General features: G+C 45.8%; 55 protein-coding genes and 1 tRNA gene (2 of these 56 only partly in view). 35 read left to right on the forward strand and 21 right to left on the reverse strand.

Annotated features, from left to right (window positions below):
* The 3 genes from T494_RS0102100 to T494_RS0102110 form a co-directional block, all read right to left on the reverse strand.
* Nucleotides 1-65 carry the 5' end (the start) of an FtsX-like permease family protein gene (locus T494_RS0102100; RefSeq protein ID WP_028504871.1) on the reverse strand. It extends 2,419 nt beyond the left edge of the window, so 65 of the gene's 2,484 nt are visible here — the first part of the coding sequence; its start codon is at nt 63-65; its stop codon lies beyond the left edge, outside the window.
* Between the two features lie 47 nt (nt 66-112).
* Entirely contained in the window at nt 113-856 is a 744-nt protein-coding gene (locus T494_RS0102105) for a CPBP family glutamic-type intramembrane protease (protein ID WP_051539903.1), read from the reverse strand.
* Nucleotides 857-1,360: 504 nt separating this feature from the next.
* Nucleotides 1,361-2,158, reverse strand: a complete 798-nt coding sequence (locus T494_RS0102110) for an MBL fold metallo-hydrolase (protein ID WP_028504873.1) — start codon at nt 2,156-2,158, stop codon at nt 1,361-1,363.
* Nucleotides 2,159-2,343: 185 nt separating this feature from the next.
* Here T494_RS0102110 and T494_RS0102115 point away from each other — a divergent pair, with 185 nt between their 5' ends.
* Genes T494_RS0102115 through T494_RS0102125 form a run of 3 tightly spaced genes read left to right on the forward strand, consistent with a single transcriptional unit; the run spans nt 2,344 to nt 4,999 of the window.
* A complete protein-coding gene (locus tag T494_RS0102115; protein ID WP_028504874.1) occupies nt 2,344-2,868 on the forward strand; it encodes an isochorismatase family cysteine hydrolase in 525 nt (174 codons plus the stop codon).
* Nucleotides 2,869-2,885: 17 nt separating this feature from the next.
* Nucleotides 2,886-4,097, forward strand: coding sequence for a nicotinate phosphoribosyltransferase (gene pncB / locus T494_RS0102120; RefSeq protein WP_028504875.1), 1,212 nt, complete (start codon nt 2,886-2,888; stop codon nt 4,095-4,097).
* Complete coding sequence (locus tag T494_RS0102125; protein ID WP_028504876.1) at nt 4,094-4,999, forward strand: hypothetical protein; 906 nt, start codon at nt 4,094-4,096, stop codon at nt 4,997-4,999. The genes pncB and T494_RS0102125 overlap by 4 nt, the downstream gene beginning before the upstream one ends.
* 48 nt (nt 5,000-5,047) lie before the next feature.
* On the opposite strand, the gene T494_RS0102130 is transcribed toward T494_RS0102125, so the two are convergent.
* Complete coding sequence (locus tag T494_RS0102130) at nt 5,048-6,865, reverse strand: GGDEF domain-containing protein (protein ID WP_028504877.1); 1,818 nt, start codon at nt 6,863-6,865, stop codon at nt 5,048-5,050.
* Nucleotides 6,866-7,332: 467 nt separating this feature from the next.
* Here T494_RS0102130 and mgtE point away from each other — a divergent pair, with 467 nt between their 5' ends.
* Complete coding sequence (gene mgtE / locus T494_RS0102135) at nt 7,333-8,790, forward strand: magnesium transporter (protein ID WP_347490841.1); 1,458 nt, start codon at nt 7,333-7,335, stop codon at nt 8,788-8,790.
* A 66-nt stretch (nt 8,791-8,856) separates the two neighbouring features.
* On the opposite strand, the gene T494_RS0102140 is transcribed toward mgtE, so the two are convergent.
* Nucleotides 8,857-9,597: an N-acetyltransferase gene (locus T494_RS0102140; RefSeq protein ID WP_028504879.1), complete on the reverse strand. Its 741-nt coding sequence runs from the start codon at nt 9,595-9,597 to the stop codon at nt 8,857-8,859.
* Between the two features lie 18 nt (nt 9,598-9,615).
* Nucleotides 9,616-10,764, reverse strand: a complete 1,149-nt coding sequence (locus T494_RS13265; protein WP_051539906.1) for a hypothetical protein — start codon at nt 10,762-10,764, stop codon at nt 9,616-9,618.
* Between the two features lie 255 nt (nt 10,765-11,019).
* On the opposite strand from T494_RS13265, the gene T494_RS0102155 reads away from it, so the two are divergent.
* The 6 genes from T494_RS0102155 (at nt 11,020) to T494_RS14090 (ending at nt 16,572) form a co-directional block, all read left to right on the forward strand.
* Nucleotides 11,020-12,942 carry an EAL domain-containing protein gene (locus T494_RS0102155; protein ID WP_155984004.1) on the forward strand — a complete coding sequence of 641 codons (1,923 nt, stop codon included), beginning with the start codon at nt 11,020-11,022 and terminating at the stop codon, nt 12,940-12,942.
* Nucleotides 12,943-13,177: 235 nt separating this feature from the next.
* Nucleotides 13,178-14,302: an HAD family hydrolase gene (locus T494_RS12010; RefSeq protein WP_051539909.1), complete on the forward strand. Its 1,125-nt coding sequence runs from the start codon at nt 13,178-13,180 to the stop codon at nt 14,300-14,302.
* Between the two features lie 350 nt (nt 14,303-14,652).
* Nucleotides 14,653-14,799 carry a hypothetical protein gene (locus tag T494_RS13735; protein WP_155984005.1) on the forward strand — a complete coding sequence of 49 codons (147 nt, stop codon included), beginning with the start codon at nt 14,653-14,655 and terminating at the stop codon, nt 14,797-14,799.
* A 172-nt stretch (nt 14,800-14,971) separates the two neighbouring features.
* Entirely contained in the window at nt 14,972-15,640 is a 669-nt protein-coding gene (locus T494_RS0102175; RefSeq protein ID WP_037343641.1) for a nitroreductase family protein, read from the forward strand.
* Between the two features lie 14 nt (nt 15,641-15,654).
* Nucleotides 15,655-16,227 carry a carbonic anhydrase gene (locus tag T494_RS0102180; protein WP_028504883.1) on the forward strand — a complete coding sequence of 191 codons (573 nt, stop codon included), beginning with the start codon at nt 15,655-15,657 and terminating at the stop codon, nt 16,225-16,227.
* A 156-nt stretch (nt 16,228-16,383) separates the two neighbouring features.
* Entirely contained in the window at nt 16,384-16,572 is a 189-nt protein-coding gene (locus tag T494_RS14090) for a hypothetical protein (protein WP_155984006.1), read from the forward strand.
* Between the two features lie 15 nt (nt 16,573-16,587).
* Here the strand turns inward: T494_RS14090 and T494_RS0102195 are convergent, their stop codons facing one another.
* Entirely contained in the window at nt 16,588-17,811 is a 1,224-nt protein-coding gene (locus tag T494_RS0102195; RefSeq protein WP_028504885.1) for a clostripain-related cysteine peptidase, read from the reverse strand.
* Nucleotides 17,812-18,179: 368 nt separating this feature from the next.
* Between T494_RS0102195 and T494_RS0102200 the strand changes: the two genes are divergently transcribed.
* From T494_RS0102200 to T494_RS0102250, 8 genes are all read left to right on the forward strand, one after another.
* Nucleotides 18,180-19,856, forward strand: a complete 1,677-nt coding sequence (locus T494_RS0102200; RefSeq protein WP_028504886.1) for a hypothetical protein — start codon at nt 18,180-18,182, stop codon at nt 19,854-19,856.
* A gap of 161 nt (nt 19,857-20,017) precedes the next feature.
* Nucleotides 20,018-21,664 carry a histidine kinase gene (locus T494_RS13270; protein ID WP_051539912.1) on the forward strand — a complete coding sequence of 549 codons (1,647 nt, stop codon included), beginning with the start codon at nt 20,018-20,020 and terminating at the stop codon, nt 21,662-21,664.
* Nucleotides 21,645-22,430 carry a response regulator gene (locus T494_RS0102210; RefSeq protein ID WP_028504887.1) on the forward strand — a complete coding sequence of 262 codons (786 nt, stop codon included), beginning with the start codon at nt 21,645-21,647 and terminating at the stop codon, nt 22,428-22,430. The genes T494_RS13270 and T494_RS0102210 overlap by 20 nt, the downstream gene beginning before the upstream one ends.
* A gap of 69 nt (nt 22,431-22,499) precedes the next feature.
* The gene (locus T494_RS13740) at nt 22,500-22,679 is read left to right on the forward strand and encodes a hypothetical protein (protein WP_155984007.1); all 180 of its coding nucleotides are present in this window, start codon (nt 22,500-22,502) and stop codon (nt 22,677-22,679) included.
* Between the two features lie 63 nt (nt 22,680-22,742).
* Nucleotides 22,743-23,993 (forward strand): hypothetical protein, encoded by a 1,251-nt coding sequence (locus T494_RS0102220; protein WP_028504888.1) that lies wholly within the window; start codon nt 22,743-22,745, stop codon nt 23,991-23,993.
* Between the two features lie 316 nt (nt 23,994-24,309).
* Nucleotides 24,310-29,616, forward strand: a complete 5,307-nt coding sequence (locus T494_RS0102225; RefSeq protein ID WP_028504889.1) for an InlB B-repeat-containing protein — start codon at nt 24,310-24,312, stop codon at nt 29,614-29,616.
* 195 nt (nt 29,617-29,811) lie between these two features.
* Entirely contained in the window at nt 29,812-30,630 is an 819-nt protein-coding gene (locus tag T494_RS0102235) for a leucine-rich repeat protein (protein WP_028504890.1), read from the forward strand.
* A gap of 763 nt (nt 30,631-31,393) precedes the next feature.
* On the forward strand, nt 31,394-31,960 hold the full coding sequence (locus T494_RS0102250; RefSeq protein WP_028504891.1) for a TetR/AcrR family transcriptional regulator: 567 nt from the start codon (nt 31,394-31,396) through the stop codon (nt 31,958-31,960).
* A gap of 56 nt (nt 31,961-32,016) precedes the next feature.
* Here T494_RS0102250 and T494_RS0102255 read toward each other — a convergent pair whose 3' ends face one another.
* On the reverse strand, nt 32,017-32,316 hold the full coding sequence (locus T494_RS0102255) for an STAS domain-containing protein (RefSeq protein WP_028504892.1): 300 nt from the start codon (nt 32,314-32,316) through the stop codon (nt 32,017-32,019).
* Nucleotides 32,285-34,096, reverse strand: a complete 1,812-nt coding sequence (locus T494_RS13275) for a PP2C family protein-serine/threonine phosphatase (protein ID WP_051539914.1) — start codon at nt 34,094-34,096, stop codon at nt 32,285-32,287. Before T494_RS13275 ends, T494_RS0102255 begins: the two co-directional genes overlap by 32 nt.
* Before the next feature lie 229 nt (nt 34,097-34,325).
* On the opposite strand from T494_RS13275, the gene T494_RS0102265 reads away from it, so the two are divergent.
* The 13 genes from T494_RS0102265 to T494_RS0102330 all read left to right on the forward strand — a co-directional run bounded on the left by T494_RS0102265 (nt 34,326) and on the right by T494_RS0102330 (nt 44,945).
* A complete protein-coding gene (locus tag T494_RS0102265; protein ID WP_028504893.1) occupies nt 34,326-35,969 on the forward strand; it encodes a hypothetical protein in 1,644 nt (547 codons plus the stop codon).
* A 1,107-nt stretch (nt 35,970-37,076) separates the two neighbouring features.
* Entirely contained in the window at nt 37,077-37,664 is a 588-nt protein-coding gene (locus T494_RS0102270; RefSeq protein WP_081777195.1) for a hypothetical protein, read from the forward strand.
* 224 nt (nt 37,665-37,888) lie between these two features.
* Entirely contained in the window at nt 37,889-38,503 is a 615-nt protein-coding gene (locus tag T494_RS0102275) for a hypothetical protein (protein WP_028504895.1), read from the forward strand.
* A gap of 531 nt (nt 38,504-39,034) precedes the next feature.
* Nucleotides 39,035-40,069 carry an amidoligase family protein gene (locus T494_RS0102285; RefSeq protein WP_037343645.1) on the forward strand — a complete coding sequence of 345 codons (1,035 nt, stop codon included), beginning with the start codon at nt 39,035-39,037 and terminating at the stop codon, nt 40,067-40,069.
* A 14-nt stretch (nt 40,070-40,083) separates the two neighbouring features.
* Nucleotides 40,084-40,644: a gamma-glutamylcyclotransferase family protein gene (locus T494_RS12025; protein ID WP_051539917.1), complete on the forward strand. Its 561-nt coding sequence runs from the start codon at nt 40,084-40,086 to the stop codon at nt 40,642-40,644.
* 12 nt (nt 40,645-40,656) lie between these two features.
* On the forward strand, nt 40,657-40,920 hold the full coding sequence (locus T494_RS0102295; protein WP_028504898.1) for a hypothetical protein: 264 nt from the start codon (nt 40,657-40,659) through the stop codon (nt 40,918-40,920).
* A 12-nt stretch (nt 40,921-40,932) separates the two neighbouring features.
* Nucleotides 40,933-41,307 (forward strand): DUF6329 domain-containing protein, encoded by a 375-nt coding sequence (locus T494_RS12030; protein WP_051539920.1) that lies wholly within the window; start codon nt 40,933-40,935, stop codon nt 41,305-41,307.
* A 9-nt stretch (nt 41,308-41,316) separates the two neighbouring features.
* Nucleotides 41,317-41,457 (forward strand): CopG family transcriptional regulator, encoded by a 141-nt coding sequence (locus T494_RS13745; protein ID WP_155984009.1) that lies wholly within the window; start codon nt 41,317-41,319, stop codon nt 41,455-41,457.
* Nucleotides 41,447-41,857, forward strand: coding sequence for a hypothetical protein (locus T494_RS0102310; RefSeq protein WP_028504899.1), 411 nt, complete (start codon nt 41,447-41,449; stop codon nt 41,855-41,857). The genes T494_RS13745 and T494_RS0102310 overlap by 11 nt, the downstream gene beginning before the upstream one ends.
* Nucleotides 41,858-41,873: 16 nt before the next feature.
* Nucleotides 41,874-42,137, forward strand: a complete 264-nt coding sequence (locus T494_RS0102315) for a DUF4314 domain-containing protein (protein ID WP_051539939.1) — start codon at nt 41,874-41,876, stop codon at nt 42,135-42,137.
* A 12-nt stretch (nt 42,138-42,149) separates the two neighbouring features.
* Entirely contained in the window at nt 42,150-43,442 is a 1,293-nt protein-coding gene (gene dcm / locus T494_RS12035) for a DNA (cytosine-5-)-methyltransferase (RefSeq protein WP_037343647.1), read from the forward strand.
* Between the two features lie 4 nt (nt 43,443-43,446).
* Nucleotides 43,447-44,211, forward strand: coding sequence for a phage antirepressor KilAC domain-containing protein (locus tag T494_RS0102325; protein ID WP_242836368.1), 765 nt, complete (start codon nt 43,447-43,449; stop codon nt 44,209-44,211).
* Between the two features lie 26 nt (nt 44,212-44,237).
* Nucleotides 44,238-44,945, forward strand: coding sequence for a site-specific integrase (locus T494_RS0102330; RefSeq protein WP_028504902.1), 708 nt, complete (start codon nt 44,238-44,240; stop codon nt 44,943-44,945).
* Between the two features lie 241 nt (nt 44,946-45,186).
* Here T494_RS0102330 and T494_RS13755 read toward each other — a convergent pair whose 3' ends face one another.
* The 7 genes from T494_RS13755 to T494_RS0102365 form a co-directional block, all read right to left on the reverse strand.
* A complete protein-coding gene (locus tag T494_RS13755) occupies nt 45,187-45,360 on the reverse strand; it encodes a hypothetical protein (protein ID WP_155984011.1) in 174 nt (57 codons plus the stop codon).
* Nucleotides 45,361-45,372: 12 nt separating this feature from the next.
* Nucleotides 45,373-45,681, reverse strand: coding sequence for a hypothetical protein (locus T494_RS0102340; protein ID WP_028504903.1), 309 nt, complete (start codon nt 45,679-45,681; stop codon nt 45,373-45,375).
* Nucleotides 45,681-46,256, reverse strand: coding sequence for a hypothetical protein (locus T494_RS0102345; protein WP_028504904.1), 576 nt, complete (start codon nt 46,254-46,256; stop codon nt 45,681-45,683). Before T494_RS0102345 ends, T494_RS0102340 begins: the two co-directional genes overlap by 1 nt.
* Nucleotides 46,256-46,963: a DUF4417 domain-containing protein gene (locus T494_RS13280; protein WP_051539923.1), complete on the reverse strand. Its 708-nt coding sequence runs from the start codon at nt 46,961-46,963 to the stop codon at nt 46,256-46,258. Before T494_RS13280 ends, T494_RS0102345 begins: the two co-directional genes overlap by 1 nt.
* Nucleotides 46,964-47,189: 226 nt before the next feature.
* A complete protein-coding gene (locus tag T494_RS13285; RefSeq protein WP_155984012.1) occupies nt 47,190-47,822 on the reverse strand; it encodes an ImmA/IrrE family metallo-endopeptidase in 633 nt (210 codons plus the stop codon).
* 42 nt (nt 47,823-47,864) lie between these two features.
* A complete protein-coding gene (locus T494_RS0102360; RefSeq protein ID WP_028504905.1) occupies nt 47,865-48,209 on the reverse strand; it encodes a helix-turn-helix domain-containing protein in 345 nt (114 codons plus the stop codon).
* Between the two features lie 377 nt (nt 48,210-48,586).
* A tRNA-Met gene (locus T494_RS0102365) sits at nt 48,587-48,663 on the reverse strand.
* A gap of 354 nt (nt 48,664-49,017) precedes the next feature.
* Here T494_RS0102365 and T494_RS0102375 point away from each other — a divergent pair.
* Nucleotides 49,018-50,616: a sodium:solute symporter family protein gene (locus T494_RS0102375; protein ID WP_051539942.1), complete on the forward strand. Its 1,599-nt coding sequence runs from the start codon at nt 49,018-49,020 to the stop codon at nt 50,614-50,616.
* Nucleotides 50,617-50,735: 119 nt separating this feature from the next.
* Nucleotides 50,736-52,019 carry an HD domain-containing phosphohydrolase gene (locus tag T494_RS13290; protein WP_197021110.1) on the forward strand — a complete coding sequence of 428 codons (1,284 nt, stop codon included), beginning with the start codon at nt 50,736-50,738 and terminating at the stop codon, nt 52,017-52,019.
* 51 nt (nt 52,020-52,070) lie between these two features.
* Here the strand turns inward: T494_RS13290 and T494_RS0102385 are convergent, their stop codons facing one another.
* The 5 genes from T494_RS0102385 to fabD form a co-directional block, all read right to left on the reverse strand.
* Nucleotides 52,071-52,814, reverse strand: a complete 744-nt coding sequence (locus T494_RS0102385; protein ID WP_037343649.1) for a hypothetical protein — start codon at nt 52,812-52,814, stop codon at nt 52,071-52,073.
* Nucleotides 52,815-52,829: 15 nt separating this feature from the next.
* Nucleotides 52,830-53,339, reverse strand: a complete 510-nt coding sequence (locus T494_RS0102390) for a shikimate kinase (RefSeq protein ID WP_028504908.1) — start codon at nt 53,337-53,339, stop codon at nt 52,830-52,832.
* The gene (locus T494_RS12055) at nt 53,336-54,181 is read right to left on the reverse strand and encodes a shikimate dehydrogenase (RefSeq protein WP_037343651.1); all 846 of its coding nucleotides are present in this window, start codon (nt 54,179-54,181) and stop codon (nt 53,336-53,338) included. Before T494_RS12055 ends, T494_RS0102390 begins: the two co-directional genes overlap by 4 nt.
* Before the next feature lie 4 nt (nt 54,182-54,185).
* The gene (locus T494_RS0102400) at nt 54,186-54,665 is read right to left on the reverse strand and encodes a dCMP deaminase family protein (RefSeq protein WP_028504909.1); all 480 of its coding nucleotides are present in this window, start codon (nt 54,663-54,665) and stop codon (nt 54,186-54,188) included.
* Nucleotides 54,666-55,103: 438 nt separating this feature from the next.
* Complete coding sequence (fabD, locus tag T494_RS0102405; RefSeq protein WP_028504910.1) at nt 55,104-56,030, reverse strand: ACP S-malonyltransferase; 927 nt, start codon at nt 56,028-56,030, stop codon at nt 55,104-55,106.
* Between the two features lie 376 nt (nt 56,031-56,406).
* Between fabD and T494_RS0102410 the strand changes: the two genes are divergently transcribed.
* Both T494_RS0102410 and fabK read left to right on the forward strand, forming a co-directional pair.
* Nucleotides 56,407-57,417, forward strand: coding sequence for a beta-ketoacyl-ACP synthase III (locus tag T494_RS0102410; protein WP_028504911.1), 1,011 nt, complete (start codon nt 56,407-56,409; stop codon nt 57,415-57,417).
* A 21-nt stretch (nt 57,418-57,438) separates the two neighbouring features.
* Nucleotides 57,439-57,671, forward strand: partial view of an enoyl-[acyl-carrier-protein] reductase FabK gene (gene fabK / locus T494_RS0102415; protein ID WP_028504912.1) — the beginning only. It continues 694 nt past the right edge of the window; 233 of the gene's 927 nt are visible here — the first part of the coding sequence; it begins with the start codon at nt 57,439-57,441; the stop codon falls past the right edge of the window.

Here is a 57,671-nt window from a genome sequence, read left to right on the forward strand (position 1 = left end):
AGCAAAAACAGCCTGCCCTTTCTTTCCAGCATATTTTTAGAAATATACTTTAAAAATACACCCATTTTTTCTCCTCCCTATTTTTGTTTCTATATAAAAGGTATTCCCTTTTTTACAGCATATCGCACATTTTTTGATAAATATCTTGACTTGACGATGTAATTAGAATGGTCATTGCCGTTGCAAGGTCAAGCAAAGTGTGAGCTGCCATTATTGGCACAGGGTCCTTCTTTTTGCGGTAGTGCACGCAGAACAGCACCGTCAGGGGAAGGAACGAAAGGAAGCGGTACACCATGTATCTTACATCAAATATTGTGGGAATGAAGCAGTGCTGCAAAGCGTAGAAAAAGGCAGGCACCACGATACAGGCATATTTGTTTTTTATGCTGTTTACTCCCAGTCCCAGATACAGTCCGTCCTCGGCAAAGGCTACCGTAAGCGGTAGCACTACAAGGTTTATTACGGCAAGGGCAAGGGGCACAGGTGCCACGATGTCCAACGTCACACGGGGCATCACCGAGCCGTAGCACACAAGCCCCGAAAGGTACATACCGCCCATACCGACAAAGGCGAACAGGATCACCGCAAGTATGGTTTTTTTCACCGAGCGTCCGCCTTTGGTAAAACCGATAAGCTCGCCGCAGCTCATGCCCGATCTTTTCGCTGCTGCCACAAGCAAGGCTATGGTCACAATGTTTACTGCGCTTGCAGCAGGTGACCAGATGCTGCTGAGCTCTTTTACTTGTCTGCCCGCTGCAAAGGCACCTACTATAAAAATAAGCAGGAACACAATGCACCGGAAAGGGAGCAGCAGAGCATAGCTGCTTTTATATCTTTTTTCTCCCCGGCTTTCCATTTTAACACCCCGATTTTCTGATATTGTCGCCCTGTTGTCTGTCTATGATATCATATCACGCAAATCATTAAGAAATCCTTAAATATTAAAGCGATATTTCTCATGCGGTATATTATATCACTGTGTATATTATACGGCATATAATACTATTTGTCAACACAATATTACTTGATGCATAAAAATATGTAGCCGTGCACAAATCACGGGAACAAAAAATATGTCCGATTGGTGAATATGTATATTTTGCCAAAAGATATAACCACGACCTATGTCCCACGCCTCTAAGGGTATGGGTGTCCTGTGGACATCTATGCGCAGCATAAGCACCGACCGAGGCGACAGACGAGGACTAACGCTCGGTCGTGCCTGAATGAGGGGGCGACGCTCCTTATGGAATTATATCCTAACAGGGGCTCAAGCGCTGCAAAAAGGCGCAAAAAGCACCTGTCCTCATGGCAGGTGCACATTTACGGCAATATGAAACGTTTGTGTATACCGGAGTTTTCACAGTCCTCTTATCTCCAGCCGGTCAAGTATGCCACGGATACTTACCCCGGGGTGGGTCACATATATCCGCAAAATGTCGTTTACAAGATCCCTTGGAGCTTTGGTGCGGCGGCTTATCTCATCGGGAGTATGCCCCTTGTCCGAAAGCTTTGTTATCTTTTTTACCAATGAGTAAAGGTCGTCCTCCGCCCGTGGGGAATGCTGCTTGCTGTCAAGCTCCGCCGTTTTTGCGTGACCGTAGTAAATTCTGCGGGGGCTGAGCTTCAGGAGCCTTTCCCAGCTTTCTCCTGTTCGAGTGCCTTTGTGCAGCTCAAGCTCATACAGGGGTGCAAGGTCACCCACAAACAGGGCCTTTTCATCATCAAGCCACAGAGAAATGCTGTCGGGGCTATGCCCGGGGGTATGAATAAGCTCGCCGTCAATGCCCAGACTTTTTAAAAACTCACGGCTTTGTTCTATGGTTATAACTTCCGCCCTGCTTTCGTCAACGGGTACAAATGAGCGGTTGTTCTCCTTTTGGAAAATATGGTCCGAGGAGTGTATATACTCCCTTTGGACGTCTGCAATAACTATCCGTATCCCATGTTCGGCAAGCTCTCCCGCAAGCCCCATATGGTCGGGGTGAAAGTGGGAGATGATAAGGCAGTCTATCTGCTGAAGGGCAATGTTTTTCTCCCCAAGTGCTTTGCAGAGCGATCCGAAGGTGCCTGCCCAGCCTGTATCAAAAAGCAAACAGCCCTTTTCGCCGCTTATGAGATATGTATTGGTGTTTGAATACCTGATCTGTGTGACCATATTTTTCACCTGCCTGCCTTTGGTTTTATCCCTTACATTTTATCATAAAGCTGCTTTGTTTGCAAGTGTAAAAAAGATTTTCAGGGCTGTGCTGCCTCTTGACACGGAGGGTACGGTTCTGTTACAATGTAGGTGTGTTTGAATGAGGGGACGATGTCCTTTATTAAAAAAGGGAGTGAGCGGCAATGAAAAAGATACTTGTGGCGGTGGACCTGCAAAAGGACTTTGTTGACGGTGCGCTGGGAACAAAGGAAGCTGTGGCTATAACAGAAAATGCAGCGGAAAAGATAAGGAATTTCAAGGGCGAGATATTTGTGACATTTGATACCCACGGTGAGGATTATCTCAGCACTGCAGAGGGCAGGAAGCTTCCTGTGCCCCACTGCATAAAGGGCACTGACGGGTGGGAGCTTGACGGCAGGATAAAAAACGCCCTTAAAGGGAAAAAATACACACCTGTTGAAAAGGGCACATTCGGCTCGGTGAGGCTTGCAGGGCTTATCAAAGAAGCTGCCGGCGATGAACAGTTCAGCGTTGAGTTCATAGGTCTTTGTACGGATATATGCGTGGTGTCCAACGCTTTGCTTGTAAAGGCAGCCTTCCCCGAGGCTGACATATCCGTGGACAGCTCCTGCTGCGCAGGGGTGACTCCGCAAAAACATGAGGCAGCCCTTGAAACAATGCGAAGCTGTCAGATAGATGTGATTTAGCGAAAAGGAGCATGGCTATGAGATTTGAACCTATTGTGGTATCACTGCTTGATACAGACCTGTATAAATTCAATATGGACCAGGTCATTTTCCACAGGCACACCGACCTTTGCGGTCAGTATTATTTCAAGTGCCGCAACGAGGGAGTAGTTTTCACAGCGGAAATGGTACAGGAGATAAACGAGCAGATAGACCACCTGTGCAGTCTGAGTTTTAACAAGCAGGAGCTTGATTATCTGCGCTCTATCCGTTTTATAAAGGACGACTATGTGGAATTTCTCCGCCTGTGGCACCCTATCCGTGACTATGTGACGGTAAGCCTTTCTGAGCAGGGAGAGCTTTCGGTGGTAGTTGACGGACCGCTGTTTTCGGCAATGCAGTTTGAGATATACCTGCTTGAAATAATAAACGAGGTATATTTCAGGACGAGCTATGACTATGACCGGCTGCGAAAGTCCGCCGAGGAAAGGCTGGATTCCAAGATAAAGGCGATGAACGAGGGGACGTATACCTTTAAGTTTGCCGAGTTTGGCTGCCGCAGGAGGCTGTCAAGAGAGTGGGAGGAGGAAGCTGTCCGCAGGCTGGTCACGGAAACCAAAAACTGCATCGGAACATCAAACGTGTTCCTTGCTATGAAGTATAACGTGACCCCCATAGGCACATATGCCCATGAGTTTGTGCAGATGTATCAGGGCATTGACTCAATACCCCTTGCCTTCACCAATTATTACGCCATGAAGGACTGGTACAATGAGTATGACGGCGACAACGGAACTGCGCTGACAGATACCGTGACCACCGATCTGTTTTTGCTTGATTTCAACCGCTCTATGGTGAACAACTATACAGGTGTGCGCCACGACAGCGGCGACCCGTACGCATGGGGCGAAAAGATCATACAGCACTATAAAAAATACGGCGTTGACCCAAAGACCAAGCTTTTGCTGTTCAGCGACAGTCTTGACTTTGACAGGGCACAGGAGCTTTACGACTACTTCAAGGACCGCACAAAGGTGTCCTTCGGGATAGGCACCTTCGTTTCAAACGACACCTGCGAAAATGCACTGAATATTGTCATCAAGCTCCAGTATGTCAACGGCAGACCTGTGGCAAAGCTTTCGGATGTACCGGGGAAGGCAATGTGCCGTGATATGGATTATCTTGAATATCTAAAGCGGTCGGTAGAATTCAGGCTTAACAGAGGGAGAAAAGAGGTTGAGAAAAAATGAAAAAACTGCTATATATGATCCTTGCGGCAGCACTTGTAATGTCAATGGCAGGGTGTGATAACAGCTCCTCAGGATCGGATACATCCTCGTCGGGGGACAATTCCTCATCTCTGAGCGAGTCTTCCATGCCTGACACAGACACAAGCAGCCGGGCGCAGACCACCACCACGACCTCCGCAGCGACTACAACTTCCACCACCACATCACAGACCACCAAGAGCACTGCCGCAACAGCAGCTCCCGCACCGCTGCCTGCAACGGCAAAGGATCTGATAAAGATAACCAAGGAGCTTTACGGCACCCAGGAGATAGTGGCTGAGTCAAAGAATATGGACGATGCTTTTGAAAGCTATTTTACCTCCGCCGAGGGGAAACATTCCGCATCGGGCAGGTTAAAGACCATAGACATTTTCTCGCCCTTTGATGACCTGCTGACACATATAGACTATATTTCTCTTGCAAAGGACAGTGCAAGCATTTTCATGATAGGCAACTCAGTCAGGTTCAAAAATACCGGTTCCGATGCCGCAAAGGAGGAAACGGTCATTGATATGGACGGAGCCGTTATGGCGATAGTGTTCAACTGTGCCGACGCTGCCGAGGCGAAAAAGGTTTACGGCTGTGTGATGAACGAGGATTTTGTGAAGGATCTTGATGATACGGCAAAGGAAGGCTTTATTGTTGAAAGAGCAGCCGACCACGTCATTGCGACAATACCGAACAGAGAAATGTATATGTGCTATTACCGCAGCGGCAGCGACGTTATCGTCCTTGCCATGTCCGATATAGGCGTTGAGGGACAGACTCCCGTGGGGACCTACACAAAGCAGTACGATTATAAAACAGAGCTGGATAAGCTTGCCAAAGCACTGGGTGTAAAGCAGCCCTCTGAAGTGAAATAATACACAAAAAACCGCCCCTGCAGCAAAATGCAGAGGCGGTTTGTGGTTTTATCTGTCTTTGTACATTTTCTTGTTTTCGTACATTGCGTTGTCCGCACGCTCAAAAACCATTTCCACAGAGGTATCCTTGCTCCTGTCGTATGCAGCCACACCCAGCGCAAGAGTGGCAAGTCCACGCTCGGCATTGCTTTGCATAATGCTCTCGAAGGCTTCGGAAAGCTCTTGTCTGTTTTCGTAATCCTCACCTGTGAGTATCACGGCAAATTCGTCGCCGCCTATACGGAACACGGGACTGTGCTTGAAGGTGGTGCAGATTATCCTGCAGCAGCTTCTGATATACTCATCTCCAACCCTGTGTCCACGAGTATCGTTTATGTCCTTCAGTCCGTTTATATCAAGCACCGCAATGGCAAATTCCTTGCTGCGGCGGTTGTTTATATCCTCGTCCATTTCCGATACGGCATGGGAGTAGGCGTGCTTGTTTTTTACCTTTGTCAGGGAGTCCTTGTTTGCCATATCCATAGCGTTTCCAAGGGCAGCTCGGAAATCCATTTCCCTTTGTTTTGCGGCGTCGATATTTGACACGGCAATAATAACGTGCTGTGGATTTTCCTCGGGACGGATAGCGATAAGGTTCACATACTGGGGTCTGTTGTCCAGCATGAGCCGGTAGGTGATAGACGTGGTCCCTGTTTCGTTCAGGTCGTTTATAAACTGCTGTCTGTCCATCGCCTTTTCCATCATGGGGTAATCCTCGGGGTAGATCTGCACTTTCATGTTGCGCTTGGTGTCACCGAAGAAATCCAAACCGGACGCGCCCATTCTCAGCTGGGCATATTTTTCGCTGGAGCTGTACTCTTTATAATGGTCGGTCTCCAGGTCTACATAGTAGATGACCTCATATTGCTTGGCAAGGGCGTTTACGATCTGGCTGTAGGTTTCGTTCTGCGCTATGGCAGCCTGTTCACGCCGCACCTGTTTATCAATGTTCAACACCCCTATAACGATACAGTTGTTGTCGTTTCTGGGGCGAACAACGTGCATGGTCACATACTGTGAGCGTCCGTCAAGAAGCTGTCTGTATGTGCAGGTGAAGGAACCTGTCTGGTCAAGGGTGTCAAGGAGATTGTTCTTGTCCATTATCTTGAGCATCCTGTCAGAATCCGCAGGGTCGATGTATTTCCCTATGTCCTCTCTTGCGACAGCAAAAAAGTCACGGCCCATTTTGCTCACGCCCAGGAGAGAATACTCGTGGCTGGAGCTGTATTCGGTATACTTGTTGGTGGTGGCGTCGATGTAGTAGATGACCTCGTATCTGCTGGAAAGAGCCATTGAGATCTCCCCGTAGATCCTGCTTTCCGCAGCGGCTATCTGCTCACGCCTTACCTGTTTGTCAACGTTGCGCACGCCTACGATCATAAAGTCCTTGTCCGCACCTATGCCTCTTATGACCTTGAGCTGATAGTACATAAAGCCGTCGTCCCTGATAAGACGGTAGTTGTGGGTGTATGCCTTGCCGTCCTCAAGGTGGGCAAGTATATCCTGCTTTATAAAGAAGTTCAGGAAAGCCTCTCTGTCCGGCTCATAGACCTGTTTGGGTACATTATAGGTCACGTCAAGAAAAAAGTCGTCACCGTAGGAAACTACCGAAAGGTCCTTGTTCTCTCCGGAAGCTCTGTATTCAACATAATGGTCGTTTCTTGTGTCAACGTAGTATATGCTCTCGTAGTCATTTGCAAGCGCAAGCGCAAGCCTTGAAAATGTGACCAGCTGGTTGTCTTTGATATTCTGATCGTTATTTATCTGCATATTATCACCGCCTGTATAATTCTCATCAAGTGGTACAATAATAATAACCACGACCATGCTCGGTCGCACTTGAATGACCGGGCATTGCCGCTTGTTTAATCACAAACATTATACACCATTTAGAAACAAATTTCAATAGCATTAAACGATTAAAATATTTTTTATTGAAACTGCTGTTATAAACATATGCTGTTTAATGCTCTTTGCACATAAGTGCCTGTACGGAGCAGGTAACAAAAATGTTGACAGGGGAGTAAAATAGTGATATAATGTATATGTTGCAAATCAAGATTTTTAGTGAGGTGATCGAAGTGACCAACAGTGATAGTTGCGGGCGATGGCGGCAGAAGGTGCATTTTATACGGGTTCGCACTTGTGACGGAGCTGTTGTTCGTTTCGTGTGACACCCCTGTTTGATATGCATTTTTCCCGTTATGCCCAAAGCAGACGGGATATTTTTGTGCTTTTGCCAATGACCGCTACTCCGAAAAAATGCAGCAAAAATCTAAAGACGGAGGGATAAGATGGCTTTGGAAGAAGAAAGACTCGAGCAGGTGAACGAGTCCGAAGATATCATCGAAAAGGATGAGCCTGCGGAAATGCCGGACTACGAGGGGGATATAATCTCCATAATCAGGAGCGGTATTTCCCCAAAGGCAATGAAAAACAGACTTGAGGACTACCACGAGAACGACATTGCGGAAGTCCTGCCTGTGCTTACCCAGGAGGAAAGGATAAAGCTGTGGAGGATACTTGATGCGGAAATGATCGCAGAGATATTCGAGCATACCTCCGAAGAGGATGCAAGCACGTTTATGAACGAGATAAACGTGAAGAAATCCGCAGATATCATCTCACAGCTTGAAACGGATACGGCGGCGAACATATTAAGGCTCATGTCCAAGGAAAAGCGTGAGCTTCTGGTGGATATGACTGCGCCGGACGTACAAAAGGAGATAAGGCTTATTTCGTCCTTTGATGAGGACGAGATAGGAAGCCGTATGACGGCGAATTATATCTGTATAAGAGAGAATATTACCGTGCCTCAGGCTATGCAGGAGCTTGTAAGGCAGGCGGCGGACAACGATAACATCTCCACCATTTTCGTGGTGGACGAAAACGACCTGTTTTACGGAGCTATCGATCTTAAAGAGCTTATTATAGCCCGAAAGGAAACAAAGCTTGAGGACCTTATCGTTACGTCCTTCCCGTATGTTTACGGAAGCGAGAACGTTGAGGACTGTATCGAAAGACTTAAAGACTATTCGGAAAACTCCATACCCGTGCTTGATAATTCCAACAGGCTGCTGGGCGTTATCACATCTCAGAACATCATCGAAGCGGTGGATGACGAGATGGGTGACGACTACGCAAAGCTTGCAGGTCTTACCGCAGAGGAAGATCTGAAGGAACCCCTTATCCAGAGTATGAAAAAGCGTGTGCCCTGGCTGCTCATTCTTCTGTGTCTGGGTATGCTGGTATCGGGCGTGGTGGGAACCTACGAAAAGGTCATCTCACAGCTCACAATTATCATGGCGTTCCAGTCGCTGATACTGGATATGGCAGGTAACGTGGGCACCCAGTCCCTGGCTGTGACTATTCGTGTGCTTATGGACGAGAACCTTACAGGTAAGCAGAAGGCCCACCTTGTGGGCAAGGAAATGCGTGTGGGCTTTTGCAACGGGCTTTTGCTGGGCGTGCTGTCGTTTATTTTCGTGGGACTGTATATTTTCCTGTTCAAGCATAAGACATTGGCGTTCTCCTACCTGGTGTCGGGCTGTATAGGTGTTTCGCTGCTGGTGGCGATGCTTATATCCAGTGCTGTGGGAACACTTATCCCGCTGTTTTTCAATAAAATAAAGATAGACCCTGCGGTGGCATCGGGACCGCTTATCACCACGATCAACGACCTTGTTGCTGTGGTGACATACTATTCCCTGAGCTGGCTGCTGCTGATACAGGTATTCAACTTAGCATCATAACAACAAAAAGAGCAGGCTTTCATCTTATTGAAAGACCTGCTTTTGTTATGTCTTGCGGTGGTTGCCTCAAAGCAGCTTTAAAAATTTCTTGTCGTTCATCTGCTCGTTGGTGAGATATTCTCCGTCACGGAACAATGCGTATGTGGTCACGGGGCTGGGTGCGCTTTGCGCCTGCTGTTTGGTCTGAATGTGGATAGCCTTGAATTTAACTCCGTTTTGTTTTGCTGTCTGCTCAACGATGGGGACATACTTTGCGTTGAAGGGGCATTGGCTGGTGTAATAAAGCACAAATCCATCTTCATCGGTGTGAGGATGCCTTGCACACTCTTTGAAGGCAGGTTTTACGGCGTTTTCCTCAAAGGGCAGGTACCACAGAAGTATCCCGTTATCAGCCTTGTCGCACACCTCAAACCCTTTGTATTTCAGATACTTCGGGTCGGCAAGGAAAGGCTTTTTCTTTTCCCCGGACAAGATGCAAAGTCCCTTTTTGCCCTTGGCTTTGCTGTCGTCGATGCATTGCTGCAAAAGGTCGCTGGAGTAACCGTGACCCTTGAAAGAGCCGGATACCCAAAGGCAGTCGATATACATATATCCCGGGGCATCTATGGGGTTCCATGCGTTTTCTGCGGGTATGTATTCAATAAAACATTTTCCCCTCTCGGTGCTCTTGAGAAAAACCAGCCCCTCATCAAACTGTTGTGCCAGCCATGCCTTTTTTGATGCCACCTGCACGTCTTTGTTGTTGGAGATAGCGCAGCAGATATGCTCGCTTTCCAGGTTGTCCTTGGTAACTTTTATGTATTCCATACTCTCCGTCCTTTCCGGTCATAATATGTAAAGGTTGCCTTTTACAAGATATTCCCCAACCGGTTCTCCCTCGGGGGTGCTGATAAGGGTGTTGTAAAAGTTGCTGTCATGGTTGTTAGTTATTGAAAAATCAAAGCGGTGGTTGCAGCTGTCTTTCATGCCGCCGGCAAAGACAGGGTCGTTGGGCATTTCTTCCCAGTGCTGTTTTGACTGGGTAAAACCGTACTTGTCGGCGACCCTGACAAAGTTTGCTATCTTGTCGGGAGTCCACCACTGCTTGTCGTATTCAGGTCCCTCGACCTTTTCGTTGGCAATGGGCTCGAGCTTGTTGTCAATGTCGTACAGGTCAATGTAGTATATAGTATCTCTGCCGCTTGCGGAAAACCCCTTCTGGGTGAAGCATCCAAGCATGAGCTTGTCCTTGTACAGGCGGGTGAAGATGTGTCCGTAAAGCCTGTCGCTGCTGAAAAAGCTCGGGTCTATCTCTGCCTCGCCCCAGGGGAGCACCTCACCTTTGTCGGTTATCTTGAAGTTCTTGCAGGAAAGCACCCAGTTATCCTCGTTATCGTTAAGGCATATAACCAGCATATATTCCGCTTCGCCGCTTTGTGCGTAGACAGGGCGGTATGCAGCACCGCCTGTGCAGCGGCACTTGCCCAGGCAGAACTTATTGCCCCCCTTTGCGATGTATGGATAGCTCACCTGCTGCTTTTCAAGTGAACAGGTGTCCTTGAGTATGACCTGACGGTAGTGTTTTTCCATCACCTTCAGTCTGTTTGGTCGCACCTGCTCATAAAGGGGTATAAAAAGCCCGTCGAAAGCCGCCAGCACCTCACGGTAATTTTTGGGATACTGCATATATCCACCTGCGCTTATGCTTTTGCCGTCGTCAAAACGGGCGCTGAAGCTGAAGGAATCTCCGTCAAGAACGTTGCGTGCGCAGCCGTCAAAGCCGTCCCATTTTTTCAGCTTGAACTGCTCAAACACCGCTTCGATACGCTGTGTGAGATCCCTGTCCACTTCAATAGTCAGAGCGTCCTCGTCGCTTACCCCGTCAAGGCGAACGGTTATGGTGGGTTTTTCGCCGTCGTTGACGTAGTCATAATCAAAGCCCGAGTACATATAAGTCCCGTGGCTGCCAAGATGCATTTTTTTAAGTACTGCCATAGCGATCCCCCCTTTTTTTATTATAGCATTGTCCATAGAGCGTGTCAACAGACGTCCGGTAAGTCGTGGCAGGGAAGTTGTGCATGATATACAAATGGCAGGCGGGTTTATGGTCAGATTTTAGAAAGTTGAAAAAAACTATTGAAAATATATCTCTAAAATGGTATAATAATATGAAAAACAGGATCTTTGGTTTTTGTCGGCAGAGGCGGGATCGGGCTCTTTGCCGTTACAAGACAGGAAAGCAGGGGAAAAATGAGATTGATCCACTATGATGTATGTTCTTTTGTGATACTTTCGCTGATGATAATTTCTATTTTTATCAGGAAACTCAACAACGGACACGCACAACGACTTTTTGTTACGTTCACCGTGCTTATTTATGTAAATACACTTGCGGATATACTGTGTGCCGCTCCCTATTCCCTGGATGAGAATGTGGATCTGATGATACGGCAGGTGAGCACCCACATCTACTTCCTGCTCCACGCCAGCCTTATGCCGCTTTATATTATTTTCATGGGCTCGGTGGCGGGTACCTGGGTGGCTTATCTGGGAAAGAGCAGGTGGAAAAAGGCGGTTTTCACCACCCCTTACCTTGTCAATCTGGCATTGGTGATCACAAACCCGTGGACACATTGGGTATTCTATTTTGAGGACGGTGTCTATATAAGAGGAAAGCTTGTCCTTCTTACCTATTTCATTGCGGCTTTCTATGTTGTGTTCACCGTTTATTACCTTATCAATTACAAAGGCACGCTGGACAGGGGGCAGAGGATCGCATTTTTCAGCCTTTATCCATACACTATGCTTGCCATAATTATACAGTATCTGTATCCTCAACAGCTGGTGGAAATGTTTGCTTATACCGTAGCGACGCTTACAGTGCTTATGTTTGTCATCAGACCTGAGGAGGTCATAAACCCTGCGGTGGGGGCAAAGACGAGCAGTGCATTCAAAACGGAAATGAGCCGTGATTACCTTTCCTCAAGGGAATATGCAGTCATCATCATAAAGATAAACAGCGACAGCTCCCTTATAAAGCTTTACGGCATAAACAAGCATGAGCTGTTCATAAAGAATCTTGTGGGCAGGATCCATGGCTGCATGAAAAAAACCATGAAGAGGCTCAGCGATTATAATGTGTTTTATCTTAATTACGGACTTATCGCTGTTAAAATGGAAAGCAAATACAGCGATGAGCAAATGGCGCAGAGGCTTTACGAGACCCTGTCGGAAAGGTTGTGCAGCGACAACTTTGACATAGTCCCGGAATGTGTTGTGTGCGCTCTGGACGTGCCAAAGGATTTTGCAACGGCTGATGAACTGCTGAGGTTTACGGATACCTTTGAAAAGAGTGATATCCAGCCCGGGGCGTTTATCTACTCCAAGCTGACGAGGCAGGAAAGGCTGAAGATGAATTTTGACATCGACAGATACATCCACAAAGCCATAGCCAACAAGAGTTTCCAGATGTACTATCAGCCCATATACTCCGTAAAGGAAAACAAGTTTGTCACCGCCGAAGCGCTTATAAGGCTGAATGACGACGAGGTGGGCTTTATTTCTCCCGGGCTGTTCATACCTGCTGCGGAAAAGAGCGGAGCGATATATGAGATAGGCGACTTTGTTATCGAAAGCGTTTTTGGGTTTATCGGCAAGGTAAGACCCTACGGTGTGAAGTACATCGAGATAAATATTTCCGCTATGCAGTGCATGAGCAGCAGCTTTGTTAAAGAGGTAATGGAAAAGCTGACACGGTACAATGTGTCAAACAAGTGGGTTAACTTTGAGATAACCGAATCCGCCTCGGACATTTTCGACGAGATGCTCAGCGAGACGGTGTCCGACCTTCACAAACAGGGGATAGAGTTCTCCATTGACGATTACGGCACCGGTTACTCAAATCTCAGAAGGATAATGAGCGAGCCGATAAAGATAATCAAGATCGACCGCAGCCTTATTTGCGAGATCAACGACGACAAGTCAAGGTCTCTGCTGGCAGACACCATAAGAATGATAAAGTCTATCGGAATGGAGATAGTGGCAGAGGGCGTGGAGAATGCCGAAACTGCCGACTGGCTCATCGAAAAAGGGTGCGACTATATACAGGGCTTCTATTACGCAAAGCCAATGCCCGAGGATCGGTACATAGAGTTCCTTAAAAGCAGCGTATAAATAAAGTAAAGGACACGGAGCTTTTTCCGTGCCTTTTTTGTATATCATTGGTCTATTCCCCTCCCGGGCAGTATATTTTTCACAAAGGGATCTACCACTCCCCTTGAAAGCCGATCAAACCGCCGCAAAAACTAATGCCTGCAAATTTGTCCGGCAGGGGAGAGCTGCTCTTGATTTTTGAGGAGTATTGTGTTAAAATCAATACATAGACTAATGTAAAAAGGAGAATGAGCCAATGGAAGAAAAGAAAAAGAACCCGTCTTTTGTCTGGAAATGTATATGCATAGCCCTGGCTGCGGCACTGCTTACAGTATCCTGCCTGTACATTTTCAAGCTGAGCAGCGGCAGCTCAGACAGCACAAGCAGCTCGGAATCCCGGTCAAAGGACAATGAAAAAGACCCTTTGTCCATGTGGACAGAGAATGCTCCGCTTAAAAAACAGCTTACGGAGTATATCAGCAAGATAACCGATAAGGACTCAAAGGACTTTATCCCGGTCGAAAAACGTATCGCTGTGTTTGATTTTGACGGAACGCTGTTTTGCGAAACGGACCCTGTGTACTTTGATTACAGGCTTTTTTATTACCGTGTAACGGAAGATCCCGACTACAAGGATAAAGCAAGTGCAGTGGAAAAAGAAACTGCCGCAAAGATAAAGACCATGATGGATACAGGTGAGTCTGCAAAGGGACTGGAGGTTGCCCACGGAAAGGGCGTGGCTTCGGCATTTGCAGGAATGACTGTGGGACAGTTCAATTCATATGTCAAGATGTTCAGAGAAAAGCAGGCACCAAGCTACAACAACATGAAAAACGGCGAGGCTTATTATAAGCCCATGATCCAGGTGGTAAACTATCTTAAAGCAAACGATTTCACTGTATATGTTGTAAGCGGCACGGACAGATTTATCGTAAGGGGCGTTATAGAGGACTCGGCTCTTGATGTTCCCCCAAGACAGATAATCGGATCTGATGAAACTATCGTTGCCGACCACCAGCAGGGTGAGGACGGAATGGTATACCAGTATAAGCTTGAGGATAAGGTCATAACCGGCGGAGATTTCATTATCAAGAATCTGAAGATGAACAAGGTAAGCGTTATCCAGCAGGAGATAGGTGTGCAGCCGGTGCTTTCCTTCGGTAACTCCTCCGGCGACAACAGTATGGCAAACTTCGTTATCGACGACAATCCGTATCCGTCTGCTGCGTATATGCTTTGCTGTGACGACCTGGAGCGTGAGAACGGAAATCTGAAAAAGGCTGATGCAATGCGTAAAAGCTGCGAGGAAAACGGCTGGACAGCAATTTCCATGAAGGACGACTGGACGACCATCTATGGTGATGAGGTAACAAAGAAATAGTATAGTGAGAAATATCCAACGCCCGGAAGTGAAAGCTCCCGGGCATTTTTGTTTACAGTTTCAGATCCATGTGTAGCAAAAACTACATGGACCTGTGATGGTTGTAGCATAAGCTACAGATGCAGCCGATATTATCTGTTGAAAATCCCGTGAACAGGTGGTATTATACATACAGAACAAGAAAAACGAAATACAGATCAAGGAGGACATCACAATGATCTCAGCACTTATTTCAATCGGAGCCGGCGTAGTTTTCGTTGCCTGCTGTGTATATGTAGCACGCACCATCGTTGCCAATGACGTAAAATAAACAGACCTCAAATACTTAACAGAGAAAGGAGCAGAATAATATGTGGATCAAAGTAGAGGGCATTTTTACAGGAGTCAGATTTTTTCAAGACGCTGAACATCTGCTTTCACATAACGGAAGAACCCGACAGCGAGTCGGCAGAAACCATAGCAGACATTGTGCTGCGCAGACAAACGGAATAACGTAAAGCAGCCGCATAGCTTGAACAAAGCTGTGTGGCTGCTGTTTTGTGTGAAGATATGAAGCAACAAAGTGTCACAAAAACTGCGTCTTTGCGGCGAGTTTACATAATTGCGATTGACTGATGATCTGCGGTGTGGTATAATAGCTTAGATAAATAATGTCAGGAGGTCATCATTATGAATATCAGGAAAGCGATAAAAGCCCGCCACAGCGTTCGTCAGTTCAAGGATATTCCTATCGGTAAGAATGAGGCTGAAAGGCTGAATGAAATAATAGATGAGTGCAACAATGAAAGCGGTATGAATATTCAGCTTGTTCAAAACGATCCGGACTGCTTCAACACATTTCTTGCGCACTATGGCAAATTTAAAAATGCCAATAACTACATAGCACTTGTGGGCAGAAAATCTCTTGGTGACCTTGATGAACGTGCAGGATACTACGGTGAGAAGATCGTTCTAAAGGCGCAGATGCTGGGCTTAAATACCTGCTGGGTCGCCGGCAGCTACGGCAAGGGTAAGTGCAAGGCAGATAAGAATGCAGGAGAGAAAATAGTCTGCGTTATTGCAATAGGATACGGTGAGAACCAGGGTAAACCACACAAGTCCAGATCACTTGAAAAGATCTGTGCATTGAAAAAGGATGAGATGCCTGTATGGTTCAAGAACGGAATGCTTGCGGCTGTGCTTGCACCGACTGCCGTTAATCAGCAAAAATTCTTCATTGATATTGACGGTGAAAATGCTGTTATCACCGCCGGAAGATCACCGTTGGCAAAGATCGACCTTGGTATAGTCAGATACAATTTTGAAGCTGCATCAGGGCATAAGTGCATATCAAAATGATAGGAGCTATAGAAATGACACATGAATACCGGATGAGCGCTGAACAGGCACTTGACAGATTAAAAGAAGGAAATCAAAAGTACCTTGCTGCAAAAACAAATATGGGTGACATCTCTCTTGAAAAGCGGAAGATGACCTGTGAAAACGGTCAGCAGCCTTATGCGGCCATAGTCACCTGCTCTGATTCAAGGGTCATACCCGAAAGCATTTTCGGTGCAGGCATCGGTGAGCTGTTTGTTATACGGGTCGCAGGAAATGTTATGGATGACCATCAGCTCGGCTCTATTCAATACGCTGTAGAACATCTGGGTATAAGGCTCGTAGTAGTGCTGGGTCACGATCACTGCGGTGCTGTCGATGCAGCGATAAATCACGATCCCGAGGGATATATAAAATTCATCACTGACGAGATAAGGCTTGCGATAGGTGACGAGCAGGACGACTACAAGGCTTGTTGTCTGAATGTGAAACGAAGTGCAGCGGTAATAGAAAGCAGCTTTGAGATACACCGTGAGGAAGAACACGGTCTCAGAGTTATCGGTGCGTTATACAGGCTTGCTGACGGCAGGGTGGAGTTTGAGATATAGGAGAAACCTATGAATAATACACTTAATGACTGTAAGCTGAAAAGGATACGCTATGGATCCGACGGAGGATCAATGTGCTTTCACTCGGAATTTGAGATCCAAGCCGATGCAGGATAGATGATCCGCACCGCCTACCGGAGTGATAATAACTACAGTATGTCAGAGGAAGAACAAAGGCAGAAAGAAAAAGAGGCTCTCACAGCGATTGTGATGAGCCTCTTTGTTAGTTTGTGTAGTATTTACGGCAGTGGCTGCGCCCGGGAGCTGCGGAAGATGCGACAGAAGGCTGATAGGAAGCTGCTGAGAATGATTAGGAAGAAGGAAATATCCTTAGCAGAGTATTAGTCTGTTATTTTGATTTCATTTATTTCTGTATGCGTTCAGGAACTGCAAATACATTGCACTGATACTGATGTATCCATAATTTTTGATATCTTTGTCATCACAGCTGACAGGGAACCAGAAGGACACTCCTTTGTTGCTTCTGCCGCTGCTGACAGTGCAGACTACAAACTGAGTAAGCAGTCTATCCATTTTTGTGCTGTCATAAAAATCTGTCTTGCTGACAAGATCGCCCAGGTCTACAAGGTTTGTGTCGTCTTCTCCGAACTTCTCCGACACAGCGGCTGCGCTTGATATTTTCTCTTTTCCGCCTTGCTTGAGCGCACTGTTCAGACTTGCAGCAAAGGCATCAAATTCGCTTATCAGCTCGTCGGTTTTTGAAAGGTCAAATACGGACATTGTTGCTTTAGAGCCCTTTCCGTTTGCCTTGCTTTTTTCCATAAACGAATCACAGATCGTTTTCCCAACGTTTTTCAACGGCTCATTGGCAAGTGCCTGTATAAAGGCTTTGTAGTCCCAGCCGCCGCCCGGCTCGCTTTCTTCCGATGCCGCCATAAATTGCGCATAGTCCTTAACTTTGGCAGCGGTCTCGACCGATGCCATAAGGCAGGCATCAAAGCCTATTATCTCATATTTGCTCTGGGGCTTTGCACTTTCAAGCGCACCTTTTACCTCATCGATCCGCAGAGAATCTCCCACATGGTTTTCATCGCTGCAAACTCCGCCCATACAGCCTCCGCCGTGGTTCCACAGCACCAGTGACCTGCGGGTCGATCTGTACTTTTTGTTTCCCCACGAAAGAAAATCCGTAAGGGTCTGCTGATCCCCCATAGAGTTGTCATCAAGCGTTTCGAGCAGCTTCAGCTTTCCGCCGCTTATCTCCCACCTTTGCAGCTTGTCAGAGCGTATATCGTGTGAACGCCATTTCTTTGCGCCGCCTGTTTCAATGACGATAGTGAGCTTATCACCTAAATTTACGCTAAGCATTTCATCAATGCTTTTTCCTCCCAGTCCAAGCCTTGTTTCAAGGTCGGAACCGCACATATAGACAAACAACACATTCTCCACTGCCTGCGCATCGTTCGCAGGCTGAGTATCGTTTTTCGATCCAGCATCGCTGACAGATGATGTGCTTGCGGAAGTTCCGGGATTTTCCGTTTCTGACTGTTCGTTTTTATCACAGCCAAAGCAGAGAAGTGCAAACAGCACAGCAAGCGAAATTGCGATCATTCGGTTTTTCATCTGCTCACTCCCTTGCACTTTTTTAGTATTATACCACAATGTGATCTTTTTGTAAACTATTTATATGGGACAAGACGTTTGTGTAGTTTATACTGCATTTTGAGGTAAAACAGTTTATTGTAATTCTCGGATAAATAGCTATTATATTGGTTAAAAGATTTATTTTTATCTCGACTGTTGGCAATAAAGCTTTATATATATGATCACAGCAAGGAATAACACACTGAGCAAAAGCAGAAACAAAAATTACAGATGCTGAAAACAACTGCAAAGAAGTTGCAAAGAAAGGTGTGTTATTATGTAGTCACAGCAAGGGAAACAAACCCGAAAACAACAAAACCAAAATAAAAAGAAAAGGAGAAATCAAAATGACAAAAACAACAAAGACAACAAAAACAAGAAGACCCGTAAGCAAGGTAAAAAGAACAGCAGCCGCAGTTATGGCAGCAATGATGGTAGCAACAACAGCTGCAAGCATAGGCGCATCGGCAGCACCGGGACGCTGTGAACTGCTCAACCTGTGCAATTTCACAAGAACAGCTGATGATATCGTCAAGAGCGAGCTGAAAAACAAGAGCTACAGCGAAGTGCTCAAAAAGTGGCAGACAGCGCTCAAGGATCCTACCAAGGCGTTCCCGAACGGCTGCGACCTTGACGGCGACGGCGAGACTACCGAGGAAGAGAAAAACGAGATAGCTGACAAGGTCAAGGAATATGCAGCAGGAATGACCGTAGGTCTTATGAAGATGGGACTCAACGCTTGCTGCGACGGTCTGGCAGACTGCTTTGAAGGACCGATGGGCGATTTCGCAAATGCGCTCTTCGATGTTCCTCAGGAAGCTTCAAACGATGACATTATCGACAAGATCGACGAAAGCACAAACCTCGTGCTGAAAAAGATCGAAGACAGTGAGAACAATATCGTAAACAGAACTTCAAACCTCAATGTTGCCAGCGAGTACGGCAAGATAATGGATAAGTACGATTCCGCAGCAGGCAATCACCGTGAGGCTATCAAGACAGCTCTCAACGAAAAGAACAACGAGTCCAAGACCGTTGAGATAGCAAACTCTCTCGGCGATCTGGGCGAATGGGCAAACAAGAACATCGTTACCAAGAGAGGCGAGGCAAGAACAGTCCTCACAGCAGATTACTGCACCACAGATCCTGAGCACCACTACAATCTCTACAAGATGGCATTCAAGGTCGCACTTGACAAAGGCTCTCTGTTCATGAAAGAAGCTGTTGAAAACTCACAGCGCTATGTTGTGAACTGCACAAACAAGTACCTCAAGAGCAGCATCACCCTGCTTGAAATGCTCGCAGCAATGGAAGACGTGAGCAAGTTCACCCCACAGCAGATCTCAAAGCTCTCTGCATCAGCACTCACAAATTACAACAAGATCAAGGACAACGCTTACAAAGCAGATTCTTTCAAGGCACAGGTCCTCGAAGATCTGCTCGGCGACAACGGTATCCTGACAAGGTCATCTCAGTACGTTCAGCGTAAGATCACCGAGCCTACTACATATGTAGCTAAGGGCGTAGAGGAATATAAGCACGTTAAGCTCAGAAAGGATCTTGACTACTGCTCAAATATCCAGTTTATCTATCCTTACTACAAGCGCTGCGCTCTTTATTCAGAGCCTTATGACTGGAAATGGATCGCCGGTTCCGATACACAGCGCATGAGCGCAAGAGGTCTTGGCTATAAGGAAGTTGAAGGTATCTGCAAGCACGCCCTGAACACAGGCTACACAGTTGAGAATTACCTCAAGGCAAACGGATTCAACATCAACAATAACTGCGGCAAAAACCGCATTCTCGCAACAGGTCACTTTGATGAATACCACGGCAAGAACTGGAAAGCCTACACTTCTTACGAAGGCTTCTACGGATTTGACATCAACAAGAAGTACGGCAAGGATGCAGGCTCTGAAAAGTGGAACCTGATCCGCAAGCATCAGCTTGGTCTCGGTATGCCGGGATGCGACGAATGGAAAGTCGGAGATGATTACATCTTTATGTTCTTCGTAAAGGCATAAGCCGCAGCGAAAACTAAGACACAACACAAAATCAAGTACCCGCACCAAAAAAGTGCGGGTACTTTGGCATCTTGATGCAAAAAATCTTCAAAATCTCTTTTCATTTTGGAAATAATGTGCTATAATACAGAAAACGGACAAAAATAAAGGAGGTATGCACAGTGAAAAGCAAAAACAAAAAGCGCAGGCTGCTGTTTCAGGTAGCCGCCATTGTGCTGCCTCTGTTCCTGCTGCTTGCCGTCATCATCTGCCAGCAGGTTTACAGCAACTCGGTGGACAGCTTCCTTGAAGCGCAGAACTCGTTTATCGAGGAACGCATCGACCTTGCGCTTCAGAACATCTCCCTGCTTGACGATAACAAATTTGATGACAATGCGCAGGGCTGGCTGATAGATTATCTTGAAAAAGACGGCGCTATGGTCAACGAAAGCTTGACAGAAGCTGAAGAGGACAAACTGCGCAAATACTTTGTAGGAGAAGACGCTTTTACTAACGAATGGTTCCTTGCGCTTCCCGAAGAGATCAAGCAGCTGTATACAAGACAGTTTTATCTTGTGTTCATTCGTGTGATAGAGAGCGCCGTGCTCGACAGCGACTATGAGAATCTGTTTTTTATGGATCTCACAGACGGCTATCAGGGTCTTGTCCTGCTCGATGTCAAAAAGAACGGCAAGAGCCTCAGCACCGGAGATCATTACGATATCGACATTGACAAACACCCTGCTATCAAGCAGCTGATCGAGACTAACAGCGACGAGATAGTTTTTGAAAGGAATGATAATTTCCCGTCTTCCGCCAGCAACTATATCGGCTGCAAGCCCATCGTGATAAACGGAAAAGTGAGAGCCGTCATCGGCATCACATACAATTGGGACGCCCTGCATTCGTCCCTGCACAGCACGATAATCAGAACAATGATAATCAGCGTTAGCGGTATGCTCATAGTTATGGCAGTAATAATCCTGCTGCTTTACCGCAGGGCAGTCAAGCCTGCCGAAAAGATACAGAAAGCGCTCATCGGATACACCGCCGATAAGGATACCGAGCAGATCGTCGAGAAGATGCACGAGATCAAAGAGAATAACGAGCTTGGCTATCTCGCAGGCACCGTTTCAGACCTCGCCGTTGAGATCGAGACCTATACAAAGAAGGTCGCCGAAATAGCGATCGAGCGTGAACGAGCCGAAAAAGAGCTTTACGAGGCAAAGGTCGCTGTTATGACCTCGCAGATACAGCCGCATTTTATGTACAATGCGCTGACATCTATCGCTATGATGTGTCAGATAGACCCTGAAAGAGCGCAGGAGGCAACCGTCGCCTTTGCAAAGTACCTGCGTGGAAATATGGATTCCCTCAAGCAGACAAAGCCCGTGGCGTTTGAAACGGAGCTTGACCACCTGAAAAATTATCTCTATATCGAACAAATGAGATTTGGCAAAAAGCTGAATGTGGAATATGACATTCAGACAACGGATTTCAAGCTGCCGATGCTGTCGGTGCAGCCGCTTGTTGAGAATGCCGTCAAGCACGGCGTAGGCATGAAGAAAAAAGGCGGCACCGTTACGATCAGCACAAGGGAGACCGAGGACGCATTTATAGTTACAGTTTCCGATGACGGCGTGGGCTTTGATGTGAACGCTCCGAAGAAGGATGACGGGCGTTCCCACGTCGGAATGGAAAACACTCGCACAAGGCTAAGAGATATGTGCGCAGCAGAGATAAAAATAGAAAGTACAGTCGATGTCGGAACGACTGCGACCATAACACTGCCAAAGGAGGAACAGGATAATGAGGATACTGTGCCTTGACGATGAAGAGCTGGCATTGCAGATGCTGGAGATGTGCGTAAAAAAAGCCGAGCCCACGGCGGAGGTCTGGTCATTTGACGATCAGGACGCACTGCTGGAGGACGCAGAGGATTCGGGCTGCGACGTGGCGTTCCTCGATATACACATGAGAGGAATGAACGGCGTTGAAGTCGCCAAGCGCCTCAAGGACATCAACCCGAAAATGAACATAATCTTTGTTACAGGCTTCTCTGAATACAAGGGCGATGCTATGGACATGAAAGCCAGCGGCTACATAATGAAGCCGGTGACCGCCCAGGAGGTCAGGGAGGAGCTTGATAATCTGCGCTACCCCATCAAAATGGTGCCAAAGAGCAACGCTTTGCTGCGTGTGCAGTGCTTTGGCAACTTCGATGTTTTTACACCAAACGGCGAGCACGTCCGCTTTGAGCGCAGCAAGTCAAAGGAGGTCTTTGCATATCTCGTATCCCGTCACGGCAGCTCCTGCACTTTCAAGGAGATCTTTGCTGCCATCTATGAGGACGAGGCTTATGACAAGAAGCTGCAAAACCTCTTGCAGACCTACATCTATGCTATGATAAAGAGCCTAAAAGCCGTCGGCGCAGAGAGCGCAGTAGTGCGAAGCTACAACGCCATTGCTGTAAATCCCGATGTGCTGGACTGCGACTACTACCGCTTCAAAGAGCTTGACGCAGCTGCGGTAAACTCCTACGAATGCGAGTTTATGAGCCAGTACTCGTGGGCGGAATTTCTGTATTTTGAATAAAGTTAAAGCACCCGATCATTGGACCGAACCATTTTGTGCGCACAGTACAAAATGGGGAGGCCCTTTTTTGTGCGTTTTTTGCCAACGGCGGCATTGTGCAAAGAAGCTGCAAAGAACAGTTTGAAAACCGAGGAAAAGATACCCTTTAAATATGCTGTGATCTCTGCGCTTACTGCGCTTGTCTATGGTGCAGGTTGTTCAGCAAATTTTCTCGTAAACGGCAAAGGTGAAATAAGACCGGCATTATAATGCTTTGAGCTTGAAAATGAGTGGGAGGTATGATATAATAAAGAAAAAATCGGAGGAATATAAATGGCTGAACATTACTACGACCCTATGCTGTGTTCGTGCTCGCCGGAAAACCCGATGACAATGGGCGTTACAGCAGTGCTTACCGAGCAGATAGATGGAAATCTGCTGAAAGAAGCTGCAGAGGAGCTTCGTGAGCGCTTTGCGTATTTTTATGTAAGAGCGAAGATCGAGGGTAACGATATCGTCGTTATACCCAATCCACTGCCTATGACCGTGCGGAATACCTGGGCACCGATAGAGCTTGCTACAAAAGAGGCTAACTATCACCTTGCAGCAATTAAATATGAGGGTGACCGTATCTGCCTTGAAATAAACCATACTCTGTCTGACGGTGCAGGTGTATTGCCGTTTTTCAAGAGCTTGCTATTTGTCTATCTTTCCAAAAAAACAGGTGTTTCTTTCCCAACTCAGGGCTTTCGTCTGCCCGGAAGCGAGATCCCCAAATCTGAAACGGGCGATCCTTTTGCAGCTGTGGATACCGACAGCATACAAGAACCATTTTACCGGAAAGAACCAACTCAGGACTTTTACCGTCTGCCGTCACGAAACGGTGAAGCGGATCATATCTATTACCTGAAACTGCCCGAAAATGCCGTAATGAAATATTGTAAGGAGAATGACGGAAGCCCGAACGTGCTTTTGGCTGTGCTCATTTCAAGGGCAATAAGACGTGCTGATCCCGAAAGTGAAAAAACTGTCACCGTGTCCGTAGCGATAGACCATAAATCCATGCTTGGCAATTTCGATAATTACAGAATGTTTGCCAATGCCTATGAGCTTGATTTCCCGAAAGAACGTCAGCTTGATGATATCATGAAGTCGTGTACCATTACAAGAGGTCAGCTTATGCTCCAGGCACAGCCCGAAAACTCAGCGTGGTATATAAAAACGAGAAAAATGGGCTTTGAAAAAATGAAGGCGATGCCGCTGCAAATGAAACTGGATATTCTTCCTAAAGCCGCATCAGCAAGCCGCTGGACTGCGTCGGTTTCCTATGTGAACAGCCGCAGCTTCGGTCCTCTTGACCCCTATATCAAGGAGCTTTATTGCCTTGCAGAAGTATGCGCAGTTGATGTTATGTCCGAGATCGCATGCATAAATCACAGCTTCTTTGTCGCATTAGGTCAGCGCAATTCTTCAAGGGAGCTTTTTGAAGCACTGCTGTGCGAGCTTGAACAAGCCAATATTCCATTTAACATCATGAGAGATGAGGAGTATCATCTGTGCGGTCTCAGATACGAGGATCTGTAAGGTGAGATCGCTATGCTGTAAATGTAAGACTATATAGCTACAGTCGGGATAAAACCCGGCTGTTTTTGTTTTGGAGGTGCAAGAAAGAAAAAGATAATGACAGAAGAACAGCAAAGCTACGTATGAGGCGAAAAACTACTTCGATATGGTCGCACCGGGCGTGATAAAGTTCTACCCCGACTACTACATTTGCGGCAATTTCTCTAAATTTTGCTGGGCTGTAACGGAGTATCCGCCGACAATGAGACAAGATCATCTATTGCAATTACAGCATGAATATAATAAAATAACAGCAGTTGGTTAAAAGATTTATTTTATGATACTTGTTGACAACAGCGCATCGGCTCAGAGCAGTAGGAACGCAGCCGTCGATACCGCTGCTGTGAACTACGATCTTTCCGCTTCTGATATGACTATGACAGCTGATCTCAGCTACGTTGTATCAGACACGGAGGAAAACACTGTCACCCTCACCCTTGAGGGCGGCACATTCAAGGAAGGTATCGGTACAGATGATATCCGCCTTGACAACGCTTTTGCACAGATGACTGTGGAGGATGCTGCTGCATCGGGCAATACCCTTACGCTGAAGCTGAAGGGTACACCCGTAAAGAACGAGCAGGTAAACATCTATGAGGCCGGCACCATCGTTGTGCTCGCAAGCGGTATCAGCGATGCCAAGGACTATGTCACAGCAAAGGTACCTGTACAGACACCGTTCATCGGTTTTGATGCAAAGACGATCAAGGTATCAGACGGCAAGGTTACCGCCGACATCATCGTTTATCAGAAGGGTGTTGCTGCGCTCACTAAGGACGATATCACAGTTGAGGGCGTAAGCGTTACAGCTGCTGAGGTCAAGGACGACCATACCGTTGCTCTGACAATGGAGGCTGATGTTAAGTCGGTAAACGAGTTTGCAGCTCTTGTAAACGGCAAGAAGCTGACAGTAGGCGGCGAGGAGAGCACTGCTGCTCTGTCGGAGGTCTATTTCATGGGCTATCTTGATTATGCCGAGCAAAACGGCGATAATCTTGACCTGACTGTGGACCTTTGCTCCTTCAACGGCAATTTTGCAGCCAATGCAAGCGCTGACATGGTATCATTCGGCGGAGACTTTAAGGGTGCCAAGGTCAAGTCCGTTAAGGTCAACGACGGCGATGCAGTGCTGGCACTTTCCGTTCCTGCAAACGGAATGACACCTGAAAACTTTGAGTTCAACGGCGAGGTGACATTTGCTCCTGCTGCCTTTGAGAACGCATGGGGCGAAAAGCCGGCAGCTGCGGTAACAGATAAGAATTTCTATAACGGCACCGCTATGGAAAGAGCATATCAGCCCCAGGGTGAACTTGATGCTAGTACTCTTCTGGATATCCAGAAATATACAAGAGGTCTGGATACCACCTTCGGTGCGGTCTGCTACTACGGTCAGATCGGTATCCAGGTGCTTCAGGGTGCTAAGGCTATCCTTGAGGCCTGCGGTGTGCTTGAATCCGAGCACGCAGCTGTTATGAAGCAGCTCAACAAGATCATCGGTATGATCGAGAATATGCAGAAAACTCTTGATGCTCATACTCTCGAGCTCAAGAAGATCGAGGAGCATTTATCGAAGCAGGATCTTAAGGAGTACGACATTGTTTACAGAAACCTGAACAATGCGCTGAAAGGTCTTCAGGGTACTTTAAGAGATGCCAAGAAGGCTTATGCTCTGACCTACTGGGTAAAGGGCGATGTACTGCCCACCGGATATGCTATCACAGATGCCAGCGGCAAGGAGCTTGCATCTGATGCAGAGATACCCGATGACTACAAGATAAGCACTTCCGACGGTTTGAAAAATCCTTCGGACGTTTTTGGAAAGATCCTTGATCTTGACACCGCTACAGACGCTCAGGTGGGCGAGTATAATCAGGCGATACTGGATTACATAGCCGATCAGGCAAGCAAAAACAACCCTGTCTTCACACAGTTCAATAACAATGTAGCAGGTTTTGAGCTAGCACTTTCAAACGCTTTGGATCTGGTAAATAATGTAGGCAGCAGCTATCAGCCATTTGATGCTTTTGATACCTACTGTGCACAGCATTATAACTTTGATTCTCAGTCCTACGGGCCGAGAGTAGCGATCAGAGAAAATGCGGCTGTTACCTTCACTCAGTCCATGGCTGTTCTGGGAGTTCTGAAAAACATTGCCAAGACTCCCGAGCAGAGCAATTATATCGGTATGAACAAGAAGTACCATGCTGCTATGGAAAAGATCGACAGCAGTGTTCCTGCAGGTCACGGAACAGACGAGATACTTGCTTATCCTCACGGCGGCACAGAGACAGAGGTATCTACAGGCAAGTATATCAAGGATGTAAAGCTTGCAGGTGAGGAGACCTCGGCGGCTGCAAAGAACGACCTTATAATGGAAGGCTATACCGTTGTGGACTATGACCTTAACTCAGGCATTTACGGCGGCAAAAAGATCTATCTCGGCTACACGACGACCGATAACTACAGCGAGGCTATCAAGGATTTCAGAGTGATCGAGACTTCTGCAAAGCCGTCGAGCATGCTCATTGATGATAAATGGTATTATCTCTGTCCTTATATGGGACACAGCGACTTTACAAGCGGCAAGGGCGACCTTAACGCCAGTGCAGGCGGTGCAGACCTTGTCATTTATTACACAAAGACCGAGACCACCGATAAGAGAGCCGTTGAGCGAGTAAGTTTTGGCGGTGCATGGGATCGTGGAACGAGTGCGACCATGCAGAGAGTTTACGATAAAGACGGCACCACCGTACGTGAACTGAATGCAGGTGCAGGCGGCGATGACATCTGGATGCATCAGTACAAGACGAGAAACAGCGCCGGTGAGCAGGAATATATCAGCGAGCTTAACCTTGCTTCCTGCTGGAGCAACGGCGGTGACGACGCCAAGAACGAGCTTAAAAATGCTGGCTATACCGTGCTCGATTACGACCTTAACAACGGTGCAGGCGGCGCATATATTTACTTAGGGTATAAGACGACCACCGATAAGTCTCAGGCGATCACGAAGATGTATTTAAGCGGAACTAAGAATGATCAGGGCATTGTCGTTGACGGCGTCGAATATGCTGCTCTTAATAATATGGTCAATCTGAATTCCGGCAAAAACGCATCGAAGATCTATCTTTATTACTCTAAGCGTACAACTGATGAGCCGCTGACATCCTTGTGGTTCAATAACTACAAAACGGGGTCTCTTCAGGAATGGGATCTTAACGCCGGCGCAGGCGGAGATGATATCTATCTGCATTACGGAAATGCCTTTGATTCCACCAAAACTGAGGTCGTTCCCGAGGAGAATGACCCCGAGTATTACCCCTATTGCTACACGATAGAAAAGAAGGTATATCTCCTCGACTCAAAGACCTATGAGATTTACGGTATCAATGGTGATAACAGGCATTTTAACTTCTCATCAAATCAGCAAACCGAATTTTTGAGCAGAATGCAGAACAGCGCTATGAGAGACGAGCTGTACGATGCAGGACTGCTCAGAGATGAGGATATGTTCAATGACCTGAAAAATCTCCCTCTGAGTACAAGTATGATCAGAAATAAAACTTCAAATCCTATCACTGGTAAATCAGATTACTGGACTGAGGAGATTAATGTCAGTGCTATCGAAAGCGCGGGAAAGAGCACGGTCAATTACAATCCTGCCGCTAAGGCCGTAGGAACATACGATACTATCAACGGTGATGTCAGATATCAAGAGTTCCTTATGCTTGCAGCAGTTGACACTGATTACTCTGCAACACTGCCTGTTGAATCCGATTATGCAAAGGAACTTGCAAGCAAGTTTGAAAACAACAAGCTGTCATACATAATGGATATCGGCGGAAGCTATACAACAAGCAAAGCCTCCAAGGTGATATTCTATAATGCCAACGGAAGTATTGCAGGCTATGCAAGCGTTGCCGACACAAATCCTTCAACAAATCCGCTCAACGGCGACACATACTACGAGCTGAGCCTGAGCAATGTTGCAAGCGCAGCAGCCGCTGAGGCACTGACAGCAAGGTTCTACTTCAACGAGCAGGACTATATAGACCTTACCCCGTATAAATCAGCGACCTTCACAGTGACCTGGCAGAATGCTGACGGAACAGTGCTTGAAACAGACGAGCGTGTTCCTTACGGCACAACACCGCAGTATAACGGTGCAGAGCCCAAGAAGGCAGCAGACAACGATTATGTTTACATATTCAAGGGCTGGAGTCCCGAGGTCAAGGGCGTAACGGCTGACACAGCCTATATTGCGACCTATGATGCATTCCCGAGAAACAACACCGTAACTGTTGTGGCAAAGGACGTAAACGGAAACGATGTTCCTGCAAATCTGACAGGCGGCGGAGCATATGAATACGGTGCATCGGCTACCTTAACTGCTCCCCAGATCGTTGGATACAACTTCATGGGCTGGTATGACAGCCAGGGCGAAAGACTCTTTAGCTCATCGAACACCTATAACTTTACTGTTACCGAGTCGGTAGACCTTATTGCTAAGTACAAGGCTATCGCAAAGGTAAGAGTACAGATCAACGGCGGCAGAAGCTATATGATCGGTGACGAGGAGTTCTCGAACACCTATTATAACACTCATCTCCTCGGTGAGAGAATTACTATCAGATCGCTTGAAGACAATTTTGCATTCTGGCAGAATGACTACGGAATGGTAGTATCTCGCTCCAAGGAGTACACATTTACCGTAACAGGCGAAGATAAGATACTTGCCGTTACAAACACTGTAATGAACACAAAGGTATCTATCGTCTGGGAGTCTGCATACAACCAGATAATCAAGAGCATTCAGCTTAAACCTGACCAGACCACTGATGAGCCTGATCTTCCGACCTACAACGGAAACAAGGCACTTGGCTGGGATTACAACTGCGACGGTGTATATGACAGCAAGGATACTCTTGAAAGAGCAAAGGAGATCGCAGGTGAGAACACCGGCAAGGTCATCATTGTAAAGCCGATCTATGAGCTCAATAACAACACCTACATCATAACCGTCAACGACGGTGCTATCACCTCCGGTGAAGCAAACGCTGACGGAACATTCACTCAGAACACTGTTGTCAGCGTAACAGCTAATGAGCCTATCGCAGGCCAGAAGTTCAGCCACTGGAGAGACGGCGCTTACAGCGTACTGAGCTACAACAAGACCTACTCGTTCTACGCTGACAGAAACCTGACGCTCTACGCTGTATATGTGGATGCAAGTGAAATAGTTGATGCTGTTGGTACAACAGAGATAATCAATATGTTCAAGGATACCGAGAACAAAAAGCTGATCTTTGTATCCTTAAGTACAGTTCCCGAGGGCTGCAAGATCGACAGAGCCGGTGTTATCGCTACAAGTGATGCAAAGGTGGCAGCAAATCCCGATACATTTAGTGTGGATAGTGCAACATTTGTAAGAGGCGATGCAACTGAAAAGAATTCTTGTCGTTTCACCTGGACAAAGAGCAAGGTCAATGTTGGTGATACGTGGTATGTAAGAGCATATCTTGCATATACCGATAAAGCCGGTAATACACATGAGTTGCTTGGTGATATAGTTTCACAGACTATGTAATTTAGGGGGCGAAATAAATGAAAGAATATAAAGAGATCGAGCTTGAGATAATCAGATTTGAAACTGATGATGTAATTACTGAAAGTAATCCTGACATTCATGATGGCGGAGCCGGTGACTGATTACTGATTTTAACATCAATTTCTGAGGGAGACGGGGATATCCCGTCTCCTTTTTCTTGAAAGAGAGATGTGTATGAAGAAAACTATTTGTATGGTGATCGCTGCGCTTTTCGCAGCGGTGACGCTTGCCTTCACAGCATTTGCCGATGATACGAAATATTCTCACGGGTATTTCTATTACCATGTCCATGAGGGCTATGTTTCGATATGCGGCTATTTCGGCGACGAAAAGTCGGTCGAGATACCCGCCAGCATTGCAGGCAGACCTGTCTCGGAAATAGAACATAATGCTTTCAAAGGCTGCAGCTGCATTGAGCAGATAGAAGTTCCCGATACTATAATGTATTCTTATGATGATTCATTTGCGGGGGCAAGCTCGCTTAAAACGATAAGCTGCAAATCTGCTGAGGTGAAGATAATTGCCCCAAAGGGCGTTGAGGTGATCTACCCCGGCGGAAAGCAGAGCACAAAGGAAACTGCGGCAACCAAATCAACAACAGCAGGCACGAAACAAACTGCTGCAACAACAAACAAGTCATCAGCCGCTCAGAAGGGGACAAATCCAACAAGCAGTTCATCAGGCAGCGTGACAGTTACTACACAGTCGACAACGTCACAAACAAAAGGCATATCTGACAGCGGATATGAAGATGACAGCATACCTGACACAAGCACTTTGGACGAAAGCAAGTCTGATAGCTCGCAAAGCGAAAGCTCTGTTGGATCGGATAGCAGCGTGTCTGCTAAAGACTCGGTGTCCAAGGCTGAGGAATCCTCAACGGCAGAGGAAAAAAGCAGTTCCGCAGGAAGTGTGATAATAATAGCCCTCGCCTGTGCAGCCGTAGCTGCTGCGGTAATTGCTATGCTTACTTATAAGAAGAAAAAAGGTTGACTTGTTGACCTGAACTAAAAACGAGAATTGCATTTAAGCGATTCTCGCTTTTTATTACATAATAATAGTATGAGAATACGAAACTACGACCTTCGGGTCATAAGTTTTGCTTTTTGCACGGGTATGTAAAAAGAAAAAACGTCCGTAATAGTTACGAACGTTTTGTTGATTTTCTCCTTTTCGGTTGTTTTGTTTTTATTTCAGTGTGTGAAGTGAACGAGGCACATAACTCCGCTAGCTGCTGCAAGAATTCCCATGAATACGAACATATTTGCTTTCCTCCTTTCTGTTATATTTTATATCCGATCTTATCTTTTGCTGATGATTGACATTGTTATGATCGCACTTGTCTCAAAGCCAATGATCGCTGCTCCAATAATGATACCTGCTATCATTTCGCTTTCCTCCTTTCTGATGATTTATTTTACCGCTTATATTTTGCTTACAAGATAAATTGCAAAAGTACCGAGTCCGGCTGCCGCTGCTGCCGTGAGTCCGGCTACTGCTACTGCTGTGATCATTTCATTTCTCTCCTTTCTGTTTTGTTTGTTTCCCTTGCTGTGTCTATATAATAACACGCATTTACGCCATTTTCAATGAGCAAAGCAGCGCACGTTTGTTGCTTAACGAACACCACTGCGACAGGGCGTTGGTTAAGCAACAAAACACATATAAATTGTCGCAGAACTATTGCAAAACAGAAAAAAATATGCTATACTTGACGCGGAAACAACAATATTAATTATAAAGAGAGGTAATGACTATGCCTGAAAAATCGACAGACCGCCGTGCGTTAAAGACCAGAAAGGCTCTTACCAACGCTCTTGCTGAGCTGCTTACCGAAAAGCAGCTCCACAAGATAACCGTTCAGGAAATATGCGATAAAGCCGAACTGAACAGAGGCACTCTGTACAGGCACTATCTTGATGTGTACGACCTTTACGATAAGATAGAAAATGAGACTATCGTGGCATTTGCATTGCTTCTTTTAGATGTACAGGATCAGTCCACAGATGAATTCTTCAGAAAGATAATAGATTATATCTCCCACAACCGCAGCATTTTTAAAATGGTGTTCAGTCCCAATACAACAGGTCAGCTGCGAATAAAGCTGTGCAGCATCATCAAAGGTGTTTTCCAGCAGAAACAGATAGAAAAAGAAGGCGCTCAGAGGCTTGATGAAACAGAGCTGGAGCTTATGTGCTCATATCGAGCGCAGGGCTGTGCTGCCATAATCTCTGACTGGGTCACTGGAGATTTCAAAGAGCCTGAGGACGTTATTGTGAAGATCATTTCAAAGCTTGACAGCAACACCGAAAAATTATTCTGAACATAAAAACAGCACCCATACCCCGTTTGTTACAAGGGTAAAGGTGCTGTTGTTTTTTATCTGATGTCAAACACGTCGCTCAATCCTGTGAGTTTAAATACTTTCATATTCTCATCTGATACATTTTTAAGTGTCATTGTTCCCCCGTGGGCATCAAGCGTTTGCAGCGAAGCGACCAGAACACGCAAGCCCGCACTGGATATGTATTTGAGCTTTTCCATATCGATCGTCAGGTTATCTATGCTTTTCAGCTCCGGCCTCAGCTTTTCTTCAAGCTGCGGCGATGAATTTACATCGAGCTTACCGTCAAGCTCCACGGTCAGTTTATTCCTGAGCTTTGTCATTTTGATCTCCATTGTTATCCCTCCTGTTATCTTTTAAGGTTACAGCAAGCATTGTCAGATCGTCAAACTGCTGTGCCTGCCCGACAAACTCGTTGACCTGCGCATGGACGCTTTCAAGAAGTTCTTTGGGCAGTTTGCCTTTGTTTGCACACAGCACTTGTGTGATCCTTTGCTCGCCAAATTGTTCATCATCAGTATTTGCCGCCTCTGCCACGCCGTCGGTGTACACAAAAAGCGTACCGCCCTTTTGCAGCGCAAACTCGTATTGTGTATATCTGGCGTTATCGAACAAGCCTGCTATCAGTCCGTGTGGCTCTTCAAGCATAGCAAATTCGCCGCCCGGCTGATGTATTATCGGTATTTCGTGCCCGGCATTGACGGCAGTTACTTTGCCTGTTGATATTTCAAGGATGCCCAGCCAGACTGTGACGAACATCTTTTGCTTATTGTTTGCGCAGATAGTCTGATTTGCCCTCTCCATTACCTCTTTGGGCGACAGCCCCATCATTGTAAGGTTTCGGATAAGGTTTTTGGACATCATCATAAACAGCGCCGCAGGAACGCCCTTTCCCGAAACATCGGCAATAACAAGTGCAAGGTGGTAATCGTCCACAAGGAAGAAATCATAGAAATCTCCGCCGACCTCCTTTGCGGGAGTCATAGAGGCATAGATGTCAAAATCCTCTCTGCCCGGGAAAGCAGGGAAATCGCTGGGAAGCTGGTCTGCCTGTATCTTTTTTGCCATCTCCAGTTCCGCAGCAGCCCTTTCTCGTTCTCCCGTGAGCTTTACCATCTCACTGGTGTAATACTCGATCTCCTTTGCAAGCCCTGATATATCTTCCGACAAAAGACCAAACTCGTTTTTCTCCTTTATCTGTGTCATCTGGGAGATGACCTTTCCGCTGTCCTTGTCTTGGGTATATTCACGCACGACACGCTGGATCTTTTTGATAGGTGAGACCGCTCTGCTGTATATGATATATTGCATCAGAATAATAACGAACAGCAGCCCGGCCAATATTATCATAAAAACTATACGAAGATTGAACAGGACTTGGGCACGGAAATCGTCCCAGTTCGATGCGACACCGAAAACAGCTTTGACCTCACCGTTGACAGCGATCGGTATATAGCATATATAATAGTTGCCCTCATCAGGAAAATCCTTTGCTCTTTCAAATACTGAATTTTCCATGGGATTATTCATAAGTTTTTTGATACCCGAATGGTCGGAAAGGTCAAAATCAAAACGTTCTCCCGTCTTTTTGCAGGTACCATGCGAATAAAACGCATATATGACTGTTCCCATATACTGTTCACTCGTATCCATGATAAACGAGTATGTCTGTTTAGTATTGTAAAACGACAGGGTATAGTCCGCAAATATATCAACGATATTGTTTTGGGTGATCTTGGCATAAGCCCTTTCGATCAGTTCGGAATGCCCCGACACTTCATCTGTATAGCTTTCCGGCTTGTGACCGAGCTGATCCACAAAATCATTATAGGCTTTACTCTCTTCCTCTGTGAGCTTTTCATTCATCACATCGGGGTGCTCCTCACAGTATTTCAGATACCAGTTCAGATCTTTATCCAGTATTTCATTCAAACGGACAAATGAAGAATACGCTGCATCCTCTATATAGACATTCTGTGCTTTAAGGTATTCGTCTATCGAAACACTGTACATCAGCCACATTATCCCCACAGTTATCAGCAGGAAGATAGGGATCAGTATGATGCTTATCTGAAAGAACAGTTTATTGTTTTTGATCTTACCGTTCTTTTTCATGCGCTGCCCCCTTTCCCTCACCTTTGAAATGTATTATAACATATCCGATCATATTTTGCAACATTTATATTCGTATATGTTGCTTATGCAACAGCTTGTCGCAGCTTTGTTCGCTAAGCAACAAGAACGCAATTTATTGCCCATTGAATAGTGCGCAAATGCGTGTTATTATATAGACACAGAAAGGGAAACAGACCCGATAAACAAGAACAAAACGGAGGAAACTGAAATGAGTAAAACATCTAAAACATCAAACGTAACAAAGAGAACAGTGAGTGCCCTGCTCACAGCAGCAATGATGACAACGACAGTTGCAACTATCTCGGCATCGGCAAATAACGCACCGATAAGATCTGCTTCGTCGGTCATCACGATAGATGAGTATTTCAACAGAGCTGTTGAAGGCAAGAGCTACAAGCAAGTGATGGATATGTGGGTAAAGGCATCGAGCGATCCCACAGAGGTATTCCCCGACGGTGCAGAGATCACGGGCGAAAAGCAGGAAGTGGTGGAGCAGCAGGCAGTGACCAAGCTCAGACGATACGCTGCAAGCATCACGACTACTTTGATAAAATACGGGCTCAAGTCCTGCTGCGAAGGACTTGACGGTGCACTCGGAGAGCCTGTAAAGGTCATCTCAGAGAAGATATTCGATGTCAAGGAAGATGCTACGAATACTGAGGTTCTCAATACCGTTAATGCCAACACCAATAAGATCATTGACACTATCATGTCGGCAGAAAACAAGATCATCAATAATGGCTGCAATCTTAACGTTGACAGCAAGTACGGTGAGGCTCTGGACAAGCTGGAAGCAGCAGCAAAAACATACCGTGACGGCATCTCGCTCGCAATGCAGAAGAGAAACAGCCGTGAACGTATTGTTGAGGTTGCAAACGTACTGGGCGATATGGACAACTGGGCAAAGGACAATCTCGTTGACAAGCTCAGCATCGCAAATGAGTATTTTACCTCGGAGCATTGCTCGGCAGACCCTCTCCACGGTTACAACATCTACAAAATGGCAATGCAGAAGACTATCGACAACGGTGCAAAGTTTATGAGAGAAGCTGTTGAGAATTCGCAGAGCTACATTAAGGAAAAGACAAACAAGTATTTCAGATCCTGCATGACAATGCTTGAAATGCTCTCGGCTATGAATCAGGTCGACCAGCTCAAAGCAGAGGACGTTGCAAAGATGTCTCAGAAGCATCAGAGGATGTATGAAAAACTCAAGGACGGTGCAGGCAAGGCAAGCTACTATGAGGCAAAGATCCTCGACGGTCTTTTCGGCGACAACGGCGTAGTTACTAAATCAGCTAAGTACATCGAATGCAAGAACACAGAGCCTACAACATTTGTCGGCAGAGGTCCTGATAAGCCCGTTAAGCTGTCAGCAAATCTTGAGAGCAGATGCGGCGAGTATTTCATCCATCGCACTACGACTCTGAAGGTACTTACGCACCTTGATTGGAAATGGTCAAACGGCGGCGATACGTATATGTTTGAACGGGGAGGACTCACAGGAAGTGAACTTGAATCTATCTGTAAGCATGCGATCAACATCGGATATACAGTAGCGAACTATCTGAGAAAGAACGGTTTTATTCTCAGCGATAGTATAAAGGATAACAAAGATGCAGTTGTTCTGGCAACTTCACATTACAACGATCACCACGGCAAAGCTTTTGCTCACTATTATGCAGATGAAGGCTTAACCGGCTACGATATGTTCAAGACCACCTATGCAAAGAACGCAGATCCTAAAAAGTGGGCTATATTGAAACACGAGCAGCTGGGCTTGTGGGTACCGGTAACTATCTCCGGAAAGTACGAGAATGACAGGGTTTTCGTTTTCTTCAAAAAGGCATAACAGAAAAATACAATAACACATCAAGTCCGAGAACGAGTTTTCGTCCTCGGATTTTTTATGCTCAAAACGCAAATGACAGCCCCGAGCAAAAACGCAAAAAAAGCCCTCACACATCTCTGTGCGAGGGCTTGGCCGAGCGTGCAGTGCACGGTTTGTGCACTGCTGTGCACTGGTTGCGGGAGCAGGATTTGAACCTACGACCTTCGGGTTATGAGAACGTGTCAATGAATATATTAAACTATGCTAATCTCTGCTAATCTCGGCTGATTAACGCTTTGAGAGCTTTTACATAACGTAACATATGCTGATTTTAGGTAGGTTTCGTGAAAAAGGTGTCCTTTTGGTGTCCTGGGGTGAGATTTTGGATTTTGGCGTCCTAGAAAATATTAAACTGGATTTTTGTGGTTTTGAGGACACCATAAAAACCCGATGGTCGTAGGTTCGTTAAAATAACTAAAACTACTAATGATAAACGGTTTAAGCCGTAGAACAGAATAGTACGACCATCGGGGTGGAAGAACGTGTATAGGAATATATTAAACAATGCTAATCTCTGCTAATTTCGGTTGATTAACGCTTTGCGGGATTTTACATAACCTAACATATGCTGATTTTACTCAACTTTTGAGAAAAAGGTGTCCTTTTGGTGTCCTGGGGTGAGATTTTGGTTTTTGGTGTCCTAGAAAATATGAAACTAAAAAAATCGGTGTCCTGGAACCCCGGAGGTCGTAGATTCGTCAAAACAACTAAAACTACTAATAATAAACGCTTTATAGCATATAACAGATCAGTACGACCATCGGGGTGGGCAAAAACTGCTGTTTTTTGATATGAGAAAACAACGTATTTACGGCGATTATCGGATTTTGGTGTCCTAGCGGTGTCCTGGAGCATTGGTAATAGCGAGGCTGAAAGAGTGCGGATTCGATGCTATCCATTTCACGAACCCCATCAGCTCTTGTTTTTTTGCTTATTGTTTCAAACCGATTGAAATCGAGGAGGGATTGTGGTATAATTATTAATCAACAACGGATAATATCATTAGATTGCTCATAGGAGACTAACTATGAAACAAGAAGATTCTACATAAAAGAAAGGACTGTAAAAATGCTGGTATTGATTGATGGAGAGCTAAAAAGCGTTGGAAAATGGGAAATGCTCCTACAGCGTGACTTCCCATTTATGAGACAGGATTCGGATAGTGACGGCTCCAATATCTACAGAAAATGGGGCTTTGAATGCGGCGGAGGCTGGTATAAGCTTCTGAGGGCTTGCTGCGAGTCCATTGTTAAACGATACGCAGAAGACGGGATTGGAATAGGGGAGATTGACTTTGAACCCACCCAGATCAAAGAAAAATACGGAACGCTGCGCTTTTATTATAGTTATACGGATGCTCCTTGTGGAATAGCTGCATTTGATAACCTTGCTACAGGAGAAAGTATCCGTATTGAACCAAAATCGAAAGCGGATATAGATGATGCTAAGGCAAAGCTTAGACATGACATCTGCGCTATAGTAAGAGCTGCGGAAGAAGAGAGCAGCCACACTTGTGAGATTTGTGGCGCTGAAGGAAAATTGAGAAACGATTCTGATTTGGGCATCCATTGGGTGCGTACATTGTGCGATTCATGCCATGAAGATCGCATTAAAAAGGCTATAGAAAAAAGAAAGAAGATGAATGAAAACAGTTAGTGGAGATACAGCTTTAGATTCTTACCACTCAATTATTATACGACCATTGAGCAGACAACCCGATGGTCGTATATTTTGCTTTAATTGGATTATGGTTGTCAGTCAGTTTATCTGAGGGTAGTGACACGACAGCGCAAATTATCAAAACTAAGAATTATAATATTTGTAAATGCGCTTGATTTTCAAGGTGCATTATGATACAATTAATGATGGTGATATAAAATATGAGTAAGAATAAAACTGATAAACCTCTTCCAGACCTGGTATATGATGCAAACAAAAAACGATGGGAGTATTATAATAAGATTTATCCTTCATTTAAGATCAATCCTAAATTACTGTATCGAAATACAAACAAAACACGATTGGTTGGTCGATTTAAGTATTCTAATGGTGATCTCCAAAATGCAATAGAGATTGAACACATAAGTAAAAAACAACATCTTAAGAAATCAAAAAAAGAATGGTCAATAGTGCTATCGGGAGATTGTTTCTTTAATTTCAGTGAAAAGAAGATAAATTCATTTATAAAAACAATCAAACCAAATAAAGAAGAAACATTGAAACTTCTTAAATCGTGTGCTGATAATTATCTGAGTGACGAGAACTGCGTTTTGATGCCTGTAACAGGTGCCATGAACAACATAAAAGGAAAAGCTTATTTCCCCAAAGATGACACTTTGGCCATAAGCGGAAATGGACGCAGACCATCTAATGCCTATGATCGACCAGATACTCTCATTTATATGCTAGATCAGTTTTATAGTAAAAAGAAAAAAAGTTATCGTTATACGATGCAGGATTATTCTTTAGCAGCAGCATCTTTCGTGATTCATTAAATGGAATGAATTTTTCGGAATACTACAATTTCATGAACTCATTTAATTCAGCAGATGATTTTTGCCGTGTGCTTTTTAAAATGGATTCAGACTTTACTAAAAGAATGATCGATTCAGGTAAGAAACCGATTAAATCAGAGGATAATCTACTGAATTATCTAAATCTTGCTCAAGATTATTGGGAAAGCAGAAAAACCAAAAGGGGCGATGAAAAAAGTTTCCCCATCTCATTGCGTTCAATATAACAGAATAAAAAACAAAGCACAAGAACAGTATCAAAGGAAGAATGTCTGAAAGTGATTACTGGTTGGTTTTAGTTAGTAGATATTTAAGTAGGTGGATACAATTTGAATAGATTCCCTTTGTATCAAACTAAGAATTCAGTGAATCTACGCTAGTTTCTAAACATCACACAATAGAATAACTGTTCAAAGCTCAAGAGATTTCGACTGCTCGTACAAATTGGTTCAAACGAACCGATAGGTACGAGCTTTTTTTGTGCCCAAAATTCAATGAAGGGAGGTGAAAACCATGGCAGATAACTTTGAAGGTATCAAGAATCGAAGGTTCGGTATTGAAATCGAGATGACAGGAATAACCCGCTGCAGCGCAGCTAAAGCTATCCGAGATGTGCTGGGAGGTGATATTGACCATATCGGAGGCAGTTATGACAAGTACAAGATCTATGACGAGGACGGCAGAGCGTGGAGCATCGTGTCAGATGCAAGCATCGATCCTTGCAAAAAGAACGGCGAACCTGCGAGTGACTTGTACAAAGTTGAGATGAACAGCCCTGTGCTTGACTATGATGACATTCCGCTGCTTCAGGAGGTGATACGAGGTCTTCGCAAGGCAGGAGCTATTACGGGAGCTGAATATGACTGCGGTACTCATGTGCATATCGATGCAGCTGATTTCTCGCCGCAGCAGATACGAAATCTCGTTAACATCTGGTCGAGCAAAGAAGATTTCCTTTGGGATGCTCTGCAGGTATCGAGTCTCAGATCTCGATATTGCCATAAGATCAATCGCAGCTTCGTTGAGGAACTGAACCGAAAGAAGCCCAAAGATATGTCAAAGATCAAGGATATGTGGTATAGCGAGACTTATCAGTCACCAAACAACCATTATAATTCAACTCGGTACCATGCCCTGAATCTTCATTCATACTTTCAGGCAGGACATTTTGAGATACGAGCCTGCAACGCTTCACTTCATGCAGGTGAGGTCAGAGCACAGATAGTCCTTGCTCTTGCTATCTCAAATGCCGCCTTTACAAAGAAATATTGCTCACCAGCTGTATCTCGATCAGATAATATGAGATACAGCTTTCGTGTTTTCTTGCTGAATTTAGGCTTGATCGGTGACGAGTTCAAGAATTGCAGAACACATCTGCTAAAGCATTTGCAGGGCAATATTGCTTGGCGCCACCCTGAAGATGCGATTGCTCAAAGGGAACGGCTGAAAGCTCAAAGGGAGCTGGCAAGACAGCCTGAACCCGTTCAAGATGAACCGATTTGCGATGAAACTGAAGATGAGACTGAAGAAATGGAAATGAGTATGTAAACGAAAGGAGAAATATGAGTAATAAAGAAGAATCAAAGAAACTGCTGTATATAGCGTACGGCAGCAATATCAATCTGTGGCAGATGGCGCTGCGCTGTCCTCACTCAAAGCCGCTTGATACGACAATGCTCGGGGGCTGGGAGCTGGAGTTCCGTGGTGTTGCCAATATAACGAAAAAGAAAGATGCCCAAACACCCGTACTGCTTTGGGAGCTTGATCCGAGGGATATTCCAAGATTGGATAGGTACGAAGGCTTCCCGAACAGCTACTTCAAAGAGAACATTGAGTTTGAAGTGAACGGAGAAAAGTGTGTGGGTATGGCGTATCTGATGGTGCCTGATACAAGGAGGATAAACCCGCCTGCAAGCTACTACATGCAGACCATATGGGAGGGCTACCTTGAAAACGGTATGGACACCTCATATCTGCTTGAAGCACAGTCAAGAGCCTTGGATGTTTCGGCTCAAAGAACGGTTGAAGAACATCTTGAACTGAATGAGATGGAAGAACAGTTTGATGATGAGGACGAGGACCCCGATATGGAAGATGACATTCAGATGTCTTTTGGGATATGAGGGGGTGAGAAGATGCAGTATAAAGGGTATGTTGTAAGGATAACACCGGCCGATGACCTCAAACGAACTGACGAGCTCGGCAGAGAAACGACTTGTGAAGGCTTTCGCTTTGAGGTGTTCAGAGATAAGGAAATGACCGATCTGCTTGATGAATTCTCGGCAGCGGTCGATTACGAGATACTTGAAAACAGCCTCGAGGAAGCCGAGCAGTTTGCAAAAGACACGATTATCTGCGAGGAAAAACAGTTTGATGCCTCGCAGGAAATGAGTATGTAAGGAGTGAAAAGTATGGAACAGCTTATAATCAACACATCTTTGTTAAGGAAAGAGCCTGCCTTTGAGGTCAGATCATGCGTAGTCGAAAAGGCAGTCGGTGTTTCACACGCTGAGTTTGAAAACCTTCGTAGGAATACGCTTAAGGACAATAATCTCATTGCAAGAAACAAGGGGAATATGTGGTTTGGTACAGATGACAGATACCACTGCCTGCTTGTTTATGACAAGGAACAGGGCGATGGTCTGCTTGTAGAAAGCGAGGGTTATGACTACGCACGATACGCACAGTATATCCCACAAGCAAAGATCATCTACGAGAACTACTGTCAGTCACAGCAGCTCGAACAGGATGAGACTGAAGATGAAACAATGGATTTTGAAATGTGAGGTGAGACAATGTACGAAAAGATAGATATACCACAGCCGATTGCAGATGAGATAGTTCATAAGGCTGAACAGGAAGGTATTTCGGTTGATGATGTGGTCGTAAGAGCGATAATAAACTGCTTGAGAAAGGATGATGAAAATGCCGGATAATGAGATGAAAGGCATCACCGTCAAGGTCGATGCACAGCTGCACGCACAGGTGAAAGAGTACATTGAAGCTCACGGAATGACGATGGGAGAATTTGTTTCAAAGGCACTCGACAGTGAGCTTCACCCACCGCAGATGAGAGGAGGTGTTAATATGGCTAACAGGACACTTGCGTTCCAGGTGCCAGAGGAATTGTTCGACAGGATCAAGGACTATCTGAACCGTCATCCCGGTTTGACACAGAGACAGTTCATGCTTGGTCTTATACAGGCTGAGCTCGACAGAGATATGCAGCAGACCAATGAGACCAATCAGCAGCCCGAAGAAACTGAGGAAGAAGAACCCGATGAGAACGAGGAACTTGATGAAGATGAAGAAGAATCAATGGATATGAGTATGTGAGGTGTGAGATATGTTTATGACAGAAAAACAAGTTGAAATGTTGCGGAAGCAGTATCCGCCCGGAACAAGGCTTTGCTGTGATGAAATGCCGGATGATCCGAGACCAATCGAAAGCGGTACGATCGGCACGGTCGTAGGAGTCGATGATGCAGGTCAGATAATGATGAAGTGGGATAACGGCAGATCGCTCTCGCTTATACCCGGCGTTGACAGCTTTTATACTGTCGAACAGACCGAAGAACTGACAGAGGACTTGGACGAAGGTCCGGTCATGTCGTAGGAGGTGCTGCCATTGATAAAATGTTTCGATATCTTCGCAGGTATCGGCGGCTTCAGGTCGGGACTTGAAAAAGTCGGCGGCTTTGAGTTTGTCGGCTCCTGCGAGATAGATAAGTATGCCCGGTGTGCATACATGGCGTTATACGACACCGGAAAGGAGGTGTACTTCGAAGATGCGAGAGATATCAAACCCGAAACCCTGCCGGATTTCGACTGTATTTGCGGAGGATTCCCTTGCCAGAGCTTTTCGATCGCTGGAAAGCGGCGAGGATTCGAAGATGCAAGAGGAACTCTCTTCTTTGAAATTGCCAGAATTGCCGCCGTTAAAAGACCTAAGTATCTGCTCCTTGAAAATGTTCCCGGCTTGCTGTCGCATGACAAAGGGTGGACTTTTAAAGCCATCCTCGATGCGCTGGATGAACTGGGGTACGATGTCACATGGGAAGTGCTTAACAGCGCAGATCATTATGTCCCCCAAGCCAGGAAGAGAGTGTTCATTGTCGGATTTTCTCGAGACCGATGTGCCGGCAGAGTACTATCTTTCACAGAAGCAAACCCAAAAACTCTTGTCAGACGCATACCGGGACATGAGGGAAACCGAGTCTACTCCACAGACGGACTCGGAATAACGCTGACAAGCACGGCAGGCGGTTTCGGCGGTAAGACAGGGCTGTACACCGATATGAATGAGGACCTTGCAATAAAGATCAAATCACTCACTGCAAAAGGCTATCAGCTTGCGTATCCCGGTGACAGCATCGACCTTGCCTATGCTGACATGAACAGCCGCAGAGGTCGGGTAGGTCACGACATTGCCCATACGGTAGTTACTTCGCCAACACAAGGATACTATGAGGTCAAATGCATCGATATGAATGCAGAGCCGGATATAACGGAAATCGCAAGATGTATCACTACTCGCCAGGACAGCGGTATAGGGCATCACAAGGGAGAAAAATCAGGAGTGATCGAAATTGATGAGCCGATACCTGTCCATACACCGTTCCGTGAGAACGCCCGTCAGCAAGGCAGGCGGTTCAAGAGTGCAGGAGAACCTGCATTTACCATTACATCGACCGACAGGGACGGTGTTATCTGGATGGGATTTATTCGCAAATTGACACCCCGTGAGTGCTGGCGGCTGCAGGGCTTCACGGACGAGCAGTTTGACAAGGTACGAGCTGTGGGAATATCCAAAGCACAGCTCTACAAACAGGCGGGCAATGCCGTAACAGTTACGGTCATTGAAGCGCTTGGAAGGTTTATACGAATGATAGATGAAGAAAGAGAGGAATCTAATGAATAATATAATGACTTTTGTGAATGAGGAATTTGGTTCTATTCGCTCTATTATAATTAACGGAGAACCGTGGTTTGTTGGTAGAGATATAGCTATTATATTGGGCTATTCTAAACCTCGAAATGCATTGGCATTACATGTCGATGAGGATGACGCCCTAAAACAGGGCGTCACCGATAACCTCGGAAGAACGCAGGAAACGACCGTTATAAACGAATCTGGTTTCTACAGTTTGGTTTTGGCAAGCAAACTCCCTAATGCCAAAAAGATAAAAAAATGGGTAACTTCAGAAGTCCTCCCGACCATAAGAAAGACGGGCGGTTATGTTGATGATCCCGACAAGTTTGCAGACTACTATCTTCCTTTTGCCGATGAAGCCACTAAGCAGATGTTCAAGATACAGCACGAATACATTCGTCAGCTTCATTCAAAGATAAACACCGATAAGCCAAAGGTAGACTTTGCAGACCAGGTCGCTGATACCACCAATGTTATCGACATGGGTGAGATGGCAAAGCTCGCCAACGACAGAGGTATCCGAATAGGCAGAAACCGACTGTTTTCCTGGCTGCGAGTTATGGGTATCCTTATGATGAACAATATACCGTATCAGGAATATATGGACAGAGGGTATTTCAAGCTCAAGGAATCCTTGTACTATACGGACGGAGTGTACAAGACAAGGCAGACCACATATGTTACCGGTAAAGGTCAGAGATATATAATCGACAGGCTGTTGAGAGACTATGCATCGGAGGTGTATGAGATTGCCTAATCATCCTCGCCCTTGCAGACAAGGAGATGATAATCCCATTCAATCCTGCCTCAAAGGCAACGCCGCCCAGGTCAAAGAGAAAGAAGGTCAACTATTTCGACTACGATGAGGTAGAAAAGATAGTCAAAAGCCTTAAAGACGAACCAATAAAGTGGCAGACACTTGTTAATCTGCTGCTCATAACGGGTGCAAGGCGGGGCGAAATAGTAGGATTAAAATGGGATGCGATCGATTGGGAGAAAAACAGGATCTTCATACACGTTAACTTACTCTATTCAACAGATAGAGGAATATATGAGGATACCACCAAGACCGAGGAATCCGAAAGATACATAGCTTTGCCGGAAGAAACTATGGAAATGTTAAGGGCATACAGAAAGTGGTACATCAAGACCAGTACCGAGTTCGGCTCACGCTGGAACAACACTGGATTCCTCTTCTTCCAGGATAAATCGGGGAACGAGGGAAAGCCAATGCATCCGGACACCGTAAACCAATGGCTGCGGTCATTTGCTCAAAGGCACGGACTTGGTCATATAAACCCTCATGCATTCAGGCACACAATGGCGAGTCTGCTGCTTCACGGCAATATGGACATAGGAGCAATAAGCAAAAGGCTCGGTCATGCAAAAATTTCAACAACGTTAGATATTTATTCACATATTCTTAAGGAAAGCGATGAGCAATCGGCAGAAACGATAGCCGACATCGTACTGAGAAAAGAAATGGCATAAGAAATAAGTCGCACAGCAAAAACTGTGCGGCTTTTTTCAATTACATAGGTTTTTAATAATACGGAAATTCAGGCTCGATTTTGAAATCAAGGCTGGCTGCTTCAAGTTTTCCCTTGATTGCCTTAACCTCGACAGCCTTGCCGCAGTAGATTTCGACAGGGGCATTCTCTATCAGTTTTTTGGCTTCAACATAGTTGCAATTTGCAGTTTCAGAAACCAACTTAATGTTTGACAGAGAGCTTTAACTTGATACAAGAATTATGTGATAATCACTCTCGTCTAAGTTTATCGGATCAATATATGTTGTTGCCCAGCCCCAGCCACAGTTCGGACAGGTCATTCCTACCGGGTAAATATCCGACAAAGGTTTCATCTCAGCCCCACATTTTTCACATAGAACAATATCGTCGCTCATACTATCACCTTGTTATGCAAAACTTGTGGGCTTGATAGGATTCTCCATTCTCTTACCGTTAGGGAGCTTGTAGTCAAGGACAGTCACTTCTCCGGTCTCCCTGTTCACAGATACCCTTGCGAAAACTTTCCACTTATAATCATTTTCGTCCGCATCATCAATATCATCGAAACCGATAAAATACTCATATTCAACATCATCATATTTATCATCGGGATATGAATGACACGATCCCTCAAAATGTTCCCTGAAATACTCTCTGCCCATTAAATCAGCAATTGCAAGCCAAGCGTCTGCCTTTGCCTGTTCTTTAGTTAGCATTATTTACCACCTCCAAAAAGTTCCATTAAAGCCCTTCTACGAGCATCGTCAAGCGTACTCGATACCGTTCCTGTTTCAATTACACCATGTTCGTCAAAAAGCGTTGTTCTTCCATTAGGCGTTACGATTGAGCTTTCCCGCTGTCCTGTGGTCTGTCGAAGTTTTCGCATCATTAAACGGTCGGACTTTGAAGGGACACAATCGTCATTATGCGGGTGACTATGAAAATCCAACGTACCTGAATGCTTCTTCATTTCATTAAGCAATTCATTAGGAATTACTGTACCGCCTTTATCACCACGGATAAGATAGGTCTTTCTGCCAATTGTCACACGGGCAAATTCAACCCCTGTTTCCTTAGACATAACGCTAACATCTGTCATATTAAACTCACCAGATGAACCAGAGATGTAATCACCCTTATGTTGTAATTTTGATAAATGCTCCTTGATATGCTCAGGAATATCAATGCCACGCTCAGAATAGCTCTCAACATCACTTGAATCGGTAAGATAAGAGCTGTTTACAGAAGCCCCGCTTGTTCCGCTAAACAGACCGCTATAACCCTTACTCATCACTTCGCCCTCCCTGCAAACACCTTGCTCGTTTTACTGGGATAGGCGAGAATCGTTATGCCCTGTGTTTCAAGCTCCTTGAAACACTTGTAATTAGCCGAGCCGTAGACGATGATCGTATGAGGGTGAAGTCGCCTTACTAACTCTCTCAGTCCCTCCTCAAAGCGTTCACGATCTTCGAGCTTACGGGGACTTCCGCCAACAGTGCCGATAGCGACAACACTGTTTTCAGGTATGCCGTCAAAGCAGTACCAGTATGTTTCGGGAGTACCCCAACGGACGTTATTGATAACAGCGTGACCGCAGAGCGTACCGAACCAGTAGCCAAAGGCTCTCATACGGTAAACATTCCACAGTTTCAGCGGCAGAGGGAAATCCTGATATGTAGAGAAATCTGGTGTGATGATCCCGGAAAAGTGTTTCAGCACATCATAGGCATGTTTGCTGCGGAACCAAATGCCTTTGAAAGAGTCGAAGTCTTTGTCATCTTCGTAGAAACATACATAGGCACGGCTTGAAAAGTCCTTGTTGCCGCAGCGAAGCTCATGACGGTACAGTTCCAAAGCCTCTTTGTAAGTTAGAATGAGTGCAGGCATTTCGGCAGCCGTAGTCGGACAGAACGGTATGTCGTTAGCCGAGAACTTGGCACCGGATACCATATAGGCACGCCACCATACGTCTTTAAGACCTTTACGTATAATATTCAATTATAAATAATCTCCTTTCTCGATTGAAAATTGAAACATGAATAATTCGTATATTCTGCCAATTGACAAAGGAGAGGGAGTTGTGATATACTATACTTGCTACAGTTATGAGTAATATCGTAACACCCAAAGCGCATTGGCTTGTTGTTACCAGCAACCTGTCAGTGCGTTTTTCCTTTGTCAAAAATAATAGGACATTGGAATCACCTTACCTTTCAAATATGTTTTACAACCAACTGTTGCGTTTGTTTTGCATCTCTTCTTCGTAGTCATAGTCGTAAAAGTCGCTTTTTAACGGACAAATACTATCTATAAAACTGCGATATTTTAACAGAATAAGATCATCATATTCTTTTTCCGTCCTTGATTTCATTTCGTAATTTGTTCTTGCAAGCGTTCCCAGCCTTTTATCAGCAGCTTCATCTGAAGTGTTAAATGTTTTCTTGATAAAGCTTTTATCTATCCGTTCACCTCGTTTTTGTACTGCTCTTATGATTTGCTCGGGCATTATGAGCTGGGCAGCAAAATAATTGGTTTCTATCTCTTGACAATCGTATCTTTCTCCTTTTGGCAGATTTAAGTTGTGCTTCAAAAGAAAATGTCCGAATTCATGAGCGATAGAAAAGTTGATTCTATACGCAGGCTCGGAGTCATCATAGAAGATAACGTATTTTCCATGATACTTTATTATTACTGCGGAGTCGCTCCCGAAATCCCTAACATCAACGTTGTATATTTTTGCCTTTGAAAAGGATTTACATTTAACAAGCCCTTTGCCTTTTTCTTTTACAATGCTTTTGATAGAAATTGGAAAGTCCAAAACAGTTTTAGATGATACGAGAATGTCATTGGCCAGCATATATGCTTTTTTGAAATCTGGTTTAATGCATGTCAATATCAGTCACTCCTCGTCGTCATCGTCATCGAAAATGTCGTCAAACACAGTCTTTAGTATCTTTTCAGCTTTTTCAAGTCTGTCAGCATCCAATTTGCTGAGATTTCTTTGTAAATATTGAAGCTTATCGTCATCATTGTTAGCTTGATTGTTATCTGTTCCAAGGAGATAGTCAGTCGTCACTCCTAACGCTGAAGCGATTCTGCCTAAAACATCACTGCGAGGGGTGCGATCACCTTTAAGATAGTAAGACATAGCCGATTCTGTTACCTGAACCCTTTGAGCTAAATCTTTCTGTGAAATATGCCGTTGATTCATTATTTCCGATAACCTAACACTAAATGTAGACATTAACCATCACTCCTTTTACAAAATATAGAATATCACATTATTATAACTTTGTCAAGTGGTTTGGCAAATAATTCACATAAAAGCAAGTAAAAATAAGCGGAAAGAAAAAAGTCGAACAGAAAAAACTGTGCGACTTTTTCGTTTACATAATATATAGTATGATAATACTAAAGTACATAAATAAAGCCGAGATGAAAAATCTCGGCTGTGTTTATTAGAACACCTATGGAAAATATGAAACTGGTCAAAAATCCTTTATCTGCGCATTTTGAAGATCAAAAACAGGTTTCTGAAAAATGTGTCCTGAAGGTGTCCTGAAAGCGGTTTTTTGGGCAAAAAATACGCCGCTTGAGTTGTCTCAAACGGCGTATTTACACTGGTTGCGGGAGCAGGATTTGAACCTACGACCTTCGGGTTATGAGCCCGACGAGCTACCGAGCTGCTCCATCCCGCGATATGTTTTACAACCGGATTCCTCAGTCGGTACTTGAATATTATATCACATCACAATGCACTTGTCAAGCTTTTTTTTCAAAAGATGCCGGGTGCAGGATAAGCCCTGATTCTGCGGACTTTCAGACATTCTGCCATATACCCGTGGAAATATCCGCAGGTTTACTATGCTTATTTTTATCAAAAACATATTGACAAAACTCCGATTGTGCGGTATACTTTATATTGCTTTATTGAGTAAAAGCGCAAAAGCTTTAAACCGATGAAGACGGATGCGGCAGAATTTCCGCAGACAGACGGCGTGCAGCTTGTATTTTTGGCTTGTAGTATATGGTATGCACTGCCGTGTGAAAATATGCACAATGATTGGGAGTTGTTGGATTTGGCTTTGAGATGGGTTGTTTTGGTGGTTTATCTGGCTCTGATGATAGTTATCGGCGTTTATTACAGAAAAAAATCATCCAGCGTTAATGATTTCGTGCTGGGCGGAAGGGGAATAGGTCCTTGGTTTACTGCGTTTGCCTATGGTACCTCTTATTTTTCGGCAGTTATCTTCGTGGGCTATGCCGGAAAATTCGGCTGGAGCTACGGCGTGTCTGCCACATGGGTAGGTATAGGAAATGCCCTTATCGGCTCGCTTATGGCATGGGTCATTCTGGGAAAAAGAACAAGGATAATGACCAAGTTTATAGAGGCAAAGACCATGCCCGAGTTTTTCGAGAAGAGATACAATTCTCCCAAGCTCAAAACTTTTTCTGCGCTTATAGTTTTTGTTTTCCTTATCCCCTATACCGCCTCGGTCTACAACGGACTTTCAAGGCTCTTTGAAAAAGGCTTCGGTATACCCTATAAATACTGTATAATCGGAATGGCTGTGTTTACGGCAATATATGTTATCCTGGGCGGCTATAAAGCCACAGCTCTCAATGACTTTATCCAGGGCATAATCATGCTGGTGGGCATTGTTGCGGTGGTTTTTGCAGTCCTGGGTCAGAACGGCGGTCTTTCGTCTTCACTGGACCTTATGGGCGATGTCAAGGACGCAAAGGGCAATACCGGCACGCTGAACTCTCTGTTCGGTCCTGACCCGATAAACCTTATCGGAGTGGTGATCCTCACATCTCTGGGTACATGGGGACTTCCTCAGATGGTACAGAAATTCTATGCGATAAAAGACGATAAAGCAATCAAGACGGGAACAGTGGTGTCCACCGTGTTCGCCGTTGTGGTGGCAGGCGGCTGCTACTTCCTGGGCGGTTTCGGAAAACTATTTATGGATACAGACCCAAAGACAGGCAACCCGGTGGAGGGCTTTGACGCTATCGTCCCACACATGATGGAAAAGCTGCCTACGCTGCTGTTCGGAATTGTTATAGTGCTTGTGCTGTCGGCATCTATGTCAACGCTTTCGTCCCTGGTGCTCACATCAAGCTCCTCCCTTACCATTGACCTTATAAAGCCCCGTGTTAAAAACATGGACGAGAAGAAGGAACTGAGGGTAATGAGGCTTTTCATAGCTCTGTTCCTGGTTATCTCGGTGGTGCTTGCAATAATCACTCTCGAGGACCCCAAAACGGTTATTTCCACGCTTATGTCCATATCCTGGGGCGCCCTTGCAGGAGCCTTCCTGGCACCGTTTATGTACGGGCTTTTCTGGAAGGGAGTTACCAAAGCCGCAGTTGTTACCAGCTTTATATGCGGAGTGGGCATAACAACAGTGCATATGTGCCTTTATACCCTTAAATGGGGCAATCTTGACCTTCCCATGTCGCTGGGCGGACTGAGCCTTGCGTCACCTATAAATGCAGGCGCTTTTGCAATGCTGTTCGGTCTGGTGATAGTCCCCGTCGTGTCCCTTATCACCCGACAGAAGCCTGAGGATAAGGAGCATACCGAAAAGGTGTTTGAGTGTTATCTGTCGGAGAATGCGGAAAAAGCTGTTGAAAAAGCCTGAAAAGACTTGATTTTAATACAAGGACGCTGAATTGTTTTTCGGCGTCTTTGTATTTAATAAATATTTAACATATTCATCTGTGAACCGTGGTATAATGATGCTGCATGGGTATTATTAAAGTGAAAGGGAGTGACGGAGTGCATCTGCCAAGGCATAAGGGTACAATAGTTCTGCTTATAACGCTTATATTGCTGGGAGCCACATTCGGTGCCGTTAAAATGAAAGCTGCCAACGACTCCAATACTCCGTTTACAGTACAGATAGACAACTCAAAGCCCCAGGGCTCCAACGATTATACAATAACTACCGGTATCACCAAGCACTGGATAAACGACGAGGGTACACAGCGCCAGACCTACGGTGCCCAGTATGATTGTACCGTGCGCAACAATACCGACCTCGATATCACACGCTGGAAGGTCATTATCGACGTTCCCGGTGCAGACAAGGAAGACGTAGTAGTGGACAGCTACTGGAACGGTGATTATGTTTACCAGGACGGAAAGATAACATTCACCGCCGGCGAAAAGGTGGACCCGGTCCGTGCAGGCATGGATGCAGGCTTTGGTGCGGTAATTATCTCCAAAGGCTTGATGAAGTTTGAGCATTATGAGCTTACCGGATATAAAGACAGACCTCTGACCAGCTATTTCAATTTCTGGTTTGTAATGGTGCTGTTCGTTGTATGGTGCACCTCGGTGGTGGCGTATATACTTTACAGAGTCCGTGACGCTCACTTTGAACGCTATAAGAAAAATATGGACAGCATAATCTCCCAGTCCATGAATACGTTTGCAAATCTTGTTGATGCAAAGGATCCCTATACAAAGGGTCACTCCACCCGTGTGTCATACTATTCCGCAAGGATAGCAGAAAAGCTGGGATTCCACGAGGACGAGGTAAGAAATGTGGGTTATATCGCTTTGATGCACGACTGCGGTAAGATAGGTATACCCGATGAGATACTTACAAAGCCGTCAAAGCTTACGGACGAGGAATTCAAGATAATGCAGGGACATACCACCTATGGCGGAAAGGTGCTTAAAGATTTCAGTGCCATTGACGGCATTGTCGAGGGTGCGCTGTACCACCATGAAAGATATGACGGCGGCGGTTATCCCGAGGGACTGAAAGGGGATAAGATACCTCTTTACGCAAGGATAATCTGCGTTGCGGATGCTCTTGATGCAATGAACTCGGACAGGTGCTACCGACCTCATCTTCCCCCTGATGTGATAAAGCAGGAGCTGAAGGGCAATGCCGGAACTCAGTTTGACCCGGACATTGTTGAATGTGCTCTTGAGCTTATCGAGGACGGAAAGATCCTTCTCGGTCTGCATGATAAAATGGCGACGGCTGAGAAAAAGGATAAAAAAGAGAAAAAAGAAAAGAAAGAAGAATAATAATAAAGACCCGGGATCTTCCGGGTCTTTTTTTGTTGCAGGATCTGACGATCATGCTTGTTTATCGTCGGTTTTTCTGTGAGCAAGATCGCAGGTGAAAACGGATACCTTGTACGGTATGTAGCCCGATTTGATCTTGTGGGCAAGATCCTTTGCGCTTTGTTCGTTAAAGTCTCCGCTGACAACGATATCTGCCGAGCTTACAGACTCTCTCGCCACAGTCCCTGCGGCTGTCTTTCCGTCTATCCACAGGGTCAATGTCTTGTCCTGTGAGTCGGAAGCGTTTGCAAAATTAGTGTAAAGCTTTGAGCCTTCAATGTCAAATTTAAGAGTGACTACCCAGTCTTTTCCGCCCTGTCTGAGCTTTGCGGAAGCACCGGAAAGATGCTCGTTGTCAAAAAGTATCTGTCCGTCAGGCTTATCGCCTTTTCGCAACTCCGCCTTGCAGGAAGAGATCATTGCGTTAACGGCTTCCTCGGTGAGACCGGGGGAGTTGTTGAAGTGAAACTCCACGGTCTTGGAAGCCTGGTTATAATTTTTGATCCCGTAAAATGAATTTATACTGGGGTCCAATACAGCCAATGCCTTAACAAGCCGCTTTTCCAACTCGTCCAATGCCTTTTTATAGTCCTCGTCTGTTGATGCTCCTTCGATCTTGAATGCCACATGGCTGTCATACCGGCTTGTGTCCAGAGCTTCATCGACCATCTGACTCTGGGTCATTGAGCTTGACTGCTCGCCGCAGCCTGTGAACAAAAGGGGCAGGCATAGTAATATGCACAATAGTTTTTTCATTCTGTGTCCTTCCTTTCAAATCATCTGACCTGCTGCCGCCTGCTTTATCTCCGCTGCTATCTGCGCAGGGGAAAGAGAACCGTCGACGGTAAGATCAGAGTGCTGCTGATACAGCTTTCTGCGCTGTTCAAATCTGTCTTTTAGCTGCTGCTTTGTGGAATTGTATGCGATGGGTCTGTGGGGATCGTCCTTTATCCGGCTGTAACATGTCTCAAAGTCCGTGTCAATGAAAATGACTGTGCCTGCCTTTTTCGCAGCCTCATAATTCTCCCGGCTGAGCATTGCTCCGCCGCCTGTTGCCACAACGGCGCATCTGCCCTCGAACTGACCGATAGCCTTTTTTTCGCAGCTCCTGAAGTATTGTTCGCCCTTGGTGCTGAAGATCACGGGGATAGACGCTTTTTCCTGCTGCTCGATATATTCGTCAAGGTCCACCATCTCCATGCCCAGCATCTTTGCGGCGACCTTTCCTACGGTGGATTTTCCGCAGCCCATAAATCCGCAGAGAAACACGGTCTTTGTCATTTGAAATCCCTCTCCACTCTTTCATACATCTCGTCGATTATGTCCTGTACCTGTGCGTCGGTGTAACTGTCACCGTCCCATACCTCGTGAGCGGAGACCGCCTGCCACACCAGCATCGCCATGCCTCCCACAGCGGGCTTGCCCATTGCTTTTGCCTTGCGGATAAGCAGCGTTTCCCTGGGGTTGTATATTGCGTCAAAAACAAAGCCTGCGCTTTGTATCACACGGTCTGTGACCACACATTCGTCGCACTTGGGGTACATTCCCACAGGAGTTGCATTTATCATTGTGTCAAACTGCTCCGCCGGGATCTTGTCAAACGTTACGATCTGTACATCTGCCTGCGGCACAAGGGCAAGGATATCTTCCTTTACCTTTTCGGTCTGGGACATGAAGCTTTCAAGCACCGCCATAGTCAGCCTGCCCCCTGCAAGGCAGGTCTCGATCGCCATCATCCTGCCTACGCCCCCTGCTCCCAGGAGCAGGGTATTGCCGCCAAGCCGTCCACCGCTTGCCATTATGGAGCGCAGAAAGCCGTCACAGTCGGTATTGTAGCCCGTTGAGATACCGCTTTTGTTGTCAACGCAGTTTACTGCGCCGTAACGCTTTGCCGAATCGTCAAGCTTATCCATAAAGCTTATGACCGCCTGCTTGTGAGGGATAGTCACGTTGTAGCCTGCAAGCTGTGAAAGCTCGCTCTTTTTCCCCTCAAGCTCCAGTGGTTCGGCTTCGATAAGTCCGTAGCTGAACTCTCTGCCTTTAAGCTCAAAAAGTCTCTGATGTATGGGCGGGGAAAGGGTGTGCCCCAGCTTTCCGCCTAAAAGTGCGTATTTTCGCTGCATATTCTTAAACCTCTATCGTTATTTTTCTGCCGCTGGGAATGTACTGGGTCATCTTTACCCCTGCCATTTCAAACATTTTCATGCTTGCCTTGACACCGTCGGTGCCTGCATACTTGTTCTCGCAGTATATGACCTCGGAAATGCCGCACTGGATTATCGCCTTTGCACACTCGTTGCAGGGGAAAAGTGAAACGTACAGCTTTGAGCCTTTGAGAGATGTCTCACCCCTGTTGAGTATGGCGTTGAGCTCTGCGTGACAGACAAATGCGTACTTTGTGTCCAGCATCTCACCCTCACGTTCCCAGGGCATATCGTCATCGTCACACCCCGACGGCATTCCGTTGTAGCCCACCGAAAGTATCTTGTTATCCTGCGAAACTATGCAGGCGCCTACCTGCGTGTTGGGATCCTTGCTGCGCTGAGCCGCTAATAACGATACCCCCATAAAGTATTCGTCCCAGCTGATGTAGTCCGTCCTTTTCATACCTCTCCTCCTCATATTTTAATTCAGAATTTGCCGCCGCGGCGGCACGCTTGTCCGTCGCATATCGGTTTGAGCAGGCAACGGCTTTCGTGCCGCTCCGGGCTTTCACTTTGTGATAACTGTACAAGAGTAGAGCTGTGTTGTGCAAACCTCGGTAAATCCGCATTTGTTGTGGTATACCTGTCAAGTAACTGTGGGTATTCTCTTGGGAGTGTTTCCTCTCGAACTCTTTTTCTGAACTCTCTAACACTTTTCAGTGACGGGAGCTTGCCTCCCGTTGCTGAAAAGTCATTAAAAGGTTTAGGAAAGGGGTCTGGACGGGATAGAGTAACCGTTACCACGGTTACTCTGAAGAACGGCTATGCCGTTCTTCGACCCTCTCTCCAAAAGGGTTTCCCCCATCTGCTCGACAAGCATACCCCGATAAAATCTGATTTATTATTCAAACGCCTTTTCAAGCGTTTCTACATTCTCTACATTCACGGCTCTCACGCCGTCCAGGGTTTTCTTTACCAGTCCTGTGAGCACCTTGCCGGGTCCCAGCTCTATGTAATCCGTGTAGTCTGCCTGCTGCATCTGCGCCAGCTCGCTTGTGAACTTAACGGGGGAAACGATATGTTTTGCCAGCATTTGCGGCATTGCCGAAAAGTCGGTGAGTTTTTCGCCGAGGACATTGGAGTAAAACTCCTTGCTTGCGGGTTTGAACTCCACACCCTTTGCGAACTCGCCCAGCTTGTCGGCAGCGGACTGCATAAGCTTAGAATGGAATGCGCTGGACACCTTGAGCTTGACCACCTTGACACGCTTTGCGGTGCTGGTTTCGCTTATGAGCTTTGAAGCCGCCTCGGCAGCTGCGCTCTCACCTGCGATTACCGTCTGGACAGGGGAGTTGTAGTTGACGGGGACAACGTAGCCCTCCGTCTTTTCGCAGGCGTCCTCTATCTCCTGCGCCGTAGGTCCTATGATAGCGTACATTGCCCCGTCGCTTTCCTCGGCAGCCTTTTGCATAGCCTCTGCTCTTGCCTTGATAAGCTTGAAACCGTCAGCGACGCTTACCACGCCGGTAGCTACCATTGCAGCGTATTCGCCCAGGGAGTGACCTGCCACGCCGTCAAAACCCAGACCTTTTTCCTTTGCACATTCAAGTGCCATAAGCGAGCAAAGCATGATTGCAGGCTGGGAATTTACCGTCTTGTTCAGCTCCTCCTCGGGACCGCTGAACATTATGCTGCAAATATCGTAGCCGAGCACTTCACAGGCGGTTTTTGCAACAGCCTTTGCGCTGTCGGAGCTGTCATAAAGCTCCTTGCCCATGCCCACGTACTGTGAGCCTTGACCGGAAAACAAAAGCATTGTTTTTGACATGATATTTCTCCTAACATTCTTATTGTTGATTTATGTCTGCCATAATGTAACGGCAGAGAAGTGCAAACTTAAAAACATTTAACTATTGTCGCCGAGTTTTAAATTAGGACATATTTCGTTAATTTTCAGCGGGATTATGTTAAAAAATTCCCCGAAAGTTAAAAAAGGCACGCTGTTGTTCACAATTTGTTATTGACTAAAAAACCAAAAAAGAGTATAATAAATTAGCATTGTTAAGTAGATTATGCCTTGATTTAAGGGCTTGAAATGAATTGATTTTCTTATTTTATCAAATTATCGATCGCCACAAACAGTATAACACATTTTTTTGTGTTTCACAATATATTTTTGCAAAAAAAACGGAGGTAAGTTTAAATTGGCTGAAAACAAAGTATGCGGAGTCAATGTGGTAGGTATCGGAATGCACGTTCCGGAGCTGATCGCAACAAACGAGGATTTCACAAAGATAGTTGAGACCAGCGACGAGTGGATAACTCAGAGAACAGGTATCAAACAGCGTCATATAACAAACGGAGAGCCTACATATCATCTTGGTGCCATGGCGGCTGCAAAGGCGATCGAAAACGCAGGGATAAAGGCGGAGGATATCGGACTTATTATCGCCACAACGGTAACAGCCGATTATTATACACCATCTCTGTCCTGCCTTATCCAGCGTGAGATCGGAGCGACAGGCTCAATGGCGATGGATGTGAACTGTGCCTGCTCGGGCTTTGTTTACGGATTTGATATGGCAAAAAGATACCTTCAGACAGATGACAGCCTGAAATATGTTCTGCTGGTTGCAGCGGAGGAGCTTTCAAAGTTTGTGGATTATACCGACAGGACCACCTGTGTGCTGTTCGGCGACGGCGCAGCGGCATTTGTGCTGGAAAAGAAAGAGAATACACTCTATTCAAGCTTCCTCGGTGCCGACGGAAACGGAGCGCAGTTCCTTGCTGCAAGGGGCTTGAAAGCTGAAAATGCTTTCCGAAAGAACCGGGAGGAATTTGATATGGGTATGCCGCAGACAAAGGAGTATTTCCTTTATCAGAACGGCAAGGAGGTCTATAAGTTCGCAGTAAAGGCACTGCCGGAGGCTGTGGAGAAGGCGTGCGAAAAGATATCGATGCAGCCGGGTGAGCTCAACGCTATCGTTCCCCACCAGGCGAATATAAGAATAATCGAGACCGCAGCCAAAAACCTTGAGGTCGACATGGACAGGTTCCCCATGTATATAGACAAATACGGCAACACATCCTCTGCGTCCATTCCTATCGCATTCTGCGAGGCAGTGAGCGAAGGAAAGATAAAGCGTGGAGATAAGGTTTGCCTTGTAGGCTTTGGCGGAGGTCTGACCTACGGCGCAGCTATCTTTGAGTATTGATAAGTAAAAGGGGAGAGTTGAATGAAAACACAGATAACACAGCTTCTTGGCATAGAGTATCCCATATTCCAGGGAGGTATGGCTTGGATAGCCGAATCCACCCTTGCCGCAGCGGTATCCAACGCAGGAGGACTGGGAATAATCGCAGGAGGCTCTGCACCTATCGACTACCTGCGTGAGCAGATAAGAAGATGCAAATCCCTCACCGATAAGCCTTTCGGCGTGAACATCATGCTCATGTCGCCGAATGCTGA

The sequence above is a fragment of the Ruminococcus sp. FC2018 genome, assembly GCF_000621805.1.
GTDB lineage: Bacteria > Bacillota > Clostridia > Oscillospirales > Ruminococcaceae > Hominimerdicola.

Bases quoted from the DNA above. Each gene is read 5' to 3' on its own strand.
- T494_RS0102105 (WP_051539903.1), bottom strand. From the start codon at position 856: ATGGAAAGCCGGGGAGAAAAAAGATATAAAAGCAGCTATGCTCTGCTG.
- T494_RS0102110 (WP_028504873.1), bottom strand. From the start codon at position 2,158: ATGGTCACACAGATCAGGTATTCAAACACCAATACATATCTCATAAGC.
- T494_RS0102115 (WP_028504874.1), top strand. From the start codon at position 2,344: ATGAAAAAGATACTTGTGGCGGTGGACCTGCAAAAGGACTTTGTTGAC.
- pncB (WP_028504875.1), top strand. From the start codon at position 2,886: ATGAGATTTGAACCTATTGTGGTATCACTGCTTGATACAGACCTGTAT.
- T494_RS0102125 (WP_028504876.1), top strand. From the start codon at position 4,094: ATGAAAAAACTGCTATATATGATCCTTGCGGCAGCACTTGTAATGTCA.
- T494_RS0102130 (WP_028504877.1), bottom strand. From the start codon at position 6,865: ATGGTCGTGGTTATTATTATTGTACCACTTGATGAGAATTATACAGGC.
- mgtE (WP_347490841.1), top strand. From the start codon at position 7,333: ATGGCTTTGGAAGAAGAAAGACTCGAGCAGGTGAACGAGTCCGAAGAT.
- T494_RS0102140 (WP_028504879.1), bottom strand. From the start codon at position 9,597: ATGGAATACATAAAAGTTACCAAGGACAACCTGGAAAGCGAGCATATC.
- T494_RS13265 (WP_051539906.1), bottom strand. From the start codon at position 10,764: ATGGCAGTACTTAAAAAAATGCATCTTGGCAGCCACGGGACTTATATG.
- T494_RS0102155 (WP_155984004.1), top strand. From the start codon at position 11,020: ATGAGATTGATCCACTATGATGTATGTTCTTTTGTGATACTTTCGCTG.
- T494_RS12010 (WP_051539909.1), top strand. From the start codon at position 13,178: ATGGAAGAAAAGAAAAAGAACCCGTCTTTTGTCTGGAAATGTATATGC.
- T494_RS13735 (WP_155984005.1), top strand. From the start codon at position 14,653: ATGTGGATCAAAGTAGAGGGCATTTTTACAGGAGTCAGATTTTTTCAA.
- T494_RS0102175 (WP_037343641.1), top strand. From the start codon at position 14,972: ATGAATATCAGGAAAGCGATAAAAGCCCGCCACAGCGTTCGTCAGTTC.
- T494_RS0102180 (WP_028504883.1), top strand. From the start codon at position 15,655: ATGACACATGAATACCGGATGAGCGCTGAACAGGCACTTGACAGATTA.
- T494_RS14090 (WP_155984006.1), top strand. From the start codon at position 16,384: ATGTCAGAGGAAGAACAAAGGCAGAAAGAAAAAGAGGCTCTCACAGCG.
- T494_RS0102195 (WP_028504885.1), bottom strand. From the start codon at position 17,811: ATGAAAAACCGAATGATCGCAATTTCGCTTGCTGTGCTGTTTGCACTT.
- T494_RS0102200 (WP_028504886.1), top strand. From the start codon at position 18,180: ATGACAAAAACAACAAAGACAACAAAAACAAGAAGACCCGTAAGCAAG.
- T494_RS0102210 (WP_028504887.1), top strand. From the start codon at position 21,645: ATGAGGATACTGTGCCTTGACGATGAAGAGCTGGCATTGCAGATGCTG.
- T494_RS0102220 (WP_028504888.1), top strand. From the start codon at position 22,743: ATGGCTGAACATTACTACGACCCTATGCTGTGTTCGTGCTCGCCGGAA.
- T494_RS0102225 (WP_028504889.1), top strand. From the start codon at position 24,310: ATGATACTTGTTGACAACAGCGCATCGGCTCAGAGCAGTAGGAACGCA.
- T494_RS0102235 (WP_028504890.1), top strand. From the start codon at position 29,812: ATGAAGAAAACTATTTGTATGGTGATCGCTGCGCTTTTCGCAGCGGTG.
- T494_RS0102250 (WP_028504891.1), top strand. From the start codon at position 31,394: ATGCCTGAAAAATCGACAGACCGCCGTGCGTTAAAGACCAGAAAGGCT.
- T494_RS0102255 (WP_028504892.1), bottom strand. From the start codon at position 32,316: ATGGAGATCAAAATGACAAAGCTCAGGAATAAACTGACCGTGGAGCTT.
- T494_RS13275 (WP_051539914.1), bottom strand. From the start codon at position 34,096: ATGAAAAAGAACGGTAAGATCAAAAACAATAAACTGTTCTTTCAGATA.
- T494_RS0102265 (WP_028504893.1), top strand. From the start codon at position 34,326: ATGAGTAAAACATCTAAAACATCAAACGTAACAAAGAGAACAGTGAGT.
- T494_RS0102270 (WP_081777195.1), top strand. From the start codon at position 37,077: ATGCTGGTATTGATTGATGGAGAGCTAAAAAGCGTTGGAAAATGGGAA.
- T494_RS0102275 (WP_028504895.1), top strand. From the start codon at position 37,889: ATGAGTAAGAATAAAACTGATAAACCTCTTCCAGACCTGGTATATGAT.
- T494_RS0102285 (WP_037343645.1), top strand. From the start codon at position 39,035: ATGGCAGATAACTTTGAAGGTATCAAGAATCGAAGGTTCGGTATTGAA.
- T494_RS12025 (WP_051539917.1), top strand. From the start codon at position 40,084: ATGAGTAATAAAGAAGAATCAAAGAAACTGCTGTATATAGCGTACGGC.
- T494_RS0102295 (WP_028504898.1), top strand. From the start codon at position 40,657: ATGCAGTATAAAGGGTATGTTGTAAGGATAACACCGGCCGATGACCTC.
- T494_RS12030 (WP_051539920.1), top strand. From the start codon at position 40,933: ATGGAACAGCTTATAATCAACACATCTTTGTTAAGGAAAGAGCCTGCC.
- T494_RS13745 (WP_155984009.1), top strand. From the start codon at position 41,317: ATGTACGAAAAGATAGATATACCACAGCCGATTGCAGATGAGATAGTT.
- T494_RS0102310 (WP_028504899.1), top strand. From the start codon at position 41,447: ATGCCGGATAATGAGATGAAAGGCATCACCGTCAAGGTCGATGCACAG.
- T494_RS0102315 (WP_051539939.1), top strand. From the start codon at position 41,874: ATGACAGAAAAACAAGTTGAAATGTTGCGGAAGCAGTATCCGCCCGGA.
- T494_RS0102325 (WP_242836368.1), top strand. From the start codon at position 43,447: ATGACTTTTGTGAATGAGGAATTTGGTTCTATTCGCTCTATTATAATT.
- T494_RS0102330 (WP_028504902.1), top strand. From the start codon at position 44,238: ATGATAATCCCATTCAATCCTGCCTCAAAGGCAACGCCGCCCAGGTCA.
- T494_RS13755 (WP_155984011.1), bottom strand. From the start codon at position 45,360: ATGAGCGACGATATTGTTCTATGTGAAAAATGTGGGGCTGAGATGAAA.
- T494_RS0102340 (WP_028504903.1), bottom strand. From the start codon at position 45,681: ATGCTAACTAAAGAACAGGCAAAGGCAGACGCTTGGCTTGCAATTGCT.
- T494_RS0102345 (WP_028504904.1), bottom strand. From the start codon at position 46,256: ATGAGTAAGGGTTATAGCGGTCTGTTTAGCGGAACAAGCGGGGCTTCT.
- T494_RS13285 (WP_155984012.1), bottom strand. From the start codon at position 47,822: ATGCTGGCCAATGACATTCTCGTATCATCTAAAACTGTTTTGGACTTT.
- T494_RS0102360 (WP_028504905.1), bottom strand. From the start codon at position 48,209: ATGTCTACATTTAGTGTTAGGTTATCGGAAATAATGAATCAACGGCAT.
- T494_RS0102375 (WP_051539942.1), top strand. From the start codon at position 49,018: ATGCACAATGATTGGGAGTTGTTGGATTTGGCTTTGAGATGGGTTGTT.
- T494_RS0102385 (WP_037343649.1), bottom strand. From the start codon at position 52,814: ATGAAAAAACTATTGTGCATATTACTATGCCTGCCCCTTTTGTTCACA.
- T494_RS0102390 (WP_028504908.1), bottom strand. From the start codon at position 53,339: ATGACAAAGACCGTGTTTCTCTGCGGATTTATGGGCTGCGGAAAATCC.
- T494_RS12055 (WP_037343651.1), bottom strand. From the start codon at position 54,181: ATGCAGCGAAAATACGCACTTTTAGGCGGAAAGCTGGGGCACACCCTT.
- T494_RS0102400 (WP_028504909.1), bottom strand. From the start codon at position 54,665: ATGAAAAGGACGGACTACATCAGCTGGGACGAATACTTTATGGGGGTA.
- fabD (WP_028504910.1), bottom strand. From the start codon at position 56,030: ATGTCAAAAACAATGCTTTTGTTTTCCGGTCAAGGCTCACAGTACGTG.